This window comes from Pseudoalteromonas sp. TB41, from assembly GCF_000497975.1.
Lineage (GTDB): Bacteria > Pseudomonadota > Gammaproteobacteria > Enterobacterales > Alteromonadaceae > Pseudoalteromonas > Pseudoalteromonas tetraodonis.
Genome location: NZ_AUTH01000099.1, coordinates 1 through 57,671 on the forward strand (window position 1 = coordinate 1; position 57,671 = coordinate 57,671).

Consider the following 57,671-nt stretch of genomic DNA (forward strand, 5'->3'; position numbering starts at 1 on the left):
TGAATCGCCCCGAGTTCATCGGAGACCAGTTTGTTTAAGTCAGGCCACTTTACCTGACTCGTTTAAATTATCATAGTAGTCTGTTTCATATTGAGCTGGTGAAATATACCCAATTGAAGATAATAAGCGTTGATTATTAAACCAATTGACCCACTCTAACGTTGCGTATTCAACAGCATCAACATTCTTCCACGGGCCATTTCTGCGAATAATCTCTGTTTTAAATAATCCATTTATTGTTTCAGCCAATGCATTGTCATAAGAGTCACCCACACTGCCTACAGACGCTTGAATTCCAGCTTCAGCAAGTCGCTCAGTGTATCGTATAGACAAATATTGGCTGCCTCTGTCGCTGTGGTGAATTAACCCTTCGGGGTTGCCACGATGCCAAATAGCTTGCTCTAACGCATCAAGAATAAGCTCTGTGTGCATTGTCGTTGATACACGCCAACCTACAATGTATCGTGAAAAAACATCTATCACGAAAGCGACATAAACAAACCCACTCCATGTGGCAACATAGGTGATGTCAGCTACCCAAAGTTGATTTGGCTGCTCAGCAGTAAATTGACGATTAACTAAATCAAGTGGCTTATCTTGTTGCTCGTCAGGTATCGTTGTCTTATGTGCTTTACCCCGACGAACACCTTGAATTCCCATAACTCGCATCAATCGTTCGACTGTACAGCGGGCGACTTGATGGTCGTCAAGCTGTAGCTGCTTCCATATTTTTCTTGCACCATAAACTGACATATTATCCTCCCACACTTCGCGAATGAGTATTATCAGCTCAGCATCACGCTTTTTGCGGTTAGACAGTCGCTCAGGCTCTCTTTGTATCTGTTTATGAGAATAATACGTTGATGGTGCAATCGGCAATTCCTTGCAAATTGACTCGACACCGTAATGCTCTCTGCAAGCATCAATAAAATCCACTATTACTTCTGTTTGCGGTCGAGCTCCGCTTGGGCGAAAAAAGCGGCAGCTTGCCTCAGGATATCATTCGTTCGCTTGAGCTCTTTATTCTCGCGCTCTAAGACGGCAAGGCGTTCTTCAGTTGATTGCGTATTAGAAGAGGGTTTAGACGGTTGAGCTTGAGATTTCTTGACCCATGCTCTAAGTGTTTCTGGGGTACATCCCAGTTTATCTGAAATCGATACTAGCGCAGCCCAAAGAGAAGGGTATTCATGCTGTTGTGTGGTAACAAGCCTAATTGCACGTTCACGAAATTCTGATGTATAGCGATTTGATTTTTTCATAGTTCCAGTTTCTCAAGTTATTGAGTCTCTGGCAAACACGGGGCGATTCAGATCTGCCGTATGCATTTATTCCTAAAAGCGAAAACCCTAAGTTTGAATTTGATGTCAGGGAAAATAATAAGTCTTTGCTCAATAGCCTCCCAAGTAAAAATGTATATACATACAATGTATATAGCCCTTTAGATCTTTATATTGATTTAAAGTCATTAACTCTCTCTCTAAGAGAAAGTTCCAGGGTAGTTATTGTTCCACTTGGGCCTAAAATTATCTCGGCAATAGCTGTTATTATTAGTATGGAAATGAATTTAGAAATTCCTATTTGGAGGGTTTCCTCTTTGCACTCTGAAGAGCCGATAGATCGTGTTGCAGATAGAGAGGTATTACAGACAATATCATTATGATAAGTTATTGTTTAAAATACTAATCATTTTTGTGTGTATTCACTCTAAACTTTATAGCTTTTTAGAAGGTTAAAGTGCAGAACAATTTATTATCCAACCGCTAATTTCCCAGCCTCATGCCACATTTGACTTGGCATGGGGTTGGTTAATTTCCACGTTATATTCATTGGTTGGCTGCCGTTGTGGCTTTGGTATTTAACCTCGCCGTAGTTTACAAACCCCATGGTTCGGCCGTTTTCATCTTTGCCTTGTTCGCGCACAAATAACAGGATGGTTTTGCCTGTTTTTTGATGTTCAATATAACTAAGGCCGCGGCCGTGTTCTGGTCGGGCGCTGTTTTGCGTTTGCCAATGAAACAGGGTAGGGCTGATTGCGTAGTCGTGATACAGCGTGGTGGGTGAGTAGGTTTTTTCGCATTTGTTAAGTGTTACAAATAACAGCTCTAGGTTTTGGTTTTTAAATTCTAAAACACCTTCGCGAGCGGTCGATTTTTTATCAAACGTGTGAGCGCCAAATGCTGCGAGTATTTGTTGGCGTGTGTAGCGGCTGTGTAATTTTATTGCGTGATTAGGTAGGCACGATAAATCGCTTTCCTGCTGGTGAATGCGGTTTATTAAAAGCGCAATTACTTGGTTAAGCTCTTGTTGTAGCTCTTTGTGTTTAAGAGCTTGTAAGCTTTGCTCAAGCGTTTTAAAACTTAAACTTGTGCCTGTGTTATCCCAAAAGTTGTAATGCGCCATAAGCGCGTACTGTTGGTTTTGCGACGTTGGCGTAAAACTAAAGTCGTTGTTACATAAATCACGTAAAAAGCATAAGTAGCTGAGCGAGTCGCAGCCGAGTAATTGGGTGTTGATAGCGCGGTAATACGCGGCGTAAATGTCGGCATGCTCTGCGGGTATTTCATCGCCTTTTAGCCAGTGCCAGCCACCGAGTTTTTTATCTTTTGGTTTGTAAATATCTTCAAGCGTGACCTGTGGGTTTATATGTAAAAAGTTACTTAGCGTAAGGGCGTCATTGGTATGTTGCGAATAGCTATTTATCAGCTGCTGTAAACGGCGTTTAGTGTTTATGGCTTGCTGAATATTTTTTAAAATTGTTTGTTGCGTGCGCTTTTGTAGCTCAATACGACAACCCAGTGGTAAGTGCGGGAAGTTGTTTTCAATCTCAGTTTTTATTGGCTGATTACTTTTACCAATGAGTGCGCGGAATTTACTGGCAAAGTCGTATTCTGGACGGGCATTTCCTACAAAGTCGAGTACCGTACAGCATTGCTTTTGGCTATTGTCGGGTAAGCGTAAGCCACGCCCGAGTTGCTGTAAAAACAGCGTTAGGCTTTCCGTTGGGCGTAAAAATAACAGAGTATCGACCTCTGGAATATCGACCCCTTCGTTAAAAATATCAACCACGCAAAGTATTTGTATTTCGCCTTGGCGCAGTGCTTGTTGCTTGTGCGCCCGTTCATTGGTGTTTTTGCTGATCAGCACATCGGCGTTTATGCCTTTTAAGTTAAACTTAGACGCCATAAACTCTGCGTGTTTTTGGCTTACGCAAAATGCCAACGCTTTAATGTTGTGAACATTAGTCACGATATCAGCAAGACTCGATATAATTTTGTTAGCGCGGTTGTTCTCGCCTGTATAAAGGTTACTTAGCTCGCTTATATCGTAACGGCCGCCGCGCCATGTTATTTGGCTAAGGTCGGTGTCATCATCAAGGCCAAAGTACTGAAATGGGCATAAGTGGCGTTGGTTTATTGCCTCTGGCAAGCGAATTTCAGCAGCTATTACGCCGCAAAAATCATCGAGTATATTGGCGCCATCTTGTCGCTCTGGTGTTGCAGTTAAGCCAAGTAATATTGTGGGTGTAAAGTGATTTAAAATAGCGCGATAACTGGCGGCGCTTACGTGATGTACTTCGTCTATCGCGATGTAATCGTAGTAATCATGCGTTAAATTCAGCGATTCAATTTGGCTGTTTAATGTTTGGATTGACGCAAATAATTGGTTGTAACGCTGTGGTTTGTAGTTACCCACCCACAGCTCACCAAAGTCGTTATTTTTAAGCACGCCACGGTAAGCGCTTTGCGCTTGTTTTAGTATTTCTTCTCTGTGGGCTACAAACAAAAAGTGTGCGTTTGGGTTTTTATCGTAAACGGTTTTAAAGTCGAACGCTGATATGATTGTTTTACCAGTTCCCGTTGCTGCAACCACTAAGTTTTTAAAGCGATCATGAACGCTACGTTCAACGCTTAGTTTTTCTAAAATAGCGAGCTGGTGGGTTTTTGGTGTTATATCAAAATAAAACTGGCTGCTTGCTTGGCCAACACCACGTTGCTCGTTAAGTGAATTTATGAGCTTTTCTTTACATTCAACTTTGCCAGTAAATAGCTCGAAATCTGGCGATTGCCAGTAAGTTTCAAAGGTGCTTTTAGTTTTGGCTATAATGTGCGGGATTTCTTGCGCGGTAATTTTTAAGTTCCACTCAAGGCCGCTAGTAAGCGCTGAATGGGATAAATTAGACGAACCAATATAACCGGTATGAAAACCCGTATTACGCATAAACAAATATGACTTTGCGTGTAAGCGCTCTTGCTGATTGTTATAACTTAGCTTTACCTCAGTGTTTGGCAAGTTCGCTAAAAACTCAACCGCTTTTGCATCCGTTGCACCCATGTACGAGGTGGTAATGACTTTGAGTTTATTACCGCTTTTGGTAAAGGCTTCAAGCTCATTTTTAAAAATACGCAGCCCCGTCCATTTTATAAATGAGACAAGCCAATAAATAGTGTCGGACGATTTAATCTCGCGTTTTAGCTCGGTTTCGAGCGATATACCCGCATTCGCACCGCTAAACAACTCACTTTGGGTAAGCCCTGTTAGCGGAAAAATATCGTGAGAGTAATCTTTAAGATTGGCCGCAATAGGGTTTTGAGTATTAAACAGTGCAGTAAGAATACGGCCTTGGCTGTCGATAAGGTTTTCGTTGATTAGCTCGTCATCGCGAATATGATCTTTAAGCCACAGAACAAGGCTGTTTGCGAGGTTTATTTGCTCGTGCAAACGCTCGCTTGAATTAGGGATTGCATCAATTGCATGTTCAACCAGCTTGCCTAAAAAGCGCGAAAGCCACGTAGCCGCCTCAGCCGATTCTAGCTGGCGTTCGCCCACATAAAATTGGTCACGATTTAAATTTCGCTTAATTACTTGTGTAATTAACTGCTCGTAAATACCAATCTGTTGCATTAAATCGCTCCCTGTTTGCGAGCATTCAGTTTACTAAAAAATGCAATGTAAACAAGCATTAACTCATTATTGAATTAAAGACCGCTGCCAAGACAATTTCCCCGTGATCACACCCGAAATTAAATTAATGATGAGTAATAGCAGCGCATGGATGCGCGTTAAGTGATGCTTACACACGGACGTGTTTCATCGCGTTTACGTTCATATCATTAAATTGAATTGAGGAAATAGTGTGATCCTCGGGGCGCCGTGGGGTTCCAAGGGGCGGTCGGCGGTATCTGCCCCTTGGTTGCCGTCGCCAACGCGACATGTATAAATTACTCTAAAAGCTTCGCTTTTCGCGTGAGCAAGCTGGGCGCCTACAGGTGTTTCGGTGATCTTTGTAGTGTGAGTTTGAATAATGAGACATGTAACTGTTTTTAATGTATAAAGTACAAGTTGTTATTATAGGAACTCGTCATGGATGATTTATTAAACCAAGGTTTAAGTCTTTTAGTTATTGTTGGCAGTGTTTACTCATTACTTGGCGTTTTATTTTTTCGCATTTGGTCACATCAACGCAGTGCTAAACTTCCTATCGAACGCCATAAATTAAAGCGAGTCGCAGCTCAAACTCTAAGTGAACAAGTCAATGATAATATTGTTGATGTTATAGGTTTAATTTTCTTGTCTGCTTTAATTGTTACAATGCCTTTTGCTATCAAAGGGATTGCTGAAGTTTTTGCTAGCGGTAATTTTAATTACTTCCTAATTGTTTTGATTATTTTAGGTTTAGCTTATGTAGCAAGAAAGCTGTGGGTTAAATCTAATTATTTAATAAAACTAAAGCTCGGCCGTGATGCTGAACTTGCTGTTGCCTCTGAACTTATAGAATTACAGTCACATGGATATCAAGTATTTCATGATATACAAGCTGATGGTTTTAACATTGATCACTTAGTTGTTGGGGCAAATGGCATTTTTGCTATTGAAACTAAAGGCAGGCACAAGCGAATAAAAGACGATACAAATTACAAAGTTAAATTTGAGAATAATCATCTAGCATTTCCCTCTTGGTTTGAAAGTAAGCCGCTAGAACAAGCCCAAAAGCAGGCTAATTGGGTGAACAAATGGCTACAAGAGGCAACGGGGTTTAACACGCAGGTTTTCCCTGTTTTGTGCTTTCCTGGTTGGTTTGTCGAATTAAAACAGCGCCCACTCTTTCCAATTGTTTCGCATAAACAAATAGTGAAAACGATTCTTTCGATGCGACAAGTAAATTTAAACCAAGAGCAGCAACGTGCTATTTGTTATCAAGTAGTTCAGCGTTCACTGCATGAAAGTAAAGCAATTTAAAAGCTGCGCTTTTCGCGTCAGCAAGCTTAACGCCTACGTTAATACAAGGCGCTAGGCTGTGTTCGCTGCCCGTCGCTCGCTGCTCGAAACCCGCTGTCTTCTCTTTGTGCAAATATAGTTTTAAGTGATTTATTCACAAAGAGGTTATGAGGCGCTGGGCTGAAGAGGTAATGCAAAAGGGACTAGGCGCTTTAAGCTCGCTGCTTTAAGTTCGAAGCTCGAAACTCGAAGCTCGAAACTCGAAGCTCGAAACTCGAAGCTCGAAACTCATTTCGTATCTATTTAAATAATATTGCAATCATATTAAATACCGCTAAACTAATCATTAGTATATTAATGATCGATTAGGTAGTCATTTATGAGATCTGAACAAGCATTAAAACTGGCGCGTCGATTGGGTGATTTAATTCGCCAGCATCGTACTTTACTTTATACCCAGAGCACGTTCGCTAAGATGATTGGTGTATCTCGCTCCACGGTACAAAAGCTTGAGCAAGGGGAGGTAGTAAAAAGCGATATATTGTTTGAAGCCCTTGTTGTACTTCAATTGCAAGGCTCATTGTTGGATGAAATTAACGAGCTTGCCGCAGATGTGGGCGGTTATAATGCAAGACAGCGTAAAAGCAATAAAACTCAGGTGATTAACGATGACTTCTGAAGCTTATGTATTTATTGACGGTTTAGAAGACAGCCCGGTAATTTGTGGTTTTTTTAAGTTAAATACACAAACAGGCCGAGGTGAGTTTAATTATGGTAAAAGTTACCTTGCGCGCTCTGATGCGTTTGCGCTCGATCCGCTGCATTTACCATTACAGCCTGGCATCGTTAGTTATTCTGCCAATAAAGGTGTGTTTGGGGTGTTAAGTGATGCGGGAGCTGATTCGTGGGGGCGTAAGCTTATACTGTCGCTGCATAATACCAAACCAAAAAATGAGCTAGAATTTTTACTCGCAGGGTCTGGGTATGGTGTTGGCGCCTTGGTATTTAGTTTGTCGCGCAGCGCATCAAAACATAAAGCGAATAAAAATACTTTAGCCGATTTAGCCTTATTGGATCAAGCAAAGGACGATTTGCTCGCCAATAAAACGATTTCACAAGAAGCAAAAAAAGCCTTTGAATTTGGTCAAAGCATGGGGGGAGCAAGACCTAAAACCTCTGTGAAAATTGACCAAAAACTTTATTTGGCAAAGTTTAATCGTCAAGACGATTTGTTTAATTTAGCTAGGGCTGAGCATGGCGCTATGTGTATGGCTAATGAATTGGGGATTCGCACTGCAAATACCCGTATTCATGAAACAGAAAATGGCGATGTTCTGTTAGTTGAACGTTTTGATGTAAGCGATGACTTACCAACTCATCACTTTTTAAGCGCCAATAGCTTATTACAAAAACCAAAAGTCGCGATAAGCGACTTAGCAACATACTATAGCTACGGTGAACTGGCTGAATTTATTCGCCACCACACAGGTGAGTTCGCTGCTGATGCTACAGAGCTCTACAAGCGAATGGTATTTAACGTATTTATTGGTAATACTGATGATCACAGCCGAAATCATGCATTTTTGTATCACTTTGCAGGGCAAACGTGGCGTATGAGCCCCGCTTATGATATCACCCCTATTAATAACTCAAAGCAGCATGGCATAGGGCTTGGTGATGATGGCCGATATGCTAGTATCGATAATTTACTGTCGCAAGCCAAACGCTTCGGCCTCAACAAGGCTCAAGCAACAAAAATAATTGCCGAGGTTGAGAGCTATACTCGCCAATGGCCAACGCACTTTAAACGTTTTTCTAATATCAGTGATATTGACATAAAACGCTTAGAAAGCGTAATACCTTCTATAAATTAAAGGCTAATAAAGCAGTCATTAGTGGGTTAATGACTGATTAAGCAGTCATTTATTAATTGACACTTTTATGAACCACAAAGCGGGAATGAGAAGGCAGCGGGCTTCGAGCGACGAGGCGCGGGTAAAATGCAAAAGCCTATAAATACGCGATATAAAATTGCTGCTACAGAATAATATTTGGCTTTTTTATTTCCTCTAAAAGCGCAGCGTCTCATAATCTCTGTGGTGCATAAATCACTTAAAAATTATTTGAACACAGAGAAGACAACGGGCTTCGAGCGGCGAGTAGCGAGCTTGTACAAACACTAGAACCTAAAACCTAAAACCTAGCTCGTAGCCCGAAACCCGCGTTCCAAACATAAAACGCGCTGCATAAAGCCCTGCCTACAGGTTAGTCGGCCAGGGCGCTATTTGTGGGTTGATAAGCGCCATTATCTAACGCATCAAAGTAGGCTTGATAACGGCCGTTTTGTTTAAATTTAAGTAATTGCTGGTTAAATATTTCAAGCCGCTGTTCACTGAGTGGGTTATTTTTAGGGAACATCATAAAGCTTTGGTTTACCAACAATGCTTTGGGGTGGTGATTAATAGCGCTGAATAGGTCAGGTAATTTACTCGCTAATGTGAAATAGCCTACGCTTTGCTCTTCGGCAAAGGCGTCGATTCTGCCCATAGCTAAGCGTTTAAAGTTTTGCTCTGTGGTACTTACTCGCGACATATCGAATAAGCCTTCATCGGCTGCTTTATCAAAGTCTTTGCCGTAACTGTAGGCAAGCCCACCACCGAGTAATAAGCCTTTTAAATCGTTTAGATTTTGCCAATCAAAAGGGCGTTGTTTATGATAAAAAAATACAAAACGCTCGTTTAGCACTGGCTCACTGTAAAAATAATCCTCAGTACGTTGTTGTTCAAACATCCATACGGCAGTGGCTGCGTATTTATCATTAATGGTGTCGTGGTAAGCACGCGGCCACGGTAAAAAGGTAAAGTTAACTTTAATGTTAGCTTGTGCAAATATATCGGTAATTAAATGCGCAACCACGCCTTTGTGAGGCAGCGATTCGCTTAAAAAAGGTGGCCATTCGCCTGTACTTATATTTAAAGTAGCATGGTGATTAGGCGCTTTGCTTGAGGGTTGTATTGCTTCAATTGCGTGCGTGTAATGACTGGTAAAAGCCATCAGCAAAAAAGATGCGATATAAATACGGTATCTTAATTTAGCTGATAACATAACATGCATGAGTATAAGTCTCTCCTTCTATTAAATATACCCTTTTTGGATATAAAGCGGCTTTGAGCGTTGCTTAAAAAACAGGCTATTTTAAAGGCGTTAACTGAATGTAAGCTTAAGGGCTATACCGTCGCTTTACAGACTTATTTTAAGTATTTTTATGTTACCGCGTTATTCTTTTGTTTGCATGTTTTTTGCGCGTTCTTCTGCATCGATGAGTGCTTGTGATTTAGGCGCGCGTTTTTTTTCTTCTATTTTTGGTTTTTGTGGTGAATTTGGATCCCAGCTTTCATCAAGCGATAAATTAGCAAATGGATTGCTGCTTTGTGGTGAGTTATCGGGCTTACTTGGCTCTTCAGGGGCAACCTTTACTTGCCCTGCCGTTACCGGTGTTTTTTTGGTTGGTAGTGGCGCGTCGGGATCGAAAGTGCGTACTTCTGGCTCTTTAAAGTCGTGTTCAGTGGTTGAGCTTAATGATGAACGCTGCGTTTTTGCAGGATGGAAATCAGCTTGTGGCTGATGGGGTACAATGGGTTCAGGTGCGCTGTGTGAAGGCTTTATAGGCGCTTCTTGTTGTACCTTTTTGATTGGCTGATTTATAGGATTACGCTGAATTTTGGTTTGTTTGGCTTCGGGGTCAAAATCTCTTACTTGTGGCTCGGCAAACTCTGTTGCATTTTTTATCCGCTCTAAGGTTGCTTTAGCAGCTGCTTCAAACTCTGCCGTGTTAGGCTCCGGCTTTATTTTCACTGTATTAACTCGACTAGAATCAGGCTCTTTACCCTTGCTTTCGACGGCTGGGTTTTGCAGATCAGAGCCAGTCACCATCGGCTCAGTAACAACACTGTGAGTTTGATCATTGTCGTGACTTAGGGGCATTTGCAATGGTATGCCAGTATCAGCCACTTGTTTATTTTGCTTAATATTGCGCAGGCGCATTAATACCACAACCGTAATTACCACAATTAACAATAGTGCCACACTTGGTAATACTAGCGAGATTATATTAGCCCCTTTGGGCATTGAAGAGGCAATAACGGCTGTTTGCTCGCTGGCATTTATAGTGATAGGTACGGCGGTTTGTGTAGGCTCAACGGTGGCTTTTTTTACCTCTGGTTGCGTATTTTCCTCAGTGTTTGATAATTCACTGGCCGGTATTTTGCTGGGCTGTGCATTTTTTTCAGAAGCGCCGCTTTGTTCAGCCGTTGCTGTTACATTGACTTGTGACTCATCAGGTGCTGTTGTGGTTGATGCTACTGGGGCATTTTTTTTAGCTTGCTCTATAGTTTGAGTGGCGCTTTGTTCGATTACATTATTTTGGGGTCCAGTTGCACTTTGCTCAGTTGCAGCGTCTGGCAACGTTGGCTGTAAAGTGGGTTCTGTTTGTTGTGGTTTTACAACCTCCGGGGTCGATTGTTCAATAACCGGCTGCGGTTTAGGCTTTGGTACTGGCAAAGTGCGTGCCGCTTGCGGATCACTGCAGTTTTTTTCAAAGTCTCGCGCAGCATTACGGTATTTACGGCTGGCTTTATTATTGCTGTGTTGCTGCATTTCTTGTTTTATAAGAATACACATAGCTTCGTTATAAGCGGCACTGCTGGCACTATAAAACAAAGCAAAACAAAAAAGTAAGCAACTCAGTAACGGTTTCATAAAACTCAAAAGTGGTTAAGCATCAATGCCCTAATCTTAAGCGTAAAGTGAAAAATTATCTAGAAGCGCCTAGCGTTAATTAGGGTCTGTTGACCTTTGCGGATTACAATTTGTTCAAACTAGGGGCGGTTTAATCGCGGCGCGAGGTTTGTAACCTAGTGGACTAAGTAAAAACCGAGCAAAGCTTCCGCGTCCTGCTCACGCCCCTTACCTACATCCATGTAGGCAACAAAGAGTAAATCGCTCCTAGGCAGAACCCGAAGGGCAGCGCCTGTTTGGCATTGATGCTGCGTTATCGCCTATTTATGGGGAAAAACCACACCACATAGGCTCTGCCTTGCCTAAATACCAAACAGACTGCTGCAAATTTAACCTTGAAAGGTCAACAGACCCTAGTCAATTACCATTAAGCTTCGGTACTCGTCGTAAGCAAATTGATCGGTCATACCGCTAATGTAGTCTTGAATTAACCGACAGCGATAATAAAATTCATAGGCGGCAAAATGATCGGGCTCTTCTTGCATCGCATTTATGGCATGCTGATAGCTACTTAAATGCTTTTTAGAGAGCTTTTTAACGAGTCTCGATTCTATTAATAAGCGGTTGTCGCCATGCAATGCACGTTTAAAGTCATCGCTACTCAAAAGCAGCAAAGGTTTATAACAATCGAGTAGGCCATTAATAATACGGTAGCCTTGCAGTTCGAGCTTTTCGACTTCTTTGTGCGAAAATACATGCTCAAGCGCGACTTGTTTGAGCGCTTGGGTTGCTGCATGCAGGTAGCTGCGATCTTCTAATAATGCATGGTTAAAGTCGCCATGATAAATTGGCTCTATATTTTCAATAAAGCGTTTTGCGGCATGGTTTACTAGCGGGTGCAGTAATGACACGCGTAAATAAATAAAAAACTCACTATTAAAATTAAAGGGCTGTGCTTGTGCCCGTTCTATGGCGTAGTTTATGGCGTCGTCCACAAAGCTTTGGTGTTGAGTGTCGTTAAGGGCTAAGTTAATTAGCGCTTTTTGATACTGCTTTTTTAGTTGCTCGCATAATAACTGTGTGGTGATAATGTCTTTTTCTACGGCGTCTTCTATGTCGGCAAGGCAATAAGAAATATCGTCAGCGGCTTCCATAATATAACTGGCAGGGTGACGGCAATAGGGCTCCATTTTCAGCTCAGTTTGCAGTGCTTCAACAAAGCTTTTTTCACTGTAGTAATACCCCACTTTTTTCATAATGTAGTTTTTATTTTGAGGAATATCTTGCTTCGCTAAACTAGCTGGACGGGTGTACTTTAAAATAGCGGCAGTTTGGCTATAGGTTAAATTTAGGCTCAGCAAAGAGTGAATAATGCGTATTCCTTGAGCGTTGCCCTCAAAGCTACAAATATCTTGGGCTAAATGTTTAAAAATAACGCCAATGCTGCTGTTTGTTGTTTGGCAACGCTCAGGCGTAATGCTGGCTAAATTAGCATTAAACCAATTATTAATAGCCGCTTCGCCAAAGTGACCAAACGGCGGGTTACCTATATCGTGCATTAGGCAGGCCATTTCTACTAGGGTTTCTAGTGGGCGCTCTAAACCCGACAAACCATATTCTTTTTGTTGCTGGTAATTTAAATTGGCAAAGATGCGCTGCACAATAAAGCGGCCAACTTGCTGAACTTCTAATGAGTGAGTTAGGCGCGAACGCACAGCCGCGTTGCGCTCCAGCGGAAATACTTGGGTTTTTTGTTGCAGCCGACGAATGGCTGCACTATTAATAATTCGGCCACGATCGCTCTCAAGCGCCATTTGTAAATTGGCAGTGGTGCGCTGCATACGTGCAGGGGTTACTTTGCTACTGAAGTTGATCATGGTGATCCTTTTTTATGTGAATTAAGCACTTATTAAACGCACGATTATTTATTTTTAATAGTTTGCTTTAATTTATCAGCATGTATCATAAAGTAACAACTTGCTTTAGTATTATTTTTTATAAAATTAACATACATCTAGGTATTTAAAATGAAGTTGTGGATCACTAAGGTAATGTGTTTTTGCCTTTTATTGGGTGTGAATAGTGCGTTTGCCGCTAAAGAGCAAACGGTTGTTATGATCTCTATTGATGGCTTGCGTTGGGATTACATTGAAAAGCACGGTGCGCCTAATTTAAAAGCAATGGGTGAGCAAGGCGTAAGAGCGCAAAAAATGCAGCCTGTTTATCCTACTAAAACGTTTCCAAATCATATTTCGGTGATCACCGGTTTACTGCCAGTTAACCATGGCATTGTAGATAATAAGTTTTGTGACAAAGCGCGCAATAATGAATGCTACAGCATGGGGAAAGGACAAAAAGACAGTACCTGGGTACGCGGCACACCACTGTGGAATTTAGTTAAAATGCATGGGCTTAAATCGGCGGTATACTTTTGGCCTGAGTCGGATGCGCGCTTTAATGGTATGACGCCTGACTATTACTTTCACTACTCTAAACAAGGTGACTACCAAGACCGAATTGATCAAATCATTCAATGGTTAAGCTTACCTAAAGCACAGCGCCCACGTTTTGTGGCGAGTTATTTTTCGTTAGTGGATAGCATGGGGCATGAATATGGCCCTGATGCGGTGCAAACGCGTGATGCCGTTAAACAGCTAGATGCGCTGATGGGGCAATTAAAAACCCGCTTGAGTAAGTTAGAGCAAGAGGTAAATCTGGTGATTGTGTCTGATCATGGTATGGCACAAGTTGAGCCTGAGCAGAGCATTGTTGTGAGCAGCTTACCTAAAGATGATAACTTTATGGTTGTTAATACCGGTCCTCGATTACTCATTTATACTAAAAGCGATGCTAAAAATGCAGATGTTGAGGCTTATAAAGCTCGTTTACAACATGCAGCAAATGGACGCTACACGGTACTAACAGAGGAGCAGCTTGCAGGATATCACTATAATAAAGGCACTCGTGTGGGCGATATTGTTGTACAAACGACAGCGCCTGCGGTATTTAGCAATAGTGCTAAAGTGCCGTACTTAGGGACGCATGGCTATGCCTATACCGATGATATGGCAGCGACATTTATTGCTACCGGGCCGGCGTTTAAAAAAGGGGTGAGCATTGAGCGAGTGAATAATTTAGATATTTACCCTGTGCTTGCTAAGGTGATGGGTTTAAAGCTAATGAGTAAAGTGGATAGCGATGGTGAAACCTTACTCCCTGCCATAAAACAGAAAATGATTAATCATTAAAAAAAGAGCGCCGAGGCGCTCCGCAAGGGAAACTTAATTGGTCAGCATGGGTTATTAACCCATGTTTACATTGTTATTTAAGCTGAATTTTGAGAATAAATTTATTATTCAGCATTGAGCTTATTTAAAGTTAGCGATACTGGTTTTTGTGTCGGTAACGGTACGAATGGCGTACGACTGATTGGTCACCCCAAATGGAATACCGTTTACGCTCCAGTTAGGGTTTGAGAAATAGTCGTACTGCGTTGCACTGCCAAATACAAATGGGTAGGCCATAATACTGGCAAATTCATTTTGTACACCGTGCCCCATACCATCAACGTATACACCACCGGCTGTATCGCCTTGCTTACGTGAATGCGCTAAACCTTGGTTATGACCAAGCTCATGAACAAAGGTTGTGGCTCCACAATCGATTGCGGTGATTGAGTACATGCGGCTGCTCATTGAGCTGTATAAATTACCATTTGTGCCTTGGCCAACCCATGCTAAGCCACATGAAATTAAACCGTTACCTGCACTTTGGCCTGTACCCAGTACCGCAACCATGTCGGCTTTCCAATCATTGCGTAAACCATCTACGTAACTACTATTTGTGACTGCATTTAACCAATCTTCAGAAGGGGTTACTGCATAGTCACCTAAATTTTGAGTCCCAACTAAACGTAGCGTAATGTCAACGCCATTTTGGCTGTATACCTGGTTACTAAAAGCAATAAGCTGATTAATTTTGGTATTGATATTACTGGTAGCTGCTGCAGATTGATCGGTATATAAAATACCGATATCAATGGTTTCTGCTGACACTGTGCTGGCCGCACATAGCGCCGTTGCAATAGCGGCTGTTGAAATTACTTTTTTCATTGTTGTATTTCCTTACTTTTTACGATTGCAGTGTTTACTGCTAGGTCTTGTTGCCTGCGTTGACAGGTTTGTTTAAAAAGAGGGCGTGTTTTCAGCACGAGGTGCAAATGGGTCTGTGTCATCCGCATTTTTTGGTGCAGGTTCACCAACCTGATGCTCTATATGTGTTTTATATAGGTCACGCTTAGCTGCAATCCAGCCATATTGACCTTTACTTTCAAAAACATAATTACCACTTGGGGCTGTAAATTGACCGTAAACCGCATCATTGCCAACGGTTAATATGGTGGTGTGCATTGCGCCATTGGCCCCAATAACCTGACCAACAATGCTTTTATCGCCGTTACTGGCATGGGTAACATTGGTTATTTCAGCGCTGTAGGTTTCTGCGGTTTGCGGTATTGCAAGGTCAAAATTATCACCCGTTTTGAGGGTTTTTAGCGCCGCTAGATCAAATTCTATGTAGGCTTCATTTTGTAAATCGGTTGGCAGTACTTTTGCCGCTTTAAGTATTTCTTTAGCCTTTGCTGAAGGTTTATTAATTGCGTCAAATGAGTTTGAAGGTACGTTTGATTCAATGTTAGCGGGTTTTGCTGCAATAGGGTCTTTACTCATATCAATGGGCGATGGGTTATGTGTTTTTTTTGCAAACTCAGAATCAACAGGAACGATATCAATAGCAATGGGCGCTTCTACCTCATCGATTTTTTTCTGATCATTAAGCAGCGTATACAAGGCAAATACAGACAAAGGAATAGCGATAGTTAAAACAATGTAACGTTTCATCTGTTTCTCTTTTAGGTTAAATGGTGAACTAATTGTTAAGTTTTATCTTAAAAAAAGAATTAGATCAAATTTAAATTGTAATCATAAAGTGGTAATTGCTTTTTTTATAACTTATTGTAAGTATTTGCTTTACCTTTTTTAGGTATATTTTTTTTGGTTTAATAGGATGGCTTTTTTGTAGTAATGGCGCACCCTGTGGCATGTTTTTGGGTACGTGTGTGTTTTTTAAATCACACCGATTTTGACAAGTAAAACTGACCAATAAAATTTTTTAGTAACGTGATCATTTTTCATTATTCAAAGGGCTAATTGCAAAGTATAAATAGGCAAAGTATGTTGTATCGTTAAACACCTATTAAAAGAGGGAATTATGGCAGGGACTGATCAGTTACTTAGTCGAATTATGGCAGGACTTGTTGCGGTCATTATTGGTTTTTCAAGTTCTATTGCATTGATTTATCAAGTGGTGATCACCTTAGGTGGTACACCTGAACTTGTGGCAAGCTGGATATTAATGCTGGGGCTAGTAATGGGCGGTACGTCTATTGTGCTGTCGTTTTATTATAAGGTGCCCATTTTAATTGCATGGTCGACTACCGGTGCAGCATTACTGATCTCAAGTGCCCAGGGCTACAGCTTACATGAAGCGATAGGTGCATTTATGCTATCAGCCTTATTGGTATTGGTGTCTGGCATTACCGGTTGGTTTGAAAAAATCATGAACCGTATTCCCAGTGAACTGGCCTGTGCTATGTTAGCGGGGGTATTAGTCACATTTGGTATTGATGTGTTTAACTTTATGAACGACTTGCCATTGGTGATTGGTTTAATGGTGGTGGTGTACTTTATTGGCAAGCGCTTTTTTGCTCGGTTTGCAATGCTAAGTGTATTGTTAGCGGGTATATTTTTAGCCTGGTATATGGGAAATATCGATACCAGCACCGTGCAGTGGCAGGCAAGCAGCTTTGCTTATATTGCGCCAAGCTTTAGCTTGCAGGCATTTATAAGTATTAGTATTCCTTTGTATATAGTAACTATGACTTCACAAAACTTACCTGGGTTTGCAATTTTAAAAGCGCATAACTATAAAGCGCCAATATCATCGTCATTAACTGTGACCGGGTTAATAAATTTAGTAACCGCGCCATTTGGCACTTATTCAATTAATTTAGCGGCCATTACGGCTGCTATTTGTATGAGCGAAGAGGCCGATAAAAACCCCGATAAGCGCTATTGGGCGAGTATTGCTGGTGGGGTGTTTTACATTATTATGGCGCTGTGTGCTGCAATGCTGGTGGCGATTGTAGCAAGCCTGCCGCAAGCACTGGTATTGGCGTTAGCGGGTATTGCACTGTTTGGCACCATCGCTAATAGTTTGCAGCAGTCTTTGCACAGCCCCGAATATACTGAGGCGGCCATTATTACCTTTTTAGTTACGGCTTCTGATTTAACATTATGGTCAGTCGGCTCCGCATGCTGGGGGATAATAGCAGGAGCACTCACGTTAATGGTGACACGTAAGAGCTAAGAGCAGCTTTTAGGTGTTAGGTGCGGGGATCGGGTGTCGAGCAACGGGTTTGGTACTGTGCGCGCGAGGTAAACTCACGCCTACAGTCGATCACCGCACTTGGCTAATCTCTTGCTGATCGCTGACAGCTAAAACCTAACCGCTGCTCTTCCCGCTTTTATAGCATTGGCTTTAACACATCAAACATGGCGTCTATGTGATCGTCACGGTCGTTAAGCGCTGCTATATAACGGTATTTTTCGCCGCCGGCTTCTTCAAAAATCTCTCGGTTTTCACCTTCTAATTCTTCAAGTGTTTCTAGGCAGTCGGCGCTAAAGGCAGGGCTGATAATAGCCACATCTTTAATTCCTTCGCCAGGTAAGCTCTCAAGAGTTGCATCTGTGTAAGGTTTTAACCATTCAGCTTTACCAAAACGGCTTTGGAAAGTGGTGATCACTTTGTCTTTATCTAGGCCTAGCTTTTCTACCACTAAACGGGTGGTTTGTTGGCATAGGCAGTGATAGGGGTCGCCATTATCTAAAAACTGTTTAGGCATGCCGTGATACGAAAACACCATTTTTTGTGGCATGCCGTGTTTTTCTAAATCTTCGCTAATGCTGTTAGCAAGCGACTCTAGGTAGGTTGGGTTTTTGTGATACCCATTTACAAAGTGTAGCTCTGGCACCCAGCGCCATTTTTTTAATACATTTGCCACGGCATCAAATGTTGAGCCTGTGGTTGGACTTGAATATTGTGGGTAAAGTGGTAACACAATAATGCGGGTTAAACCTTTATCTCTGAGCTCTTCAAGGCCCGCTTCGATTGATGGATTACCATAGCGCATCGCCATAACCACTTCGGTGTTGTTATAGCCGTGCTGTTTTAATAAGGCATTTAATTTAATGCTTTGTTGGCGTGTAATGTGGGTCAGTGGCGAGCCATTTTCAGTCCATATGCTTTTATACAATTTAGCTGAGCGCTTTGGGCGTATACGCAAAATGATGCCATGCAGAATAAGCATCCACACAATACGCGGTATTTCTACGATACGAGGGTCTGACAAAAACTCACGTAAGTAAATACGCAATGCACTTGCTGTTGGGGCATCGGGGCTACCTAAGTTGGTCAGAAGTATTCCCGTTTTTTGGTTAAAACGCCCGTCGTGGGGATTGTCGGTAACGGCAGAAAATCGCGACACGTTGTGCTCCTTCAAGCAATGGATTTAGAGGTATCTATTTAGGCTTAGTATAACGAATAAAAGAGTATTTTAGATCAATCATTTAGCCATTTTAACCATAATTCTAAATGGGGTCGGCTTTTTAGCTTCGAGTTGTTGTAGCTTAACAATCGATTTCGTATTGAAAATATGTCCTTTAGGCAAAAGCATAATACCTGTATGGCTGTGCAGTGAGTTTGCCAATATCATATTTTCTTCGAGTTCTTGTGCGCTCATCACCTTTATTGAACCAATAGAGCTGTCAGAGGTAATGAGTTTAGCGTGGCTGGCTTCAAGTGCATCGACAATACGCGGATGATATAAGCTGCCACTGTTTGATTTAATACTATTGAGCGCAAATTGATGGCGTTGTTTTGTTGTCAGTAGCGGCTCACTTTGCTCGTAACCCTCCCAATAGTCACGAGCAACACTGAGCACCATAGCACCAATGGGAATATCGTTTTTAGCAAGTCCTTTGGGAATACCTTGGCCATTGTAGCGTTCGAATTGGTGGTAAATTGCATCAGACACATCGCTTAAATGAGTCGCAGGCATGAGCATTAATTGTGAAATACTTGGGTGGGTGTAAAACGTTTTTCTTTGAACTTCATTAAGCTCGTTAATGGGTTTGTTGTAAAGCTCAGGGTCCATAGCAAGTAAACCAATTTGAGCCAAATACCCCGCAATAGGCGCAAGTTCAATGCTTTTTTGCGATACGTTAAGGTAACGCGCTATTTGAGTACATGTACCGGCTATATTTTCTGCTCTTTTACCATCGAGATAAGGATTCGCATTGATAAAATTATAAAGCAGTTCAACAGTAGATTGGTGCTCTCGTTTTTCACTTTCATTAGCGACTTCAAGTTTTTTTAATACGCTTCTAATTTGTTTTGTCCGCTTGTCGACGAGTTGCTCTAGGTTAGTATTCAGCTCTTTTAATTGTTCATTTTGCTGATTTACATGGCGCTGTAAAATCTCATTTTGCTTTTTGAGTCTAAACTTTTCGACGCCTGATTGGATAACGCTAATTAAGTGATCGTTTTGCCAAGGCTTTTGCACGTAGGCGTGAATGCCTCCTTCATTAACAGCACTAATTGTTGACTCTAAATCAGAAAAACCAGTTAACAAAATACGCTGGCTATCGGGGGCAACTTTTCTTGCTTTAGCTAAAAACTCAGCACCGCTCATTAGTGGCATACGCATGTCACTGATGACGACATCAAACTGTTTTTTTTGCATTTTTTCAAGTGCATCATGGCCACTGGTTGAAACACTCACATCAAATTTATATTGGCGTAAAAGTCGTACTAAAGATTTGAGTACATTAGCCTCATCATCTAGGCATAAAATGCTCGGCGGCTGTTCATTTAATTGCTCTAATACATCAATGTCCGTCATTTTTTTACCAATAAGATAGTGAGTTGTATGGCTAAATTTAGTCTAAGCTTTGGTTGTAAACAACTGATTTATTTAAGCCGTTCCAAGTATAGTATTTGAACAATACGCAAATCATTGTTGTTAGGATTAAATAAGGTAACGCTGTGTTGTAGTTTGCATCTATTTTTACTGTAATTCTCTGTAATTTAGATGAGTACTTATTTAAATAAAATCGAATCTAAGCAAAATCGAGAGTGTGACATAGCTTACTCAATTTGTTTGTTGGCATGTAATATGGTCAGTACGTCGTCAGTTAATGTGGGCTTTTTAGGTAACGTAATATAAAAAGCAGTGCCTTGGTTTAACTGGCTTTCAACTCGAATTTGGCCACTATGTTGCTCTATAATTGCTTTACTTATAGCTAGCCCTAACCCTGTGCCTTGGCCTATTGGTTTTGTAGTATAGAAAGGGTCAAAAATTTTATTTAATTTGTCCTCATCAATTCCACTGCCATTATCGGCAATGGTTATATAGGCATTTTTTTTATCGGCTTTAGTGGTAATACTGATGACACCGACTTTGTCGCAAATGGCTTGAGCGGCGTTAAAAAATAAATTTAAAAATACCTGAGAGAGCTGGGTCGAACGTCCTGTGATGATAACGGGTTCTGTGTCGTAGTGTTTTTCAACGTTGGCGTTGTATTTAATTTCGTTCCAGGCAACACGTAATGTGTTATCAATGAGCTCTGTTATATCAATATCGCCAATTTGGGTTTGATCCGGATGAGCAAATTGCCTTAATCCTTGAACAATCTCCTTAACACGATCAGCCCCTTCAGTCATTTCAGCAATGATATCGTTTGAGTCTGTTTGTAATTCATCAAATTGATAATGTTGTAGCGTATCTGCTAATGGTTGCTGCGCTATGGCTTTTTCTGCTTTGAGTGCGTTAATTAAATGACTAAATTGCTCAAGGTTGTAAGCCAAATTTTGGATATTACTGACAATGTAGCTTAAAGGGTTGTTTATTTCGTGTGCAACGCCTGCCGCCATTTGCCCTAACGAAGCCATTTTTTCAGAGTTGATTAACACTTGTTCAATGTTACTTTGTTTTTCTTCCATTTCTTTTTGTTTAACAAGTAAATTTCGTTTTTCAAATTGTGAAATTGTATTCCCTGCAAAGCTGACAAAGCGTTGCATTAAAGTAATATCGTGCTGATTAAATGCGCCAATTGTTTCTGAAAAAATATAGAGCTGGTAGCTTTCTGTACTGGTACTTACTGGAGTGGTGAGCATTGCATGCTGCGAATGCCAAAAAGGATCAGTTACTTGCCAATCAGGAAGTTGGTGTAAGTTAAATACATTTTTAATGTCTCTATTGGGTTTATTTAGTGCTTTGAGTTGGGTAATTATTTCATCACTTTGTGGGTGCGATGCTGTAATTAACGTCGTGGTTTCATTGCTGGGGTTTATTTTAATTAAAATAGCCGCAGAAAAAGCAATGGCTTGCTGCAAAATATCAAAAAACTCAGTGAGTAAGGTTTCAGTTTTGTCGTTCTTTAAAATGGCATCTAAGCCATTTAAGATCAGGCTATTAAAGGCACGGTTTTCTTCAAGTGCTAAATTATGAACTTGTAATAAGTGTAGCTTTTCTAACAGTATTTCATTGCTACTCATTCAGGGCCACCAAAGATTTCGCATGAAATCATTAAATTACCATGTTTACTTGTTGAATCGCTGAATGTGCCGAGCTCCCCAAAAGTAAAGCCCATAATAAATGGGGTGTTGGGTAGTTGTGCTGCAATAGACTCTTTTACTTCTTGCATGGCGTCTTTAATTGACAGCATACAGCCTCCGCAAAAAATAATAATAGCGCCGGTAATATTTTTTATGGCATGGAGTTCTGCCAATTTAGTTAATGAGGTGACAACCATATCACCTCGTTTAATTAGTTGCTCTGGGCTTCCCGAAGCTAAATAAATAGTATCGCCAACGCTTAAATTTGAAAATAATTCTAGCGTGCCATTTTCAGCTACCGCTGGATGACTTAACAGTAATCGAGGGATTTCATCATTTAAAGAAAGGGCGCTTGCCAATGGGGTCATTGTTGATTGAGCAAGGATATTTCCTGAAGTTAAGGCGTTTAAACCTATGTTTTTTCGCCACTGATTATAAACATCAAACGCGGGCTGGTTATCAATTGTTTTTAATAAACGACCATCCACGTCTGTCACTGTACCTTGCTGGTCAGTTTTATCGTAGCCTGAACTATAAAAGCCGAATGTTTCTACACTGGGGTATAACACCGCAATAATAAAGCCTTGTTGGTATACATTTTCAGTATCGCTAAAACACCACTTGGCAGAAATATCGTTGTCGGCGCAACTTCCTCCAAAAACAGGTATACGCTGCCCGATAGCATCTTGAATTCCCTGCAAAACCAGCTCCTCATTACCTGGGACTTGAAAGCACCAGACCATTTTTGGGGCGAGGCCTGCTTGGCCTGCATTAGCAATGGCTTTAAGTACAGTTTGAGCGGCATTTTCTCTTAGGTTATCGGTTGCATTACAACTAGCAACACCATAATGCCCATTTGAGTCTATAATCGAAAATAAACTAATACTTTGCTCATTTAATGATAGGGTTTGGTCGGTTGATGACCCAAGACACGAAGAGATGATTAAACAATTGTGAGTGTTTTTTAAAAAGCCTGGCTGGTTATTAAAAAGGTATTTAATGGTATCGGTTGTAGCAAACCCAAGCAGTAAATCTGGGCTGTTGTTCGTAAACTGACTAACAGGTTGGATAAATTTATCTATATCGCTGCCGTGAGTATGAAAAGTATCAATGGCGAACATAGATGCCCCTTGGTAATAACAATAGCCACAACCGTGGATGTTTTAATTATTAATAATCGCTTAGAATTTATTCTAGACTATATATTAAATAGAATGAATTTAGCTGCTAATTATTAGTCGATATCACCTTTGCCCACGAGTTTTATTTGTCGTGCTGCGTTTAAATTTATGTTAGCGTTGCGTTAAAATCAAGCTAATGATATTGACATTTTCAGCCCCGGTAAAGCTGAATAAGGTTGCTAATTACTTATATCCTCATCAGTGTATAGAAACACTGGATTAATGTAGGAGGCCTAAAAGGGCACTCATTAGCTGAGCGAGGTAATTATAGCTACGAGTAAATAACTTTATTGCTTATGTGTTTAGGCACAACATGCTGATGTGAATTTATTTAAATCATTAAGTAACGATACATGGATGAGCTGTGTGAACAATTTACTAGGCACAAGTAAAACTCATTTGAGGTATAAATAGTGGCTTTGCGAATTTTATTGGTAGACGATGAACTTAATGTATTGAAATCTTTAAAGCGAGTACTTGTTCGTTCTGGTTATGATGTAATAACAGCATCCAGTGGTTTTGAGGCACTTGAAATATTAGCGGCTAATCAAGTTGAGATAATTATTACTGACTTTAGAATGCCAGAAATGAACGGCGCTGATTTATTACGCCAAGTTAAAATTAATTGGCCCGATTGCGTAAATTTAGTGCTCAGCGGGTATGCTGATTTTAAGTCTGTGGTTGAGTTATTAAATCAGGGATTGGTATTTCGTTTTTTAGAAAAGCCATGGGTCGATAGTGAGTTACTTGAGAACATTAGCGAAGCAAAAGTTAAATATGAACAGCGCCGAGCTAAAAGAGTAAGAGATCAGTTATTAATGGGCAGTATGTCTGGCCTAATAGAGATAGACAATAACGGAATTATTAATCGTTTTAATGCGCCTGCTGCTGAAATCATTCCTGATATTCATCTATATGAAAACAAACATCTCGCCTATTTAGATACAGCTCAAAATAAAGCGGTAAGCCAGTCTTTTATTGACAAGCAAAGCAGTACACTTTTTATTAATTATGCACGCGCCTCTGATCTAGCGAAAAGCGAAGAAGTTATGATAGAGCGTTGTTTAAATGATGATGCTTTCCAACTTTTGAAGCTATCAATTAACTCAAATAGTATGAGTAATATTTTTCAACTTACCAGAACACCATCAGTGGTGACTAACGAGTCTGATTTTTATCATCATTTAGCCCTGTGTGAAGCGAATAAAGAATGTTATGCCCTCGTTTATATAGGTATTTCGCAATTTCAATTAATTAATGATTTGCTAGGGGGCGAAGATGGCAGCCACCTTATAAAATTGGTTCTGGAGGTGCTAAAAGGCGTATCAGAAAGAGCGATCAAAGTTCTTCATAAGAGCGCCGATAGGTTTGTATTATTTGTTCCTGAAATTAAATCTGATAGTGAAATTTTAACCGTTCTAAATAAGGCGATGAATGATCTGAAAAAAGCACTTCCTAGTAAATATACCGATGCCCACGTGCAGCTTTATGGTGTGTATGGTTTGTTTCCTGAGGATAGTTTAGAGGGAAAAGAGCTCGTTAATCAAATGCAGTTGACGATGAATTACCAAGTAGGTGATCAGCAGCGTATTTGTTCTCGCTTTGACCCTCAGCTGGTCGCAGATTATAAAAAGAACTTTGAGTTAAGCCGTTTATTATTAACAGCGGTAAATAAAGATGAACTGTCATTACGTTTTCAACCAAAAGTTGATACTAAAACAGGGCTAGTACTTAGTGCTGAGGTGCTTATTCGCTGGTATGAGCCGAGTAAACATGGCTGGGTACCGCCAGCTCATTTTATCCCGATTGCTGAATGTGATGGCCAAATTATATCAATAGGGCGCTGGGTTATCTCTCAAAGTTGTAAAACGCTAAAATATTGGGCAGAGAACAATACAGGCGTGCGTGTATTGGCAATTAACTTATCTGCTAGACAATTAAAAGATGATCCCGATTGGATTGACTTTATGCTCGAGTGTTTAAGTCGCAATAATTTAGAGTCATCACAGTTGGTTTTTGAGCTAACAGAAACCTATTTAATAGAAGATTTTGCTATTTGCGAACAACAGTTAATAAGATTAAGAACGTTGGGGTTTAAGCTATTGATTGATGACTTTGGTGTAGGTTACTCATCACTAGGCTATCTTTCTAAGCTGCCAGTAGATGGTGTTAAACTAGATAGAGCCCTTATTGCTGATATAGAGTCGTCTTTAGCGATGCAAAGTATGATTCGTAATATTACGCGTATGTCACATGATCTAAATCTTAAAGTTGTTGCTGAGGGAGTAGAAACAGCCTATCAATGTGAATTAATTAAAAAGTTAGGGTGTGACTACATACAAGGCTATTACTATAGTGAGCCTTTAGAGCAGGATGATTTTTGTAATTACTTAAGCCATTTCAATTCTCAAGGTGCGCAATGAGTTCAATAGCGGTAGTCATACTAGATGACGATGCTTTTTTATTAAAAGTATTACAAAGAACTATTCATCGAGCCTTTCCAGAGGTTGATATAATGACAACCTCTGATATTGATGAATTTTGGCAACTACTAAACACTAAGCAAGACCTAGATTTAGTATTAAGTGATTATTTAATGCCGCAAATGAATGGTTTGGATGTTTTAGAGCAATGCTCGTCGCAAAACCCTTACCCAGTGAGGGCATTACTTACTGGCGATATGACACTGAGTACCATGATGCGACAGCCTAATGTTGTGCATGCTTACCTTGCTAAACCGTTTAATGAGGCAGACATAACCACACTTTTTAACAATGTTGCGGCGTTAAAGTCGTTACCCTTTGCTTTTAATGTGCGCAGGCAGTTAGGGGCTATGATCAGCTTTCCTGTTTATCCTCTTATTTTGAAAGAACTCAGGGAGTTAGTACAAAGCGATGAATTTGATTTACACGACATTGCCCATGTTGTTTCTCAAGAGCCAATAATAACTGCTAAATTGTTGCAACTTGCAAACTCATCTTATCTTGGGTTTGTAAGGCCAACATCGTCAATTGATGAAGCTGTGTCGAGGCTCGGAACAACGATATTAATGGCTATCACCACTTCTTTATTAGTTGCCAAAAATTTTGAATCATCCATTCCTTCGGCTATCCATGAGAAACAATTGAATATAGCAGCGAATTACGCTAGTTGTGTTAAGCGTTTTGCTAAGCAGGCAGGTTTTAACTTACATGATCAAGAACTATTATTTTCAGTGGCATTATTGAGTTTTGTTGGCAAAATTATTTTGCTGTCTCAAGGGGAAAGTGAAGCGTCTTTTGAGCATGAAAAAGCCGTGAGTGAAGAATATGCTAGTTCTAACTTTATTTCGGCCTATGTTTTAAAGTTATGGGGATACGACACGAAAATGTGTAGCTTATTAATGAGTTGCCATGATTTAGCCGCCACTGATGATAATGAGTTAATTCCGCTTAATCATACGTTATTTATTGTTAGGCAAATTCTTTTTGATAAACACTCCCCCATGCAGTTACGCGCATACTGTGACTCAAAAGGTGTAGACCCTATACTTTGCCATCTAATTAGTGAATTTGATTGGCATAGTTATACCTCTTAAATAGGCCTGTACAAAATATTGTTTAAAAATGGACAGTACTACATAACTAGCTATATATAGTTTTTTCTGAGTACCCTTTCTTACCTTTATTATCTACTTTAGTCTTATAAAAACCGCATAAAACCACATTTGAAGTGTATTTTTTGCTCATTGCAGAGTAAAAAATATACAAAACCGTTATTTTCACTAATTATGAATAAAACCCCATTATTAACATTGTATTAACTTTGGGTACTGTGATATTAAATTGCTACTTTGGTTGTATTTTGAGCTTTTATAGGTGTTATTTTCCTGTTTTTAAAGTTATTTGCATTCTTATGCTAATTTTATCAAATTTTTTGTTTCTTTTTGTTTGTGTATGTTGCTAGGATGTTGGCAATGGGGTACAGGAATATACCCCACACACATTATAAGAATACACAAAACAGGGTCATCATTATGTCAACATATCGTTTAAACACCTTGGCTGTAGCGGTTGCTTTTGCTTTCAGTGCGCCAAGTATGGTTAATGCACAAGAAGCGCCTGCTAAAGCTGAAAAAAATATCGAACAAATATCTGTGTTAGGGTCGCGAGTTTCTAACCGAACAGCAACAGAGTCGTCATCACCTATTGATTTAATTGACGCGGATGATTTAAACAAAGGCGGCTTTACCGAGCTTGGGCAAAGCTTACAAGCGACAGCGCCATCGTTTAACTTTTCTCGTACACAAGTTTCTGACGGTTCCGATTTATTTCGCCCAGCAACATTACGCGGTTTACAGCCAGATCAAACGCTGGTTTTAGTCAACGGTAAGCGCCGCCATAATCAATCTATTTTTGGTTTAACTAGTACCGTGGGCGGTGGCTCTGCGGGGACTGATATGAATGCGATCCCGCTTATTGCCTTAAAAGGGGTTGAGGTTTTACGTGATGGTGCGGCGGCGCAGTACGGCTCAGATGCGATTGCGGGGGTTATCAATTTATCACTTAATAACTCAACAGATTTAACCACAGGTTATGTGCAATACGGTGAAACGGCAGAAGGCGATGGGGAAACAATTTCTGCAGGTTTAAATCGTGGTTTTGAACTAGGCAACGAAGGTGGATTTATTAATTTATCGCTTGAGTATCGCGATGCAGATAAAACCAATCGTGCCGAGCGAGATACTGGAGGTTCACTTAATGTCGCACCAGGTACTTTATCGGACGAAGTTCGTTGGGGACAAGGTAATGCAGAGAGTGAATTTACTTCGGTATTTTACAATATGACATTGCCAATGAGTGAGGGCGAGCTTTACTCATTTGGTGGTTATTCTGAGCGTACTGCACTAGGTAACGGCTTTTATCGTAACTTTAACGAAGCATCTAAAAACGTGATTCAAGTCTATAGCGATGGATTTTTACCGCAAATAGACAATGAAGCACAGGATATCTCTGTTTCAATCGGTTTTAGAGGTGATATTAACCCTGATTGGAATTACGATGTATCGGCGGTATATGGTGAAAACCAATACGACTTTACCTCACGCAATACATTAAATGCCTCTTATGCTGCTGAGTATTTATTTAATAACCCAGGTGCAAGTGATGCCGATATTGCTGCAAATGCAGGACCAACTGAGGGGTATTCGGGTGGCTTTAGGTTTGACCAAACAACATTCAACGCGGATGTGAACGGGATTGTTGATATTGGCCGCAGTGAGCCTGTGTACGTGTCAATTGGTGCTGAATACCGTAAAGAAAACTATGAAATTGTACCCGGTGAAGAAGCCTCATACGCGTGTGGCACTGCTAACACAGATACTTCATACCCATCAGTGAACGATCCGAATCAATTTGCACAATGTGGTTTTCAAGCTTACAACGGCCTTCGCCCTGAAGCATCAAATAAAAGTGATCGCGATAGCTACGCCGTTTATATTGACGCAGAAACCATGGTTACCGATGCGTGGAATGTTAGCGGTGCACTTCGTTACGAAGATTTCTCTAATGCGGGTGACGACATAATTGGTAAGGTAGCCACGCGTTATGAATTTAACGATGATTTTGCGGTACGTGGTGCGTTATCAACGGGTTTTAGAGCGCCATCATTACAGCAAAGCGGTTACACTGCGTTTACCACTAACTTAGGTTCTGACGGCACGTTAAGCCAGTCGTTTACAGCAACAACGGGCTCAGCATTTCCAGCTGCATTAGGCGTTGATAACTTAAAGCTTGAAACATCAACGAACTACAGTGCAGGCTTTGTTTATGATGTGACCAGTGATTTATCGTTAACGGTGGATTTTTACCGTGTAGAAATTGAAGACCGTATTACACTGGGCAGCTTGTTATCGGCTGATGATGTGGCATTTAGTCCTGATGCAGTTGCCGCGCTACAGGCAACGGGTGCAGTACAAGCGAATTACTTTTCAAACTCAGTGAATTCGACAACGCAGGGTGTTGACATTATTGCGTCCTATCGCACCGATTTATATGACGGTAATTTTTCTGCTACGTTTGCCGGTAATTTAAATGAAACTAAAATTGACAGTGTTAATGCAGCACCGGGTATTCCTGAAAATGTAGCACTTGATGATATCCAAAGTAGTTTTTTAACTGATGGGCAGCCGGGCGAACGTGCAACGTTAACGTTTGATTATGAGCGTGACGCGTATAGCTCAATGATCCGCTTTAATTACTTTGGCGAAACCGATGTGAAGTACTTTGGTAATGACCATATTGAACTTGCAACAGATGGCTCATTTAAAGCAACCAGTACGGTAGAATCAGCCGTATTAGTGGATTTAAATGTAAGTTATCAAATTAACGATATGTTTGCTCTATCGGTAGGTGCAGACAATGTATTTGATGAAACGCCGGATGAATTAGGCGATGATGAAGTATTAAACGCTATTTCAAATGGGGCATTTAAATACCCGTTACGAGCCGTACCCTATGGCTTTGATGGTCGTACTTACTACGCAAAAGTAAGCTTTAGTTTTTAATTTTATAAGCTAAATAGGCGCCGTTATAAACGGCGCTTTTTTTATGGCTAAAATATATTTAAAACAGCATTAAAAATGATTGCATGCTTGAAAATTAAGCATACAATCGCCATCAATAACACAGTGGGATATATATCCCTCGTTATACTCATTTTATTAATAGGAAAAAATAAATGGCGAAAAAAAGCAAAGCAAAAGCGGTTAACAAATCCGCAGTAGACACTGGGCGCGGTGTGATAAAACACAACGCATTGGCAGCACTGGTAACCTCTAAAGTATTTAAACCGCAAGTGGTTAAAGCCAAAAAAGGCAAAGGCTCGTTTAAACGCAGTAACAAACATGCAGGACAAGAGTCCTATTTAATCGCGGCTTAAATAGCACCGATCAAATAGGGATTTTGTTGCGAGTTAGCTAAGTGTTTGCTGAAATAAGGCGGGCTTCGGGCTTCGGGCTTCGGGCTTCGGGCTTCGAGCATAGAGCTATGCTTCATAATTTTAATCCTGGGGCGATGTAAAATCGCTGCTATCGGCCTATGTTTGGCTTTTTACTTCCTCTAAAGCGCAGCGCCTCATAACCTCTTTGTGAATAAATCAGTTAGAAGATGTTTGCACAAAGAGAAGAGAATGAGGAGAAAATGAGCAGACAAAAAATACGGACTTTTGATTGTATGCATCTAATTATACTTAATAATTTTAATTCTGACGCGATATAAAATCGCTGTTACCGCTTTATATATGGCTTTATATTTCCTCTTTCAGCGCAGCGTCTCATAACCTCTTTGTAAATAAATCACTTAAAACATGTTTGCACAAAGAAAAGTGAGTGAGGGTTAATGTGAAAATATAAAAACAGGAATGCTCTTCCCGTAGCTCTTAGCTCGCTATCAAAACATGAAGGGCGCGGTAGGTTTTAAACCTATCGCGCCTTTTTATTATTTAACTAGCATCCAGATACCGGCTGCTATCATAAATAGGTTTTCGGTTAGTGAAATAAAGCCAAGCGGTACATTGCTATCGCCGCCAACACAGGCACATTTAAGTTCGCGTTTGTCTATATACACGGCTTTAATCACGGATATTGCGCCGACACTACCAATCAACAAAGAGATAGGTGCAACCCAGTAAACCGGAAGTGCTGCAATCATGGCCACGCCAACAAAGGCTTCTAAAAATGGATATACATAAGCGTAAGGAATCACTTTCATGGCAAGTAAGTCGTAAGTGATAAAGGAATTTGAAAAACTGTTTAAATCTTGCAGCTTTTGAATGGCCAGTACCGCCATGGTTAATGCCACGAAAAGCTCAAGTGTATACATGCTTAGCCCTGCACCACTTAACGAAAAAGCTAAACTGAGCAACAAGGTAACCGCAAAAATCGCTATCACAGGGGTATAGGTTGTACCTTGCTGACCGGCAGGCGATTTATTAAAGAAACTTCTAAGCTCATCGTAGCCACCGATGCGCTTATCATCCATAAACGTTTGTGGTGTTGTTTCTACGTCGTGTTGCTGTTTAAACGCATCGGTTTGCGCTCTTGAGGTGAGTAAGTGATCGTCTACTTCAAAGCCTTGACGTTCAAGTAAATCTTTAGATTTTAAACCAAATGGGCAAATATGTTCATCGGTTGCCATTCTATACAATTGGGCTGACTTGGCCATATTTTACTCCTGTATATTTATACCAATTTGCAATAATACTTAATCATTTTGAGGGGGCAAATCAGACGCTCACAGACGTTAAAAACGTCTCATTTAGAACAACTAAATAACGAAATTTTTTGCCTTGCTATCGACACGATTTTCCTCCCTCAAAATAGCTCAGTTAATTAAGCGAATTGGTATTGGAAAGGTTAACTGAGTTATATAACCTTGAAAGATCAACAGGCCCTAAGTGTAAAATTTACAACATGTGCCGTTTTATTGTTAATTAACTCAGTGGTACAGGCTATGCGTTCAAAAATCAGGCCGCTTTTAATGCTTTAAGCGCTGAAGGGGACTTGCAGCGCGTGCCAGCTAATTAATTATAAAGCTATAGGAGGGGCTGTTGAATCTCTGACAACCAGTTCTGGTGTGTATAGTTTAATAATATCGCGGTCATTGCCATTACGAATTTGCGCTATCAGTAAGCTGGCTGCATCTTCAGCAATTTTATTATTTGGCTGATGCGCTGTAGTGAGCTTTGGCCATGTTTGGCGTGAGAATGGGCTATCCTCAAACCCTGTAATAGAAAGCTCGCTGGGTATATCAATGTTCATTAATCTGGCTGCAAATAACGCACCGGCGGCAATTTCATCGTTACATGAGACGATAGCGGTTGGCCTGTTTTGTTGATTAATGAGTGTTTTAGCACCCTCAACCCCGGATTCAAATGAGTATTCGCCATCAATAATTAAGCTAGGGTCTATAGTAATGTCGTATTGTTTTAAAGCCGCTTTGTAGCCCTCTAAGCGCTCTTTGGTGGAGTTATGTTCGCTGCCCCCAGCTAAAAAGCCAATGCGTGTATGGCCATTATTTATAAGGTGTTCGGTAATTGATTTAGAGGCGAGGTTATCGTCAATCATAATACAGGGCGTTAATGTATCGGGGGCGTCGTGCCCCGATAAAATACGCACTACTTTTAGGTCAAGCTGTGTCAGCTTTTCAACAAAATGTGGCATCTCTGAAAATGGCGGCGTGAGTAAAATACCGGCAATTCGGGTGCGTTTTATCATGCTGGTTATTTCGTCAATAATATGTGCTTCTTTGGCATCGCATGGGTGGATAAGTAGTTCAAACCCTTGCTTTTTACACGCATCTAAAATGCCGTTTTGCATATCTATAATATAGTAGGCATTTGGATTGTCGTAAATGTAAGCAATGCTGTAAGCTTTTGTTCCTGCGAGACTTCTTGCAGCAAGGTTAGGCTGAAAGTTCAACTTTTTAACCGACGCCATGACTTTCTCACGGGTGTTGTCACGCACCGAGGTTTCGTTATTTATTACTCGTGATACCGTTTTTATTGATACCCCGGCATCTTTTGCCACGTCGTTTATTGTTGTTCTCATAGGCTTAATAGACCTTTACATATCATTTTGGGTACTAATTTATCTTTATCGGTTAACAACTACAGCAAAAGCAGTTAACAGTGCTCGGTTTTTATTATTTGACGGCTAAATTATAAAGACATCATTGAATATTAACAGTTAATTTATACGCCTTTCTTGTGAGAATGGTAGATAAAGTTTTAGGTAATAATTTAGTAATATTTAAATTTAATTTAAATACAATAGTTTAAAAGAATATTAAGCACATACATGTAAATTTTTTGTATCTTTTTTGCCCTTCTGTGTAGCTATAAAAGAAAAAAAAGGATACATTAACAATTTGATGACAGCGTTGTCATAAGTTGGTGCGCGCTGTTAATTATTATTTAAACCCTAAGGTAGCGGATTGTGTGCGCTAAGGTAGCAATTGCTAGATGTGAATAGTGATTGATTTAAAAGCGGGATTAATTTAAGTATCTGAAAGAGATACTTGAGTGACTAATTAATAACAATAGAGGGAAAGTAGCGAATGAAGATTAAATCATTACTGACAGCATGCTGCTTAGCACTGGGTTTGAGTGCGTGTCAGGGCAATGTTGATGAAAAAAATACGGTATCGGTTCAGCTAAGTCCCGCAAACGATAGCGCCGTAGAGTTACTTGCTAAAACGTTACAAATAAAATATCAGCAGGTTGATAACCGCCCATCAGCTCAGTGCGATCCAAATATTGAAAACGGTCACTGTTTTAAAGCGTATTTACATTTAACCGCCAACTCGGCGATTAACGTTGACCAATGGAAAATTTACTTTAGTCAAATTACACCGATTCAAACGGCGATTAGCGATGAATTTACTATTAAACGCGTTAATGGCGACATTCATGTCATTGAGCTTAAAGACGGGTTTACTGGCTTTAAAGCGGGTGAGACTAAAACGATTACTTTTTATGCGCATTTTTGGTCATTATCGCAAAGCGACGCAATTCCTAATTATATAGTTGTTAATAATAATGACACCGCTAAAGTGATTGAAAGCACAAAACCTAAAATTGACCCAGAGACAGGGTTAGAGGTGTTGCCACATGTTATGCCTTACACCGATTATGAACGTCAGTTTAAGCGTACCGCGAATGATAAAACGCAGTGGCTTAGCGCTGAGCGCTTGTTTGAGCGCAATGAAAAATATGACTTTTCTGCTTATTTAACGTCGCAAAATCAAGTGAGCAATGTGATTGCTCAACAAATTATTCCGACCCCACGTTTTAGCGAATTTAGCCAAACTCAAACGCTAGATATAAGCCAAGGGCTTAATATTAACTACTCAGGAATAGATAAAACACACTTATCTGCCGCAACACAAAGGTTAGCACTACTAGGTATTAATATAAGCGATGATGCAGCGGCCATTAAGGTCACACTTAATACAGTAACTAAAAATGATGAATTTGAAGGCAGCTATAAGTTAGCGATTAAAGCTGATGAAATTGTGATTAATGCCGCTGATGAAACGGGCATTTTTTATGCTTTGCAAAGCTTAGCGAGTTTGTATCAGGTTAACAGTAATATGTTACCTGTGGGAGAAGTAATTGATGCACCGCATTATCAGTTTAGAGGTGTGTTGGTGGATGTTGCGCGTAACTTTCGCGACAAAGGCTTTATTTTAAAGCTGCTTGATCAAATGGCGGCTTATAAACTTAATAAGCTGCATTTACATTTAGGTGATGATGAAGGTTGGCGTATAGAAATCCCATCACTTCCTGAACTTACAGATATAGGGGCGAAGCGTTGTTTTGATCAAAGCGAGCAACAATGTTTAATGCCACAGTTGGGCGCAGGGCTTGATACTTCAAGTGCAGCAAACGGCTATTATTCGGTGGCTGATTATCAAGAAATACTTAAAGCGGCGAGTGCGCGTCATATTCAAGTGATCCCATCACTTGATATGCCAGGGCATTCTCGCGCTGCAATTAAAGCCATGCAAGCGCGTTATAATAAATACATAAAACAAGGCGATAAACAAAAAGCCGAGCAGTTTTTACTTTATGATCCGCTTGATACAACCGTGTATTCGTCGGTACAGCACTATAACGACAATACGATTAATGTGTGTTTAGACTCATCGTATGCGTTTATTCGTGAAGTAATGGAACAGGTAAAAGGCATACACAGTGATGCACAGCATCCGTTAACCCGTTATCACATAGGCGCCGATGAAACCGCCGGAGCGTGGGTTGACTCACCAGCTTGTGCTGATTTTATTAAACAAAATAAGTTAGAAATTACTGAAGCGAGTCAGCTGGGCAGCTATTTTATTGAACGTATTGCGAATATGTTGGCTGATATGAATATTGAAACTGCTGCATGGAGCGATGGTTTATCGCATACTAACCCAGAGAATATGCCAGAGGTTGTACAAGGTAATAGCTGGGATTTATTAATGTGGAACGGCCATCAACGTGCCCATGAATTTGCTAATAGAAATTGGCAAGTGGTGCTCTCGTCGCCAGATGTGCTGTATTTTGACTTTCCGTATGAAGCAGACCCACAAGAACACGGTTATTACTGGGCTTCAAGGCATATAAATACCGAAAAAATATTTCAGTTTATGCCAGATAATTTACCTATTCATGCTGAATTTTGGCTCGATAGAGAAGATAATCCCTATGTCGCTGATGACACGTTACAGCGTGATGAGCAAGGCAAGGTAGTATCAGCGCCTTTGGCAAAAGATAAACGCTTTATTGGTATTCAAGGGCAGTTATGGAGTGAAAATACGCGCACCAATAATATGGCCGAATATAAGCTCTTCCCACGGTTATTATCGTTGGCACAAAGAGCATGGCATAAGGCAGATTGGGCGGTACCGTATGATCACAATGGCTTTGTTTATAGCCAACAAACAAATCGCTTTAGCTCAGCATTAAAACAGCAGCGCGATCAGCAATGGCAGACTTTTGCAGCCACAATGGGACTAAAAGAATTTCCTAAGCTAGAAATGGCTGATGTGCATTATCGTCTTGCAAATGCGGGCGCAAAAATTGAGAACGGCATGTTGTACGCCAATATTGCCTACCCTGGTTTGGTAATTGAATACAAACAAGGAAGCGGCCAATGGCAAACCTATAAACAACCCGTCAAAGTAACACAAGATGTATGGATTCGCTCTAAGATTCCATCAGCAAGTCGTGTAAGCAGAAAGCTCAAAGTAACGCACCGATAAGGTGCGTTTTGCTTTAAATTATTGAAGATGAAAGAAGTTATTTATTTGTAAATAAAAATAATGACAACGCTGTCATTTGTGCTAGTATAAGATTAATACAGTATGACAGTCCGGTTTTATTTTCAGTGTTTTGCAAAACGGTCGAACAAATTAAGAGGCAAAAATGATCACCAACAATATTAATAACAATGAACTCTTTGTGGGGATCGATGGCGGTGGCACTAAATGTAAAGCAATTATCGTCAATAGCTGTAATGAAATAGTAGGCACCGGTGTGGCAGGCCCTGGTAACCCGTTACATGGATTTAGCCAAGCAACGCATTCCATTGAGCAATCAGCGCGTTTAGCCTTGCAAGATGCAGGACTCAAAGAGACGCCTTTATCTGCATTAATCGCAGGGGTTGGCCTGGCGGGAGTTAACTTACCAAGTTTGCATAATCAAATGACCCAGTGGCAACACCCATTTAAAACTATGCATTTAACGACTGATTTACTCATTGCTTGTATGGGCGCTCATCAAGGTAGTGATGGCGCAGTGATGATTGCAGGTACTGGCTCGTGTGGATTTTCATACGTTAATGGTCAATCGTTTATGATTGGTGGTCATGGTTTCCCGCATGGCGATAAAGGCAGCGGTGCATGGATAGGCTTTACTGCTTGTCAGCAGGTGTTGTTAAGCCTAGACAAGTTAATCCCAAGTGGTGCGCTTACTAATTTGATTATGAAGTATTTAGAAGTGCGTGATGCAATGCAACTAGTTGAAGTGATTGCGAATAAACCAGCCGCCTTTTTTGCGCAACTTGCAGGTTGTGTTTTTCAATCAGCACAAGCAAACGATGCCATTGCGATTGCCATTTTAAAAGAAGGTGGCGCTTATTTAAGCGACATTGCACGACAATTATTAGATAAAAAGCCACCAAGGCTTTCGTTTATTGGTGGCTTATCAGCCGTGATGACAACATGGTTAGATCCAGACATTCAAGCTATTTTATCAGCCCCATTATCGTCACCAGAAATGGGGTCTGTACTTTACGCTAAACAACAGCACGTTAATTACAGCAGCCAGGAGTTATGATGTTTAACACCCTAATGGAAAAAGAAGCGGCGCAAACGCCAAATGTTATTGAAAAGCAAATTATTGCCAACCAACCTTTAGTGGAAAAAATTGGTCATAAGCTTCGCGATATGGCCCCTAAGGTGGTGATGATGATTGGTCGCGGTTCATCAGATCATGCTGGCGTTTTTGGTAAATACTTAATTGAAATTGAAGCCGGTGTACCGGTCAGTTCAGCAGCGCCATCAGTGGCGAGTGTATATGGTAAAACATTAAAGCTTGAAGGCGCTGTGGTGATTGTAATTTCTCAATCAGGACGCAGCCCAGATATTCTCGCTCAAGCAAAAATGGCGAAAGAGGCGGGCGCTTATTGTATTGCACTGGTTAACGATGAAGCGTCACCATTGCAAGACATAGTAGATGATTTTGTCCCCCTTAAAGCCGGTGATGAAATTTCGGTGGCGGCAACAAAAAGTTACTTAGCCACGTTATCGGCATTGGTACATATTGTTGCTAATTGGACGCAAAATGAGTCATTATTACAAGGGCTTAAAGAGCTGCCTAGCGCGCTTGATGCAATGATAGACTCGCCAACTCAGTTACAGCCTAGTGAGTTTGCAAACATTAAGAACATGGTGGTATTAGCCCGTGGTTTAGGGTTTTCTATCTCAAAAGAAATGGCACTTAAGCTTAAAGAAGTGTGTGCTATTCATGCTGAGTCATTCAGTAGTGCAGAATTTTTACATGGTCCGGTAACCTTAGTTGAGCAAGGGTTAGTGATTTTAGATTGCTCGGTTGATGATGAAACTAAAGAGTCACATCAGCAGCAAATTGCTGAGGTTAAAAAACGCGGTGCACACGTGATTAGCCTTAATCAAAACGGTATTAACGTACACCCTCGATTAGCGCCATTTTTAGTATTGCAGCGTTTTTATCTTGATGTGGCAAAAGTAGCGTCAAGCCGTGGTTTTAACCCTGATGAGCCTAAGGGGCTTAAAAAAGTAACAAGGACATTATAAATGTCAGTAAAACGTATTCATGTAGCAGAGTTTTTTGATGGCGAGCAATTTGTTAACGACAAAGTGTTGAGCATTGATGCGGGTATTATTACGGCAATAGATGATAACGTGCAACAGGCAGATGAGCACCTAACGGGGTTAGTTGCGCCAGGCTTTATTGACTTGCAAGTGAATGGTGGCGGTGGTGTATTGTTTAATCGTACTAGCAGTGTTGCTGGGGTTAAACAAATGCTGCTGGCACATGCCAAGTATGGCACAACTGCCATGTTGCCGACTTTAATTACTGACACGGTTGAAGTGATGCACCAAGCAGCCGATGTCATTGCTGATGCTATTGCTTTGCAGACTCCCGGTATTATTGGCATTCACTTTGAAGGCCCGCACTTATCTGTTGCAAAAAAAGGCGCTCATAGTGCTGATTATATTCGCCCTATTTCTGAACAAGAATGGCAGGTATTATCTCGCCAAGATTTAGGTAAAGTGGTGGTAACAGTTGCACCTGAAAATGTTCTGCCAAGTGATATCGCTAAAATGCGTGAGGTAGGCATACACGTTTGTTTAGGTCATACCAATGCAAGCTTTGCTCAAGCTCAGCGCGCGGTTGATGCTGGCGCAACCGGATTTACGCATTTATATAATGCTATGTCGCCATTACAGGGGCGTGAGCCAGGTGTTGTAGGCTGTGCATTATTAAACGATGACACCTATTGCGGCCTAATTGTTGATGGGCATCATGTTGATTACGCTGCATGTCAGCTTGCGTTAAAAGCAAAGCCAATGGGTCGTGTTTTTTTAGTCACTGATGCGATGCCACCAGTGGGTACGAATGACACCGAATTTGCTTTTTTTGACCGTACCGTCACCTTAGATAATGGTAAGCTCACCTCTACCACGGGTGAACTGGCAGGATCTGCGCTTGATATGGCAACCGCAGTAAGAAATACAGTAACCCATTTAAAGCAGCCATTAGCGCAAGCGCTTAATATGGCAAGTTTATATCCTGCTCAGTATTTACAGTTGCCCGCCACACACGGGCGATTAATACCGGGCAGTCCAGCAGATTTTGTACAATTAAACACACAACAACAAGTCATTAGCACGTGGATTGGCGGCGCTCAGGTTTGTTAACAACATAATAAATATAAATAAAGGAAAATAACATGACAACCAATGTTATGGATACGTCCAAAAATAGTAGCGTGGTTCCAATGGCCATTGTTGCGGTATTATTTTTTATACTGGGCTTTGCTACTTGGCTAAATGGCTCATTAATGCCGTATTTAAGTCAGATTTTACAGTTAACTCCGTTTCAAGGGTCGTTAATTTTATTTTCCTTTTATATTGCCGTCACCTTTACTGCGCTTCCCTCGGCCGTGTTAATTAAAAAAGTTGGCTATAAGAATGGGATGGCGCTTGGCATGGGGTGTATGATGTTAGCGGGTTTACTGTTCATTCCTGCTGCTATGTCACAGTTTTTTCCTCTGTTTTTATTAGCCCAGTTGGTGATGGGGGCAGGTCAAACTCTATTACAAACTGCGGTTAACCCGTACGTAGTGCGTTTAGGGCCAGAAGAGTCGGCTGCTGTGCGTATTAGTATTATGGGTATTTTAAATAAAGGCGCAGGGGTTATTTCTCCGATGGTATTTACCGCCTTAATTTTAAGCAACTTTACCGGTACGGTAGGCACAGAGCTTAGCCAAGAGCAAGTTGATGATATGGCCAACGGCCTTATTTTACCTTACTTAGGCATGGCCATATTTATTGGTTTATTAGCTTTTGCGGTTAAAAAGTCGCCGCTACCTGAACTTATTAATGATGAAGTTGAAGCAATAAACGATAAGGGTGAAATTCGTGAAACACTCTCTCATCCAAACTTAGTGTTAGGCGCTATTGCGATATTCTTGTACGTGGCGGTTGAGGTTATTGCAGGCGATACCATAGGTACTTTTGCACTATCGCTGGGAGTCGAAAAATATGGGGTAATGACCTCATACACTATGATGTTTATGGTGTTTGGTTATATTTTAGGTATTTTACTTATCCCTAAATTTATTTCTCAGCAGAGCGCTTTAACCGCATCGGCTGTATTAGGGATTGTTATTACATTATGTATTTTACTGCTCGATGCACAGTCGTTTGTTATTGCCAATGCGCTATTGGTGCCTTTAGGCGGCGCTAATTTGCCTGATGTTTTACTGCTGATTGCCTTTTTAGGCTTAGCAAACGCGATTGTTTGGCCTGCGGTGTTCCCACTAGCATTATCAGGATTGGGTAAACTTACTAGTACTGGTTCTGCGCTTTTAATCATGGGGATTGCCGGAGGTGCATTTGGTCCCGTTTTATGGGGGCTACTGAGTGGCTTTACCTCGTTACAAACAGGCTACTCGGTGTTGTTACCTTGTTATCTATTCATATTATTTTATGCCGTGAAAGGCCATAAAATGAAAAAGCAATAACCTCCACCAGCTATCCCTAGCTCAGTGCACTTTGCAGTATAAAGTGCACTGATTATCAGCTTAATCGCGTTACTTTAAGTTTTATCCTACCGGCATTCGCACCATAAAAACGACTTAAATCATTAGCAAAAGGGCAAAACTCTCCCGATTTTTTAATGGTTATTTCAACGCCTTCAGCAATTTCAAAGGCATGTTCATCGCTTTGACCAATCGTGCCGATCAAGCTAAACCACTGCGCTGTAGCTAAACGTCTAAATGGCTCAAGTAATGCCATGGGGATTTCTTTAACGCCGAGTTGCACGTTATCGCGATGCCACCCAGAAGGAGAGCACTTTATACCATCGTCATACCAATATTGATTAGGATAAGGTGTAAAACGGTAGGTCGCACCTTGGGCAAGCATTAAGCCGGTGGCGTTGTAGGCTTCACTGGCATATACCATCACATCTTGGCTTTGGTTTATGCTAAGTAAACTCATATTTTGGTTGGCTAGCATTATATGGGCACTGAGTCCCATAAAGTTTAACGTGCTGTCGTCGCTGTAAATCATTTTATAATGTAAGTTTTTTAACGATTCGGGGCGATAGCTGGTTAGTTTATTAATTCGCTGTGCAACACTGTGATGTATTAATGGGGCGACGTGGCTGATTTCATCGTCAATTAATACACAGCACTGCCTATCAACAAGTTTAAAAAATGGGTTTAGCCAAAAGTAATTTTGCTGATGACTTAACGCCAGTGGATCGGGAATAACAGTCACATCGTCTTGGGCAACCAAGTTACTCTCAGGTAAAAGGTTTTCGTAATCAATGTCATGACTGGTTAGCAATGAAACTGACAGCGGCTGAGCAATAAGCCACTCAAGTGCATAACGCAAGCAAATATCGGCAAGTCCATCGCGATAGTAGCCGCCTCCCACATCGGAATGGGCTCCTGCGAACCACAGCTCGGTAATGTTAGCTTGCTGGTTCATTAACGTCGGTTCAAAGGCGCGACGTTTTTCATCAAGCGCTACACAGTGCAGCGCCTCAGAGACATTACTGGCAATGGTGTGATTTTCAAAAATAACATGCTCTGCACCCCAAGTGGCTTTACTCACCTTTGACATGCCAATCGAGGCCACTGTATCAAACACACATAAATACACCTTTTCATGTATGAGAGGCTCTAAGCACTTTGCAAATCGCCGCGCTAATGCAGCGCCTCGGCTAAAGCCGGTAAGTAGTAGGGTATCGCCGCTTTGGTAATGCTGTTTAAAATCATTAATAGCTTGATTTAAAATGCTGGCTACATCGTCTGAACGTGGAGCGAGTGCTTGATTTAAAATTCGTTTTAAACGACTGCCTTTAGTGCCTATGCCTTGGTAATAAAAACTTAACTGTTTGGAAAATGGGGTGGTGGGAGAATCATCAAGTTTACCACCGAGCAATAAGTGTAGTTTTAAAATATTAGAAATACTGGCGTCTTCTTTAAAATGCTCTGTACTAAACTGATCTGCGTCTCGGGGTTCACTGCCGGTACCATCAAAATTAAAAATAAGCGTTTTATCCGACATAGCCTGTTTCCTTAAAATTTTTGTGTACTTTATATAGCTAATATTAAAAATTAAAGACAGTGGTAACTTAAATTACCACTGTCTTTAATTTTGGCTAGTGCAGCTTCATTTTAGGACGCACAACACGCAGCACTTTTTCGCTGATCCACAAAGCAAAGGTTTTGGCACTGCCATGAATAGCGCGCTGATGCATTCTATATAATGAAATATACATAAAGCGGGCAATTTTACCTTCAATAAAAAAGCTATTACTGGTTAGGTTACCCATTAAGCTGCCTACTGTGCTGTAGCGCGATAAATTAACCAGTGAGCCATGGTCGTTATACTCGAATTTTTTAAGGGGCTGCTCACGTAATGTGGCGATTAAGTTTTTTTCAACGCATTGTGCCATTTGATGTGCCGATTGTGCGCGTGGCGGCACTTGTGTACCATCATCTTGCGTAAACGCGCAGCAATCACCGAGCACATATATTTGTGGGTCAAGGTTGCTTTGTAAGTACTCGTTTACTTTTATTTGGTTATTACGAGTCAGCTCAAAAATACCCAGCTCTTTAATAAAGTCAGGTGCTTTTACGCCCGCGGCCCACACCATAATATCCGCATTTATTTGCTCATCATCATTGGTGATAAAGCCATGTTCGGTTGCTTGTTTAACTTGGGTATTTTCCCGAACGGTGACGCCTAATCTTAATAACTCACGCTTGGCCGAACTGGCAATTCGCTCAGACAGCGCCGGAAGAATCCTGGGGCCCGCTTCAATCAGATGAATATGTAAACGCTTAGCCGACATATTAGTTAAACCGTATATTTTTAGTAAATCAGAAACATGATACAGCTCAGCCGAGAGCTCAACCCCAGTTGCTCCACCGCCAACAATGGCGATATTTAATGAGTGTAATGGGTCATCGTCTTGATGAAGGCGAGTAAAGTTATCCAGCAGCGCGTGTTGAAAGCGCTCTGCTTGTTGATTTGAATCTAGGTAAAAACAATGCTCTTTAATGCCTGGCGTATTAAAGTCGTTACTCACACTGCCAATAGCAATAACTAAATGATCATAGTGAACGGTGCGTTTAGGTAAAATTTGATGCCCTAACTCGTCATATAGAGGGCTTAAGGTGATGGTTTTATTGTTGTTATCGAGGTTGCAAAAGGTACCAAGTTGAAAGTTATAGTGATGTTTGGCAGCATGCGCGGAGTAAACAACCCCATCTAAATCGGCATCAATAGAGCCAGTTGCAACCTCGTGCAATAACGGTTTCCATATATGAGTGCGATTTTTATCGATGAGTAATATATTTGCGTGTTGTTTCTTTCCTAGTTTGTGACCTAACTGAGTTGCTAGCTCCAGCCCACCAGCGCCACCGCCGATGATGATGATTTTTGGTATGGTTATATCCATGACTATGCCCTTAAAAATAATATACCGAAGCAATTTCTGTACGTTGATTTTTAAAATGACTTGGGTATCAAAAAATTATTTTGGCAAAGCACGTTTTTATGGGGCTATAGTGTGCGCCTAATTAAAGGATATGTCAGCAATAAATCACGTCATTTGATGTATACTGATATGCAAATATTTCATCTACTGCGCATTTACAGCATTTATGGGCACCGACATAAAAAGGACGCTTTTATGAGTACCTCGCTAGTTCAGTCTCTTGAGCAACATTTTGGTTTTAATCAGTTTAGAGCAGGACAACAACAAACCATAGAGCAGCTGCTAAATGGCCAATCATCATTGGCAATATTTCCTACAGGATCGGGTAAGTCGTTGTGCTATCAACTCACCGCGTTACATTTACCGCATTTAACGCTGGTGGTATCGCCGTTATTGGCCTTGATGAAAGATCAAATTAGCTTTTTAAATAGCAAAGGAATCTATGCCGCCAGCCTCGACTCAAGCCAAGACCAAATGCAAAGTAGCACTGTAATGAACGACGTACGAAGTGGTAAAGTTAAAGTGTTAATGGTGTCGGTTGAGCGCTTTAAAAACGAACGCTTTAGGGAGTTTATAAGCCAAGTGGCGCTTTCTATGTTGGTTGTTGACGAAGCGCATTGTATATCTGAATGGGGGCATAACTTTAGACCCGATTACTTAAAACTACCTCGTTATCGTGAAGAGCTAAATATTCCGTTAGTGCTACTATTAACCGCTACCGCCACTAAAAAAGTAAAACGCGATATGGCCGAGCGCTTTGCTATTGAGCCACAATGTATTGTGCAAACGGGGTTTTATCGCGCTAATTTAGATTTAAATGTGCTGAGTGTTAAAACGGCGGATAAAAACAATGAGCTTACTAAAATTGTCCGTGCGCAAACCGGCCCCGGTATTGTGTATGTCACGCTGCAGCAAAGTGCTGAGCAAGTGGCCAATATGTTAAGCGCGCAGGGCCTGCAAGCAGTGGCGTATCATGCAGGGCTTGAAGACACCCTACGCGGGCAAATTCAAGACGATTTTATGGCAGGCAAAATAAATGTAGTGGTTGCTACCATTGCCTTTGGTATGGGGGTTGATAAATCAGACATACGCTTTGTAATTCACTACGATTTACCTAAATCAATAGAAAACTACAGCCAAGAAATTGGCCGCGCAGGGCGTGACGGCAACCCATCAAATTGTTATACCTTGGCTAATTTAGATGGCTTAAATACAGTAGAAAACTTTATTTACGGCGATACCCCAGAGTACAGCAGTATTGAATATGTTATTAACGATATTCGCCAAGCTCAACAGCAATGGGAAATGCAAGAATATAGCCTTTCAAGCGAGAGTAATATTCGCCAACTTGCCCTTAAAACCTTGCTGGTACAGCTTGAAATGCAAGGCGCAATAACCCCGCAGTATGCTTATTATGCCGATTTTAAGTATAAATTTTTGGTTGATAAAAATGAGTTACTTAGCCAGTTTGATGAGCAGCGCCAAGCTTTTTTAACACAAATATTTAGTCATACCGACTTTAAAAAAATATGGGGCACACTTAATTTTGACTCCCTAACGCAAGCCGCGCAGGTTGACCGTAAACGTGTGGTAGCCGCGCTTGACTATTTGGCTGAAAAAAACCTTATCACCCTTGAAACCAAACGTATTACTCACGTGTACAAAGTGCATAGCGAGGTGATTAATAATCCTGCACTTGCCCAGCAGTTACACGATTATTTTACCGATAAAGAGCAAGCGGAAATAAAACGGATTGCTGCTTTAGTACGCTTTTTTGAGCTGCAATCTTGCTTAAGCTATAACTTAGCCCGTTACTTTGATGATGCGAATGCGCCACAGCAGTGTGGACATTGCTCGGTGTGTCGTGGGCATTCAGTTAAGCTTGAATATTCAATTCCCCCTGCAACGATTGATACAGCGCTTATTTATCAAAAGGTCGATGAGTTTTTAGCGCACATGGCAACTAAAGGTGTACACAATGTGGGTATTGAAACCCAATGCCGGTTTTTAGCGGGAATGAGCGTGCCACTGTTTGCGCGTAATAAAGTACGTCAACTAAGTGGTTTTGCACTGTGCGAGCAACAGCGCTACAGCGAAATTAAAGGGACATTGCTATCAAGGTCGATGGCTAAATAATATTAGAAATCAGTATAAAAATAAAAGAGTGTTAATTTTTTGTTTCTTTTTCTTGCTTTACTATACTCAAGTTGGCTATGACAGCCATTATAATAATGAGGTGATCAATGAAACTGCAAAAAATTATACTATTGGGAGCATTTATATCAGCAAGTAGTTATGCTGAAATTAATATTTCGGGTTTTGCAAGTATTAATGCAGGTAAGGTACTGAGCGGTACAGGTGTCCCGCAATATGGCGTTGAACCAACATTTCTTGCGGACTATCCAAATGTTAGTGCATACACTGAAGATTTATCCTTTTCGCCAGAGTCTTTGATTGGATTACAGGTATCAGGCGATTTGGGTGAAGGTCTTTCTGTAACAGGTCAGCTAGTTGCCAGAGGAGTCAACGACTTTGAGGCAAATTTTGAATGGGCTTATATTTCTTACGATATTAATGATAATTGGACTATTCAAGCAGGTAAGAAGCGTTTACCACTATTTTACTACTCAGACTTTTTCGATGTAGGTTATGCATATGTATGGATGCGAGCCCCTGCAGATAACTATACATGGCAAGTATTTAACTACGAGGGCGTTAATTTACTCTACTCAGGTTCTATAGGTGACTGGGGAGTGTCTGCGAATATTTATACCGGTAAAGAGGACGATGACGATAACAAGCTATTATCAGACTTCTTCTTTCAAGAGCCAACAAGAGAAATTTGGGAAGATATGTTAGGCGGCGTACTGTTACTAAATCGTGACTGGCTCGAACTAAGAGTGACCCACATGCAATACACCAACAAGCGTTTTCGTGCGGGTGAACCGGTTTTGTGGGACGGCAAAGATAGCAGAGATGGTAAATTTTATGGTTTAGCTGCAAATCTTGATTTTGGTGATTTTTTCGTTTTAAGTGAGCTTAACCGCTTAGACTTAGATGGTAATCTCGACACTTATATGATCAGTGCGGGCTATCGTTTTGACTCTATTACACCTTATGTCATGTTTTCAGACTTCGAACAAGAAGGTGAAGGTGATACAGAACAGCATAATACATTTGCTGTTGGTGTGAGGTGGGACTTTCATCCGTCAGCTGCATTTAAAGTGCAATACGATAGAGTCAAAGATGACTCGTTTGATTTAGCTGTGGCCGGTGATAGTAAAGCTATCACGCTTGGTGTCGATGTTGTATTTTAAGGAGAGGTAAAATGAAAAAATTAATATTAAGTGTAATATTCCTGTTTACGAACTTCGCCTATGCAGATTTTGCTATTATCGTGCATCCTTCAAATGAAAGTAGCTTTGATGAGTCTGTTATCAGCCGAATTTATACAGGAAAAGAAAAGTCATTTAGCAATGGCAATAAGATCATTCCAATATCTCAAGAACCAAGTAGTGCTGCAACCGAGCAATTTAATAGTAAATTACTTAATAAAACGTCTTCTCAGTTAAAAGCATATTGGTCAAAACTAATTTTTACAGGAAAGGGCACACCACCTAAAGAGTTAGAAAATGACAGTGAAGTAATCAAAATGGTCGCAGCTAACCCTGACACCATTGGCTTTGTCTCTTCATCAGCTGTATCGGATAACGTTAAAGTGGTTTTCAATTTTTAATCTTAAATAAGCGTGCTGGTTAATCAGCACGCTTTTTTAGTGATTAGTTAATTACAATATAACGATGTTTAATATCTGACGTTATTTTACTGTCACCCTTGCCTCGCTCGTGTATCCTATAGCTTGTATATCATTTATCAAAAGTCTGTATGCCAAACTCAATCATTGCTGTTGAAAATATCAATACCCAACCAGTCACTTGCGCTAACTGCCAAGCGTGTTGCTGCCAATTAGAAGTGCGTATTGTCACTGATACCGGTGTTCCTTTTCGATATATTGATTACGACAAATGGGGCAGTGAGGTCATGAAGCGCGGCGACGATGGCTGGTGCGAAGCACTTGATAGAAATACCCTCATGTGTACTATTTACGAAAATCGCCCATTAACGTGTCGAGAATTTGAAATGGCATCGGGTGAGTGTATTACTGAGCGGGAGCTAGCGGGTATTTAAAACGCGGGCTGATTAACCCGCGTGAATGTTTGTTAGCCAATAGAGAGTTGCGCGCTTGGGTATCTTAGCTTTTTAGTGCGTGGACTTGCTAAAAAATAGGCGATAGTGAGCGGACCTATTCTGCCCATGAACATTAAAAACATAATAATAAACTCTCCCAGTGGTGATAGCGAGGATGTTAAACCACGTGAAAGCCCTACCGTCCCCAGTGCAGATACCGCTTCAAAAGCAACATCTAAAAAAGGCGCATCTTCGACGACTAGTAAGGTAAAAATAGCTAACCAAGTGACTCCTGCTGAAATAATGGTTAAAGCTAATGCTTTATACACAGATTCTTTGTCTATTTCTCGGCGTAACACAGTGACGCCTTTGTCACGTCTTAGGTAGCTATAGGTTGCTAAAATTAAAACGATAAACGTAACGACTTTAATGCCACTTGCGGTACTTAAAGAGCCGCCACCAATAAACATAAGCATCATAGTTAAAGCGGTGCTGGCATTTTTTAATTCTTCAATAGCAATGGTATTGAATCCCGCAGTACGGGGTGTGACAGCTTGAAACCAAGCAGCTAACCATTTACCTACTTCAGACAGTGGTTGCAGTGTTTTTGGATTATCGTATTCAATCGCGTAAATAAGCAATAATGCAATAACGTTAATAATAACTGTGCTGATCAACATTAATTTACTGTAGGGACTGAGCTTTGCCCAACGCTTTGATTTATATAAATCCATTAATACGGTAAAGCCAAGCCCACCAATAATAAACAAACCGGTAATAGTTAAATTCACAACGGGGTCTTCAACATACTGCATTAAGCTGTTAGGACTCAATGCAAACCCTGCATTGTTGAAAGCGCTAATGGTATAAAAAAGAGCATGAAAAAAGCTTTTCTGTAAACCCATTTCAGGTAGCCAATACAGCGTTAAAATAACAACGCCTATGGATTCTACGATTAGTGCAAACAGTAAAACAGACTTAGCGGTATTGACCAACGTAGATGTATCTGTTTGATTAAAAGCAGCTTTGGTGACTGTTTTTTGAATAAAGCCAACTTTATTACCCAGTGCCATTAAAGTTACAACCGCAAAGGTCATTAACCCCAGACCACCCAGTTGAATTAATAACGCAATAACGCCTTGTCCAAAAGGGGTAAACACTGAACCGGTATCCACTACAACCAGTCCAGTTACAGTCACCGCAGAGGTTGCCGTAAACGCACTTTGTATCCATGAAATAGGCTCATAGGTTGCGAAAGGCAGTTTTAATGCTAATGCTCCTAGCGTTATTAATATTAAAAAACTGCAACATAAAATAAGAGGCGGAGCCGCATTGATTTTTTTATGCCCACTGACTTTGCGCTCAATAGGCGTTTTGAGAGGGTGCCATAAAACCATGATTATAAGAGCCTTGGAGCTAGATAGTTTAATTCGACTCGGCTACCTGATAGCAGTAAGGTGTCGTGGGTATGTAACTCAAAGTCGTCATCAAGTTTGACAAACGTTTGCTTGGCGCGCTTTACCAATAGAGGGTCTACAGTGCCTTTTATTTCTCTGAGTAGATGCCCTAGTTTTGTTTTATGTAGGTGAGCTTTTATACTTACTTCAACAACGTATAAGCCATTGCCTAATGAAATATAGTCGTTCACTATCGGGTAATTAAGCGCTTGTGCAACGCGCACCCCCATTTCTTCCTCAGGGTGAATAATGCGTGTTACACCTAATTTAGAGATAATAGTGTGATGGGCTTTAGTACTCGCTTTTACCCATATTTGCTCAACAGCTAAGTTTTTTAATGCAAGCGTGCACAGAATGCTCGATTGCATATCTTCCCCAATCGCCACTAAAACAGCCTGACTACTCGCTAAATCAAGCTCTTTAAGTGCGGCTTCATCGGTGGAGTCGCAAACGATGGTTTCAGATAAATGCTCAACATACTTTTCGGCGAGTTTTGGGTTACTATCTACGCCAGTCACTGTGTGTCCTAAATGAATTAACTCAAGACTTGCTGCAATGCCGAAGCGACCTAAACCAATCACTGTAAAATGTGCCATATTATTCCTCGTTATTTTTTCCAAAAGCTATGAGTAAAAAGTGCAAAAACAGTAAAATATTCTAACCGGCCCACGATCATAGCGACCGAGAGTATCCAAATACCGGTATCTGAAACGGGTTGAAAGTTAGCGCCAACTTCACCAAACCCAGGGCCAAGTACATTGACGCAAGCAGCTACCGCAGTAAATGCACTCCAAAAATCAAGACCCGTTGCCATAAGTAACATTGTAAACAGTAAGCTTGTACCAACAGCAAAGGTCATAAATGCCATAATTGCATGGCGTACATCTTCTTTAACGGGCGAACCTTGATATTTAAGTGTAAATATCGCTCTTGGATGAAGTAGCTGTTTAATATTGTTATTAATCATTCTGCCAACAATAATGTTACGAATTATTTTATTTCCGCCAGCGGTTGAACCTGCGCAACCACCAAGATAGCCAGCAATTACCAGTAAAAACCCAGCCTCAGCTGGCCAGTCAGTAAAGCCTGCTGCGCCATAATCGGTGCTGGTAATAAAAGAAATAATATGGAATGTGGAGAAACTAAATGCTTCAAGTACATTTGAGTAGCTGTCTTTAAGCAGCAACATGGTGGTTAAAAGAACTGATAAAAATACGACGATATAAATAAAATAACGTGTTTCTTCATCGCGATAATAACTAGTAATGGCTCTTTTGTGCGCCACTTTGAAGTGCAAGGCAAAGTTAATCGCACCTGCAAGCATAAAGACATTAGCTATCCACAGCAGTAAATGGCTGCGGTAATACCACATACTGGCATCATGCGTTGAAAACCCCCCAGTTGAAACTGTGGTAAAGGCATGTGCAATCGCATCGTATAAACTCATTCCGCCAGCGTAATAGGCTAAAATACAAAGTAGCGTGATTGCAAAGTAAACACCCCATAAATAATGCGCGGTACTGGCAACGCGCGGAGTTAATTTTTCGTCTTTAATGGGGCCTGGGGTTTCTGCTTTTAGTAATTTCATGCCACCAATATTCAACATAGGTAAAATAGCCACTACAAAAATTACTATGCCTAAACCGCCCATCCATTGTAAAAATTGTCGATACAATAAAAAGCTAGCAGGCATGTTATCGAGCCCTGATAGCACGGTTGCACCAGTGGTAGTTAAGGCGCTAATTGACTCAAATACTGCATCGCTAAAGTTAACGCCAGTGACAACCAAAATGGGAATAGCGCCTAACACACCGGCTATAATCCACGTTACTGTGGCGTAAATGAGTGCATCTCTGAATGTTGCACCGGTATAATCTGTTTTACGTAAATTGATAAGTAGCATTAAAGCGACTGAGATCATCGTTGCGCCAGAAATAAGAAACGCACTAATAACGCGATCTTTAAAAATAAATAATGAAAGCGCTGCGAATACTAGTTGCACCACTCCCATCCAAATAATAGGAAAGGCGAGTAGTCTTAAGGTGATTTTCCAATTTATCATCAATACGCCTTATCAAATACCTATTGCAGGTAACACGCAATCACTAAAGTTGAGTTGAATATACGGGATCAAATACTAAAGTCAGCGCTGCACTGCAAAGCTTTATAAAGATTTAACGAACGAGATAAAAAACTTTATAAAAACTTTATAGAGGCAATATCGAAAAGGCAGTAACCTAAGTGCTCAAATGTTAGAGGAATAATTAATGAATCAGGTCGAGGCCAAACCAAGGTGGTATAAAGCATTTTTTTTGGCGTTAATAATGCCATTAATTGTGGTTATGGCCATTTTCCCTGTACGTAACTGGTTTACTACTACCGATATTGTAATGCTTCAGTTATTGTGGGTGACTTGGGTTGCTGTACGTAGTAACCGTCGCCTTGCGATACTGACCACCTTAGTAAGTGTCGCATGTACAGATTGGTTTTTTGTTGCCCCTAATTTTACTTTTCATATTGAAAACATAGAATATTTAGTAACTTTTATTGTTATGCTAATTGTTGGTTTTGTGATCAGTCAATTGGCGGGGGAGCTCAGTACTAAAGTCAGAGATGTGCAATTACACGCAAGTAATAGCCGCACCTTGTATGAACTGGCAAAAGACCTAAATAGCCTAGATACGCTGGACGAACAAAAAAAGTACTTTGTACAGCGGATCGGTAAGCATTTAAATGCATCTTGCACATTTATGCCTGCAGCACCGCGAGGCAACAGTGAATTTATATTACTTAGTGAGGCTAACCCGAGCTGGGGCGGGTTTAATTTTACTAAACGGTTAACGCAAGGGCAAAAAGCTTTTGCTGATACCGCTATCTCGCTGCTTTATCAAGTACATGAAAAAACGATATTACGCCAGCAGTCGGCTGCTATTTCGGTGCAAGCGGAATTAGAGCGCGCTAAAAATGCACTTTTACGTAGTTTGTCACATGATTTACGCACACCATTGGCAACTATTATGGGCGCATCCAGCATGCTTGCAGATGATGAAATTACCCTCAGCGACAGCGTGATAAAAGAGCAAGCGAGTAATATTTATGAGCAAAGTAAAATACTTAATCAGCACTTTGATAAAGTCATGGAGTTAAGCCGAGTTAATAAAATGGGTGAAAACCTATGTTGGCAAACAATAAACTTACAAGCATTACTCAGTGAAGCCAAAGCTCGCAGACAGCAGCAACTCACTCATTTTGTTATAGATACCAATATAGACGCTCAGTCAAAATGCATAGGGGATGTGACTTTATTAGAAATTGCGCTAGCTAATATGCTCGAAAATGCATGGCGTTATGGTGATGGGAAGGTGAGCGTTGAATTTACTCAAAGTAGCAATCAGCAAAAGGTATGTTATCAGTTACTTCTCACTAATAACGTGATCACTAAAGCGCAAACAAGTAGCGATGAAGGCGTTGGGCTGGGCAGTATTATTTGTGATGTGGTAGCTAAATTTCACCAAGGTACATTTACATTAACAATTAACAACGAGACACAGATGGCGTACGCAAAATTGATCTGGGAAAAAGACAATGACTAAAATCTTAATATTGGAAGACTCTCCCCCTTTACAAAGCTTTTTAAAAACCTTGTTGCAAGCCAGTGGTTACGAGCTAAGTATTTGTGATAAAGGCTTAGATGGTTTTGCACGTTTAAGTGAGCAAAGTTATGATCTTGTGTTATTAGACTTAGGCTTGTTAGATATGGACGGTCAAGACTGGCTGATTGAGTTTCGACAATGGAGTGCCTTACCTGTTTTGGTGCTGTCAGCGCGAGATGGCGAAGTTGAAAAGGTAACCGCGCTTGATAATGGAGCAAATGACTATATTACCAAACCGTTTAGCGCGAATGAGTTACTCGCCAGAATTCGGGTGTTATTGCGCACCCAAAGTCAGCCGAGTGTGGCGTTTACCTGTGGGAATATAAAAATAGATCCACAAAAGCACATAGTAACCACCTCGGGGAATGAGATAAAACTGACTAAAAAAGAGTACGCAATATTATTATTGCTGTTTCAAAATAAAGATAAAGTACTCACTCATAATGCAATTTTAAGCCATATTTGGGGAGCGCAGTACATAGACCGTCCTGAATATGTGCGGGTACATGTAGCGCAGCTCAGACAAAAACTAGAAGCTAACCCTGCTAGTCCAAAATACATATTAACTGAACCCGCTGTGGGTTATCGGTTGGTCGATTAAACAATAAGAACTTTACAGTCTGCTCTACAACTCAGCGAGTCTGATAAATTATATAAATAACGCTTTTGTTTCCAAGCGATACTCTATTTAACAACCTTGTCCGTTATATAGCGGGTATTTTAATACCCCGCTTCTGCATTAATTTCTACACAATTGATTTGCCTAGAAAGTTTTTATAGTCTAATTTTTAAGCTTAATACTTCAGATCCTCAGGATGTTGGCTTGCTTGTTTAAGCCTAAAATTATGCGACTACCACTCATACACTCTTTGCAAGGAAAGATGCTGCTGTATTTGGCATTGCCCGTCATGCTCATTATTGCCAGTATCTTGAGTTATTGGTATTCAACTAGCCTTAATCAGGCTGTTATACAAGCAAAACTAAATTTAAGCCAGACGGCAGATACGATTGCCGCGAAGGTAAATGAAGAAACGCAATTAGCGGTACGCACTACAGAGATTATGGCCTTAGCACAGCAAAATGGGTTGTTTGGTAATAGAGAGGCAAGTATTAATTTTGTTCGTGCAGTGCTTAAAATGAACCCTTCATTTGTGGGGGCTTCGTTTGGTTATGAGCCTAATGCCGATAATCAAGATCAAGCCTATATTAATGCTCCACCGTTAAAAGAGGGCGTTTATGTAGACCAAACTGGCCGTTTTTTACCTTATTGGCATCGTGATTTTAATGACTCTGAACGTTTGTTACTTGAGCCCTTGGTCGATATGGAATCAAGTCTTTATTATGAGGGAGTACGTCAACAGTTTTTACGTGATGGTAATACCGAGACGATGATCACTGAGCCCTATGTTTACGAGGGAAGAATGCTGGTTGAACAAAGTTCGCCAATTATTATTAATGGCGAATTTGTCGGTATGGCAAGTGTAGATAGAGCACTTGCTGATATAACGGAATTCTTACAAACCATAAAGCAGCAACTAAAAATTGATGTTTTGTTACTCAGCCAACGTGACAACGTGATTGCCACGACATTAAATCATTCAGGACTAAAAACGAAAGCCATTTTAGACACAGATTATGCAAGTATAGCCAAACAGCTAAAATCACAGGGGCAAGCAAGAGAAATATTATCTGCTAACGATCCTTTTGATTCTGGAATATTCTATTTTGATAAAGCCAAGGTTGCCACTGGGCATTGGACAGTGATAGTGCGTCGCTCTGAAACCGATATTATTGGGCCTATTCAAGCGCAATTTAGCCCATTATTGGCAGCGGCTTTTGCAAGTGTATTACTGGTGTTTTTACTCTTTTGGTATTTTATTAACCGAACAACCAAGCGTATTAATATTGCGATTAAATCTGTTGAACAGCTAGCTAATGGAGATTTATCTATTCATGTTCAAAAGTATATGACTCAAAAGGATGAGCTTGGCACCATGTTTAGAAGCTTTGAGCGTTTAATTAAAGCCAGTAAAGATATTGATCAGGTTTGCTCTGCGATTGCAGCTGGGGATTTTTCTCAAACAGTTTCTAAGCGCAGCCCTTATGACAGTTTAAGTGATTCTATTAATTTAATGTCGAGTAAACGCCATGAGGCAGAGCAGGCTCTACTTGAGCAAACCATAGAGCTTCGTCGCACTCAGCAGGAACTTGTTGAAGCAGAGAAAATGTCTTCACTTGGAAGTTTAGTCAGTGGTGTGGCACATGAGGTGAATACACCGTTAGGTGTTTGTGTGACAGCGACATCTCATTTGCGAGAAATGTTAATCGAAACTAAAAACAAAGTGGCTTCTGGCACCTTAAGTAAAACAGAGTTTAGTGAGTTTATTAGTGAAGTTGATTTAAGCTGTGACATTTTGCTAAAAAACATGCAACGTGCCGCTGATTTAATAAGCAGTTTTAAACGTGTAGCGGTTGATCAAACAACCGAAGAATTACGTAATTTGTATGTAAGTAGTTATTTTAATGAGGTGCTAAAAAGCCTCTATCATACCCTTAAAGCAACACCGGTTGATATTACCATTAGTGCAACGGAGCCTGAGCCAGAAGTGTATTCTGATCCTGGTGCCTTAGCGCAAATTTTCACTAATTTAGTAATGAATTCAATTATTCACGGTTTTCAAAATGGTAGAAAAAAAGGGCAGATAAGTGTTCATATTGAGTACTCAGACTCTGTCTGTATTCATTATCAAGACAGTGGTCAAGGCATGACAGATGAAGTTCAGAAAAAAGTGTTTGACCCGTTTTACACTACAAATAGAGCGGGTGGCGGCAGTGGCTTGGGGATGAATATTGTTTATAACCTCGTAGTTCACCGCCTGAAAGGGCAAATTGCAGTAAAGCAAAAAGAATCCACAGGCGTTTATTTTTTCATTCAATTTCCGGTAACGCCACCGAATTAATAAATAGCAGGGTGTGTTTATGGAGTGGTTACAAGATGATGTAGTGTCAGATAAAGCGGTTGCCAACAGCAATGCTAAGCCATGGAAAATCTTAATTGTTGATGACGATGACTCGGTGCATCAGGTAACTCAACTTGCAATGAAGCGCTTTGAATTTGAGCAACGCCCTGTTGAACTACACAGTGTTTACAGTGCATCTGAGGCGAAAGAGAAACTACAAAGCTCAGAACGTTACGCATTAATTTTACTAGATGTCGTAATGGAAACAGAACATGCAGGATTAGATCTTGCGCGATTTATTCGCCAAGACTTACAAAATGGTTATAGTCGAATTATTTTGCGAACAGGTCAGCCTGGGGTTGCGCCTGAGCGCAGTGTTATTCGCGATTATGATATTGATGGCTATAAAGCGAAGAGCCAACTGCAAAGCCAAGATCTTGAATTGATTTTTTATACCTCTTTACGAGCCTACCGCGATATTTGTATGCTACAAACTCACCGCTATAATTTAAAAAGACTAATAAAAGCTATCTCTACCATTACCCAAATTGGTGACTTGGTAGAGTTTACCTCTGTTGTCATGGAAGAGTTAAAACTTGTACTGAATATGAGCTCGGCCAATTTATATATTGATGCGCCTAAAGTATTTGGTATTTGTCAGTTAGATGAAAAGTTGCAAATGATTGAAGGGGAAGTCTCAGGTATACATCTGTTCACGGGAAGTGGTATTGATAGTATTCCGAAAAAGCATCAAGAGTACTTTTTAAGGGCGAAACAAACCAAGCAGAATTTTATTGCAGAAGATCATTATGTTTATTTTCATCATTCACAAAAAGGTCTAGATTCAATACTCGCATTTCAATCATTGCAACCGGTTAAAAAAGAAGCGCAACAGCTTGTTGACTTGTTTTTGGGCAATGTTGTTCTCACATTTGAAAGTTTATTATTAGCTAATTCAATTGAAGAAACCCAGCAGCTGGCTATTTTACTGATGGGAGGTGCCATGGAGTCGCGCTCCAAGGAAACGGGATCTCACGTAATTAGGGTTGGCTTATATGCAAAATTACTCGCGCAGCTGCATAATCAAAATCAAGCGTACTGCGATAAAATTAGCCTAGCTGCGCAATTACATGATGTAGGAAAGGTAGGTGTACCAGATCTCATTTTAAACAAGCCGGCAAAATTAGATGCTGACGAGTGGGAAATTATGAAACAGCATACCACTAAGGGCTGGGAAATTCTCAAAGGGACAGCTAATCCTGTTATTGATATGGCTGCAAACATTGCGATTGATCATCACGAGCGTTGGAATGGAGCCGGTTATCCGCACGCAAAAAAACAGCAAGAAATCAGTTTAGAGGGACGAATTACTGCGATTGCTGATGTGTTTGATGCGTTATGTTGTCGCCGTTGTTATAAAGAGCCTTGGAGTATGGATGACGCAAAAGCGGAAATAATTAAAGGTGCAGGTAATCATTTTGATCCAAACTTAGTTGCACTTTTTGAAGCACATTTTAATGATTTTAAACAAATCTACCTGGATAGGCCTGAATAGAAAAGCGGGTATCGCTTTGACTGTGAAACCACAATCAAAGCGAAAGGTAAGTTAGTCGTACTTGGCTTCTAACTCGTTAGCGGTATGAAATTTTTCATGAGATTGTAATTGCTCATCGTATTTAACCAGGTTTTTAAAGTGCTCTAACTGGCCTGCATTTTTAACGATTTCAACAATAAACGACATCATAAAATCGGCTCCGGTTAGGGTCTCGCCCACTAAATAACGCTTGCCTTCAAGACGGCTGTTAAAATAGCTAATCACTTTAGCGGTTTCTGCATCAGCATAGCCCTCTAAAAACTGGGTTTTAGCACCATCTTTTTGCACAAACATTTTGAGTAAAAGCGGTAAAATTGCTGAGCTTTCTGCAAAATGTAGCCATTGCTGGTAGTCAACGTAATCAGGGGTGCCTGCTTTTGGGGCAAATTTACCTTTGCCATATTTAGTGATCAGGTAATCTGTGATAGCGCCAGACTCGGCAATCACTAAGCCATCATCTTCTATAACTGGCGATTTACCCAGCGGATGCACATTTTTAAGCTCATCAGGGGCTAAAAAAGTCTCAGTGTTACGTTGGTAAGCAACAATTTCGTAATCGACCTCAAGCTCTTCTAGTAACCAAATAATACGTTTAGAGCGAGATTTATTTAAATGGTGTAGTTTAATCATTTTCTTCCTTATTG

The 57,671-nt window shown here is 40.6% G+C and carries 42 protein-coding genes and 1 other annotated feature; of the genes, 23 read left to right on the forward strand and 19 right to left on the reverse strand.

Annotation, left to right across the window (positions count from 1 at the left end; all coding sequences use genetic code 11):
* Positions 1 to 39: 39 nt before the first annotated feature.
* Positions 40 to 1,259 (reverse strand): IS3 family transposase gene (locus tag L641_RS0117075; protein WP_223230517.1). Its coding sequence is split into 2 segments (ribosomal slippage): positions 40 to 971 and positions 971 to 1,259, totalling 1,221 coding nucleotides; the frame shifts between segments, so codons are not numbered across the junction.
* Positions 865 to 981, reverse strand: a sequence feature (AL1L pseudoknot). It overlaps the preceding gene by 117 nt.
* 20 nt (positions 1,260 to 1,279) lie before the next feature.
* Between L641_RS0117075 and L641_RS23250 the strand changes: the two genes are divergently transcribed.
* A complete protein-coding gene (locus L641_RS23250) occupies positions 1,280 to 1,660 on the forward strand; it encodes a hypothetical protein (protein ID WP_024602588.1) in 381 nt (126 codons plus the stop codon).
* 89 nt (positions 1,661 to 1,749) lie between these two features.
* Here L641_RS23250 and L641_RS0117090 read toward each other — a convergent pair whose 3' ends face one another.
* Positions 1,750 to 4,902: a DEAD/DEAH box helicase gene (locus L641_RS0117090; RefSeq protein WP_024602589.1), complete on the reverse strand. Its 3,153-nt coding sequence runs from the start codon at positions 4,900 to 4,902 to the stop codon at positions 1,750 to 1,752.
* A 459-nt stretch (positions 4,903 to 5,361) separates the two neighbouring features.
* Between L641_RS0117090 and L641_RS0117095 the strand changes: the two genes are divergently transcribed.
* From L641_RS0117095 to L641_RS0117105, 3 genes are all read left to right on the forward strand, one after another.
* Positions 5,362 to 6,237, forward strand: a complete 876-nt coding sequence (locus tag L641_RS0117095) for a nuclease-related domain-containing protein (protein WP_024602590.1) — start codon at positions 5,362 to 5,364, stop codon at positions 6,235 to 6,237.
* Between the two features lie 358 nt (positions 6,238 to 6,595).
* A complete protein-coding gene (locus tag L641_RS0117100) occupies positions 6,596 to 6,895 on the forward strand; it encodes a helix-turn-helix transcriptional regulator (RefSeq protein WP_004589614.1) in 300 nt (99 codons plus the stop codon).
* A complete protein-coding gene (locus L641_RS0117105) occupies positions 6,885 to 8,090 on the forward strand; it encodes a HipA domain-containing protein (protein ID WP_024602591.1) in 1,206 nt (401 codons plus the stop codon). The genes L641_RS0117100 and L641_RS0117105 overlap by 11 nt, the downstream gene beginning before the upstream one ends.
* Before the next feature lie 391 nt (positions 8,091 to 8,481).
* Here L641_RS0117105 and L641_RS0117110 read toward each other — a convergent pair whose 3' ends face one another.
* The 3 genes from L641_RS0117110 to dgt all read right to left on the reverse strand — a co-directional run bounded on the left by L641_RS0117110 (position 8,482) and on the right by dgt (position 12,830).
* Positions 8,482 to 9,330 (reverse strand): transporter substrate-binding domain-containing protein, encoded by an 849-nt coding sequence (locus tag L641_RS0117110; RefSeq protein ID WP_024602592.1) that lies wholly within the window; start codon positions 9,328 to 9,330, stop codon positions 8,482 to 8,484.
* 162 nt (positions 9,331 to 9,492) lie between these two features.
* On the reverse strand, positions 9,493 to 10,974 hold the full coding sequence (locus tag L641_RS0117115) for a hypothetical protein (RefSeq protein ID WP_024602593.1): 1,482 nt from the start codon (positions 10,972 to 10,974) through the stop codon (positions 9,493 to 9,495).
* Between the two features lie 392 nt (positions 10,975 to 11,366).
* On the reverse strand, positions 11,367 to 12,830 hold the full coding sequence (gene dgt / locus L641_RS0117120) for a dGTPase (RefSeq protein WP_016899096.1): 1,464 nt from the start codon (positions 12,828 to 12,830) through the stop codon (positions 11,367 to 11,369).
* A 150-nt stretch (positions 12,831 to 12,980) separates the two neighbouring features.
* Here dgt and L641_RS0117125 point away from each other — a divergent pair, with 150 nt between their 5' ends.
* Entirely contained in the window at positions 12,981 to 14,201 is a 1,221-nt protein-coding gene (locus tag L641_RS0117125) for an ectonucleotide pyrophosphatase/phosphodiesterase (protein WP_024602594.1), read from the forward strand.
* A 120-nt stretch (positions 14,202 to 14,321) separates the two neighbouring features.
* On the opposite strand, the gene L641_RS0117130 is transcribed toward L641_RS0117125, so the two are convergent.
* Positions 14,322 to 15,065, reverse strand: coding sequence for a zinc-dependent metalloprotease family protein (locus tag L641_RS0117130; RefSeq protein WP_024602595.1), 744 nt, complete (start codon positions 15,063 to 15,065; stop codon positions 14,322 to 14,324).
* Positions 15,066 to 15,137: 72 nt separating this feature from the next.
* Entirely contained in the window at positions 15,138 to 15,851 is a 714-nt protein-coding gene (locus L641_RS0117135) for a hypothetical protein (protein ID WP_024602596.1), read from the reverse strand.
* Between the two features lie 370 nt (positions 15,852 to 16,221).
* Between L641_RS0117135 and L641_RS0117145 the strand changes: the two genes are divergently transcribed.
* Positions 16,222 to 17,379, forward strand: a complete 1,158-nt coding sequence (locus L641_RS0117145; protein WP_024602597.1) for a benzoate/H(+) symporter BenE family transporter — start codon at positions 16,222 to 16,224, stop codon at positions 17,377 to 17,379.
* 157 nt (positions 17,380 to 17,536) lie between these two features.
* Here L641_RS0117145 and hemH read toward each other — a convergent pair whose 3' ends face one another.
* From hemH to L641_RS0117165, 4 genes are all read right to left on the reverse strand, one after another.
* A complete protein-coding gene (gene hemH, locus L641_RS0117150; protein ID WP_024602598.1) occupies positions 17,537 to 18,556 on the reverse strand; it encodes a ferrochelatase in 1,020 nt (339 codons plus the stop codon).
* 78 nt (positions 18,557 to 18,634) lie between these two features.
* The gene (locus L641_RS0117155; protein ID WP_024602599.1) at positions 18,635 to 19,972 is read right to left on the reverse strand and encodes an HD domain-containing phosphohydrolase; all 1,338 of its coding nucleotides are present in this window, start codon (positions 19,970 to 19,972) and stop codon (positions 18,635 to 18,637) included.
* A 245-nt stretch (positions 19,973 to 20,217) separates the two neighbouring features.
* Entirely contained in the window at positions 20,218 to 21,627 is a 1,410-nt protein-coding gene (locus L641_RS0117160; RefSeq protein ID WP_024602600.1) for an ATP-binding protein, read from the reverse strand.
* On the reverse strand, positions 21,624 to 22,808 hold the full coding sequence (locus L641_RS0117165; protein ID WP_024602601.1) for an FIST N-terminal domain-containing protein: 1,185 nt from the start codon (positions 22,806 to 22,808) through the stop codon (positions 21,624 to 21,626). The genes L641_RS0117160 and L641_RS0117165 overlap by 4 nt, the downstream gene beginning before the upstream one ends.
* Before the next feature lie 473 nt (positions 22,809 to 23,281).
* Between L641_RS0117165 and L641_RS0117170 the strand changes: the two genes are divergently transcribed.
* The 4 genes from L641_RS0117170 (at position 23,282) to arfA (ending at position 29,786) form a co-directional block, all read left to right on the forward strand.
* Positions 23,282 to 25,291: an EAL domain-containing protein gene (locus L641_RS0117170; RefSeq protein WP_024602602.1), complete on the forward strand. Its 2,010-nt coding sequence runs from the start codon at positions 23,282 to 23,284 to the stop codon at positions 25,289 to 25,291.
* Entirely contained in the window at positions 25,288 to 26,445 is a 1,158-nt protein-coding gene (locus L641_RS0117175) for an HDOD domain-containing protein (protein WP_024602603.1), read from the forward strand. The genes L641_RS0117170 and L641_RS0117175 overlap by 4 nt, the downstream gene beginning before the upstream one ends.
* A gap of 438 nt (positions 26,446 to 26,883) precedes the next feature.
* The gene (locus L641_RS0117180; RefSeq protein WP_024602604.1) at positions 26,884 to 29,412 is read left to right on the forward strand and encodes a TonB-dependent receptor; all 2,529 of its coding nucleotides are present in this window, start codon (positions 26,884 to 26,886) and stop codon (positions 29,410 to 29,412) included.
* A 173-nt stretch (positions 29,413 to 29,585) separates the two neighbouring features.
* Positions 29,586 to 29,786, forward strand: coding sequence for an alternative ribosome rescue factor ArfA (arfA, locus tag L641_RS0117185; protein WP_013462885.1), 201 nt, complete (start codon positions 29,586 to 29,588; stop codon positions 29,784 to 29,786).
* 557 nt (positions 29,787 to 30,343) lie between these two features.
* Here the strand turns inward: arfA and L641_RS0117195 are convergent.
* Positions 30,344 to 31,069 (reverse strand): glutaredoxin, encoded by a 726-nt coding sequence (locus tag L641_RS0117195; protein WP_024602605.1) that lies wholly within the window; start codon positions 31,067 to 31,069, stop codon positions 30,344 to 30,346.
* A 362-nt stretch (positions 31,070 to 31,431) separates the two neighbouring features.
* A complete protein-coding gene (locus L641_RS0117200) occupies positions 31,432 to 32,454 on the reverse strand; it encodes a LacI family DNA-binding transcriptional regulator (protein WP_016899123.1) in 1,023 nt (340 codons plus the stop codon).
* A 508-nt stretch (positions 32,455 to 32,962) separates the two neighbouring features.
* Here L641_RS0117200 and L641_RS0117205 point away from each other — a divergent pair.
* The 5 genes from L641_RS0117205 to L641_RS0117225 all read left to right on the forward strand — a co-directional run bounded on the left by L641_RS0117205 (position 32,963) and on the right by L641_RS0117225 (position 40,182).
* A complete protein-coding gene (locus L641_RS0117205) occupies positions 32,963 to 35,653 on the forward strand; it encodes a family 20 glycosylhydrolase (RefSeq protein ID WP_024602606.1) in 2,691 nt (896 codons plus the stop codon).
* A 163-nt stretch (positions 35,654 to 35,816) separates the two neighbouring features.
* Positions 35,817 to 36,728 (forward strand): BadF/BadG/BcrA/BcrD ATPase family protein, encoded by a 912-nt coding sequence (locus L641_RS0117210; RefSeq protein WP_024602607.1) that lies wholly within the window; start codon positions 35,817 to 35,819, stop codon positions 36,726 to 36,728.
* Positions 36,728 to 37,726 (forward strand): SIS domain-containing protein, encoded by a 999-nt coding sequence (locus L641_RS0117215; RefSeq protein WP_024602608.1) that lies wholly within the window; start codon positions 36,728 to 36,730, stop codon positions 37,724 to 37,726. Before L641_RS0117210 ends, L641_RS0117215 begins: the two co-directional genes overlap by 1 nt.
* A complete protein-coding gene (gene nagA / locus L641_RS0117220; RefSeq protein WP_013462892.1) occupies positions 37,727 to 38,854 on the forward strand; it encodes an N-acetylglucosamine-6-phosphate deacetylase in 1,128 nt (375 codons plus the stop codon). It abuts the gene before it with no gap.
* A 32-nt stretch (positions 38,855 to 38,886) separates the two neighbouring features.
* Complete coding sequence (locus tag L641_RS0117225; protein WP_024602609.1) at positions 38,887 to 40,182, forward strand: sugar MFS transporter; 1,296 nt, start codon at positions 38,887 to 38,889, stop codon at positions 40,180 to 40,182.
* 55 nt (positions 40,183 to 40,237) lie between these two features.
* Here L641_RS0117225 and L641_RS0117230 read toward each other — a convergent pair whose 3' ends face one another.
* Together L641_RS0117230 and L641_RS0117235 are read right to left on the reverse strand one after the other, a co-directional pair.
* Entirely contained in the window at positions 40,238 to 41,737 is a 1,500-nt protein-coding gene (locus tag L641_RS0117230; RefSeq protein WP_016899129.1) for a DUF2235 domain-containing protein, read from the reverse strand.
* A gap of 94 nt (positions 41,738 to 41,831) precedes the next feature.
* On the reverse strand, positions 41,832 to 43,136 hold the full coding sequence (locus L641_RS0117235; protein WP_024602610.1) for an NAD(P)/FAD-dependent oxidoreductase: 1,305 nt from the start codon (positions 43,134 to 43,136) through the stop codon (positions 41,832 to 41,834).
* A gap of 234 nt (positions 43,137 to 43,370) precedes the next feature.
* Here L641_RS0117235 and L641_RS0117240 point away from each other — a divergent pair, with 234 nt between their 5' ends.
* From L641_RS0117240 to L641_RS0117255, 4 genes are all read left to right on the forward strand, one after another.
* A complete protein-coding gene (locus tag L641_RS0117240) occupies positions 43,371 to 45,311 on the forward strand; it encodes a RecQ family ATP-dependent DNA helicase (protein WP_024602611.1) in 1,941 nt (646 codons plus the stop codon).
* Between the two features lie 107 nt (positions 45,312 to 45,418).
* The gene (locus tag L641_RS0117245) at positions 45,419 to 46,492 is read left to right on the forward strand and encodes a porin (RefSeq protein WP_013462897.1); all 1,074 of its coding nucleotides are present in this window, start codon (positions 45,419 to 45,421) and stop codon (positions 46,490 to 46,492) included.
* A gap of 11 nt (positions 46,493 to 46,503) precedes the next feature.
* On the forward strand, positions 46,504 to 46,911 hold the full coding sequence (locus L641_RS0117250; RefSeq protein ID WP_013462898.1) for a substrate-binding domain-containing protein: 408 nt from the start codon (positions 46,504 to 46,506) through the stop codon (positions 46,909 to 46,911).
* Positions 46,912 to 47,060: 149 nt separating this feature from the next.
* Entirely contained in the window at positions 47,061 to 47,363 is a 303-nt protein-coding gene (locus tag L641_RS0117255; RefSeq protein ID WP_013462899.1) for a YkgJ family cysteine cluster protein, read from the forward strand.
* A gap of 32 nt (positions 47,364 to 47,395) precedes the next feature.
* Here the strand turns inward: L641_RS0117255 and L641_RS0117260 are convergent, their stop codons facing one another.
* Genes L641_RS0117260 through L641_RS0117270 form a run of 3 tightly spaced genes read right to left on the reverse strand, consistent with a single transcriptional unit; the run spans position 47,396 to position 50,882 of the window.
* A complete protein-coding gene (locus L641_RS0117260) occupies positions 47,396 to 48,760 on the reverse strand; it encodes a TrkH family potassium uptake protein (RefSeq protein ID WP_013462900.1) in 1,365 nt (454 codons plus the stop codon).
* Positions 48,761 to 48,762: 2 nt separating this feature from the next.
* Positions 48,763 to 49,416, reverse strand: coding sequence for a TrkA family potassium uptake protein (locus tag L641_RS0117265; protein ID WP_013462901.1), 654 nt, complete (start codon positions 49,414 to 49,416; stop codon positions 48,763 to 48,765).
* A gap of 11 nt (positions 49,417 to 49,427) precedes the next feature.
* Complete coding sequence (locus tag L641_RS0117270) at positions 49,428 to 50,882, reverse strand: potassium transporter TrkG (protein WP_024602612.1); 1,455 nt, start codon at positions 50,880 to 50,882, stop codon at positions 49,428 to 49,430.
* Positions 50,883 to 51,087: 205 nt separating this feature from the next.
* Between L641_RS0117270 and L641_RS0117275 the strand changes: the two genes are divergently transcribed.
* The 4 genes from L641_RS0117275 to L641_RS0117290 all read left to right on the forward strand — a co-directional run bounded on the left by L641_RS0117275 (position 51,088) and on the right by L641_RS0117290 (position 56,988).
* Complete coding sequence (locus tag L641_RS0117275; RefSeq protein ID WP_024602613.1) at positions 51,088 to 52,413, forward strand: DUF4118 domain-containing protein; 1,326 nt, start codon at positions 51,088 to 51,090, stop codon at positions 52,411 to 52,413.
* Positions 52,406 to 53,074 carry a response regulator transcription factor gene (locus tag L641_RS0117280; protein WP_024602614.1) on the forward strand — a complete coding sequence of 223 codons (669 nt, stop codon included), beginning with the start codon at positions 52,406 to 52,408 and terminating at the stop codon, positions 53,072 to 53,074. Before L641_RS0117275 ends, L641_RS0117280 begins: the two co-directional genes overlap by 8 nt.
* Positions 53,075 to 53,318: 244 nt before the next feature.
* Complete coding sequence (locus L641_RS0117285) at positions 53,319 to 55,433, forward strand: ATP-binding protein (RefSeq protein ID WP_231893559.1); 2,115 nt, start codon at positions 53,319 to 53,321, stop codon at positions 55,431 to 55,433.
* A 19-nt stretch (positions 55,434 to 55,452) separates the two neighbouring features.
* Positions 55,453 to 56,988 (forward strand): HD domain-containing phosphohydrolase, encoded by a 1,536-nt coding sequence (locus L641_RS0117290; RefSeq protein ID WP_024602616.1) that lies wholly within the window; start codon positions 55,453 to 55,455, stop codon positions 56,986 to 56,988.
* 51 nt (positions 56,989 to 57,039) lie between these two features.
* On the opposite strand, the gene L641_RS0117295 is transcribed toward L641_RS0117290, so the two are convergent.
* Positions 57,040 to 57,657 (reverse strand): glutathione S-transferase, encoded by a 618-nt coding sequence (locus tag L641_RS0117295; protein WP_016899137.1) that lies wholly within the window; start codon positions 57,655 to 57,657, stop codon positions 57,040 to 57,042.
* Positions 57,658 to 57,671: the final 14 nt, after the last annotated feature.

Excerpts from the sequence above, each read along its gene's own strand:
- L641_RS0117095 (WP_024602590.1), top strand. The coding sequence starts at position 5,362 with ATGGATGATTTATTAAACCAAGGTTTAAGTCTTTTAGTTATTGTTGGC.
- L641_RS0117100 (WP_004589614.1), top strand. The coding sequence starts at position 6,596 with ATGAGATCTGAACAAGCATTAAAACTGGCGCGTCGATTGGGTGATTTA.
- L641_RS0117235 (WP_024602610.1), bottom strand. The coding sequence starts at position 43,136 with ATGGATATAACCATACCAAAAATCATCATCATCGGCGGTGGCGCTGGT.
- L641_RS0117090 (WP_024602589.1), bottom strand. The coding sequence starts at position 4,902 with ATGCAACAGATTGGTATTTACGAGCAGTTAATTACACAAGTAATTAAG.
- L641_RS0117215 (WP_024602608.1), top strand. The coding sequence starts at position 36,728 with ATGTTTAACACCCTAATGGAAAAAGAAGCGGCGCAAACGCCAAATGTT.
- L641_RS0117115 (WP_024602593.1), bottom strand. The coding sequence starts at position 10,974 with ATGAAACCGTTACTGAGTTGCTTACTTTTTTGTTTTGCTTTGTTTTAT.
- L641_RS0117290 (WP_024602616.1), top strand. The coding sequence starts at position 55,453 with ATGGAGTGGTTACAAGATGATGTAGTGTCAGATAAAGCGGTTGCCAAC.
- L641_RS0117270 (WP_024602612.1), bottom strand. The coding sequence starts at position 50,882 with ATGATAAATTGGAAAATCACCTTAAGACTACTCGCCTTTCCTATTATT.
- L641_RS0117250 (WP_013462898.1), top strand. The coding sequence starts at position 46,504 with ATGAAAAAATTAATATTAAGTGTAATATTCCTGTTTACGAACTTCGCC.
- L641_RS0117225 (WP_024602609.1), top strand. The coding sequence starts at position 38,887 with ATGACAACCAATGTTATGGATACGTCCAAAAATAGTAGCGTGGTTCCA.
- L641_RS0117145 (WP_024602597.1), top strand. The coding sequence starts at position 16,222 with ATGGCAGGGACTGATCAGTTACTTAGTCGAATTATGGCAGGACTTGTT.
- L641_RS0117255 (WP_013462899.1), top strand. The coding sequence starts at position 47,061 with ATGCCAAACTCAATCATTGCTGTTGAAAATATCAATACCCAACCAGTC.
- L641_RS0117265 (WP_013462901.1), bottom strand. The coding sequence starts at position 49,416 with ATGGCACATTTTACAGTGATTGGTTTAGGTCGCTTCGGCATTGCAGCA.
- L641_RS0117195 (WP_024602605.1), bottom strand. The coding sequence starts at position 31,069 with ATGGCCAAGTCAGCCCAATTGTATAGAATGGCAACCGATGAACATATT.
- L641_RS0117230 (WP_016899129.1), bottom strand. The coding sequence starts at position 41,737 with ATGTCGGATAAAACGCTTATTTTTAATTTTGATGGTACCGGCAGTGAA.
- nagA (WP_013462892.1), top strand. The coding sequence starts at position 37,727 with ATGTCAGTAAAACGTATTCATGTAGCAGAGTTTTTTGATGGCGAGCAA.
- L641_RS0117205 (WP_024602606.1), top strand. The coding sequence starts at position 32,963 with ATGAAGATTAAATCATTACTGACAGCATGCTGCTTAGCACTGGGTTTG.
- arfA (WP_013462885.1), top strand. The coding sequence starts at position 29,586 with ATGGCGAAAAAAAGCAAAGCAAAAGCGGTTAACAAATCCGCAGTAGAC.
- L641_RS0117130 (WP_024602595.1), bottom strand. The coding sequence starts at position 15,065 with ATGAAAAAAGTAATTTCAACAGCCGCTATTGCAACGGCGCTATGTGCG.
- dgt (WP_016899096.1), bottom strand. The coding sequence starts at position 12,830 with ATGATCAACTTCAGTAGCAAAGTAACCCCTGCACGTATGCAGCGCACC.
- L641_RS0117155 (WP_024602599.1), bottom strand. The coding sequence starts at position 19,972 with ATGACGGACATTGATGTATTAGAGCAATTAAATGAACAGCCGCCGAGC.
- L641_RS0117105 (WP_024602591.1), top strand. The coding sequence starts at position 6,885 with ATGACTTCTGAAGCTTATGTATTTATTGACGGTTTAGAAGACAGCCCG.
- L641_RS0117210 (WP_024602607.1), top strand. The coding sequence starts at position 35,817 with ATGATCACCAACAATATTAATAACAATGAACTCTTTGTGGGGATCGAT.
- L641_RS0117275 (WP_024602613.1), top strand. The coding sequence starts at position 51,088 with ATGAATCAGGTCGAGGCCAAACCAAGGTGGTATAAAGCATTTTTTTTG.
- L641_RS0117260 (WP_013462900.1), bottom strand. The coding sequence starts at position 48,760 with ATGGTTTTATGGCACCCTCTCAAAACGCCTATTGAGCGCAAAGTCAGT.
- L641_RS0117160 (WP_024602600.1), bottom strand. The coding sequence starts at position 21,627 with ATGAGTAGCAATGAAATACTGTTAGAAAAGCTACACTTATTACAAGTT.
- L641_RS0117295 (WP_016899137.1), bottom strand. The coding sequence starts at position 57,657 with ATGATTAAACTACACCATTTAAATAAATCTCGCTCTAAACGTATTATT.
- L641_RS0117240 (WP_024602611.1), top strand. The coding sequence starts at position 43,371 with ATGAGTACCTCGCTAGTTCAGTCTCTTGAGCAACATTTTGGTTTTAAT.
- L641_RS0117175 (WP_024602603.1), top strand. The coding sequence starts at position 25,288 with ATGAGTTCAATAGCGGTAGTCATACTAGATGACGATGCTTTTTTATTA.
- L641_RS0117125 (WP_024602594.1), top strand. The coding sequence starts at position 12,981 with ATGAAGTTGTGGATCACTAAGGTAATGTGTTTTTGCCTTTTATTGGGT.
- L641_RS0117280 (WP_024602614.1), top strand. The coding sequence starts at position 52,406 with ATGACTAAAATCTTAATATTGGAAGACTCTCCCCCTTTACAAAGCTTT.
- L641_RS0117285 (WP_231893559.1), top strand. The coding sequence starts at position 53,319 with ATGCGACTACCACTCATACACTCTTTGCAAGGAAAGATGCTGCTGTAT.
- L641_RS0117200 (WP_016899123.1), bottom strand. The coding sequence starts at position 32,454 with ATGAGAACAACAATAAACGACGTGGCAAAAGATGCCGGGGTATCAATA.
- L641_RS0117245 (WP_013462897.1), top strand. The coding sequence starts at position 45,419 with ATGAAACTGCAAAAAATTATACTATTGGGAGCATTTATATCAGCAAGT.
- L641_RS0117165 (WP_024602601.1), bottom strand. The coding sequence starts at position 22,808 with ATGTTCGCCATTGATACTTTTCATACTCACGGCAGCGATATAGATAAA.
- L641_RS0117180 (WP_024602604.1), top strand. The coding sequence starts at position 26,884 with ATGTCAACATATCGTTTAAACACCTTGGCTGTAGCGGTTGCTTTTGCT.
- L641_RS0117135 (WP_024602596.1), bottom strand. The coding sequence starts at position 15,851 with ATGAAACGTTACATTGTTTTAACTATCGCTATTCCTTTGTCTGTATTT.
- L641_RS0117110 (WP_024602592.1), bottom strand. The coding sequence starts at position 9,330 with ATGCATGTTATGTTATCAGCTAAATTAAGATACCGTATTTATATCGCA.